This window comes from Vibrio sp. M250220 (genome assembly GCF_036533795.1).
Classification (GTDB): domain Bacteria; phylum Pseudomonadota; class Gammaproteobacteria; order Enterobacterales; family Vibrionaceae; genus Vibrio.
In genome coordinates this window covers 1-57,671 of sequence record NZ_JATABI010000015.1, presented here as the reverse complement: position 1 = coordinate 57,671, position 57,671 = coordinate 1, and the positions used below count along the sequence as shown (strand labels likewise).

60 protein-coding genes (1 of these 60 running past the window's edge) are annotated in these 57,671 nt (G+C 46.2%); 46 read left to right on the top strand and 14 right to left on the bottom strand.

Going from position 1 to position 57,671, the window contains the following annotated elements; genetic code table 11:
* On the bottom strand, nt 1-2,120 hold the 5' portion of the coding sequence (locus tag QTN94_RS07915) for a tetratricopeptide repeat protein (protein ID WP_331427374.1). The gene continues 151 nt to the left of window position 1, outside the view; the window shows 2,120 of its 2,271 coding nt (coding positions 1-2,120); the start codon lies at nt 2,118-2,120; its stop codon lies off the left edge, out of view.
* Nucleotides 2,121-2,132: 12 nt separating this feature from the next.
* Nucleotides 2,133-2,978 (bottom strand): NADPH-dependent 7-cyano-7-deazaguanine reductase QueF, encoded by an 846-nt coding sequence (gene queF, locus QTN94_RS07910; protein ID WP_331427373.1) that lies wholly within the window; start codon nt 2,976-2,978, stop codon nt 2,133-2,135.
* Between the two features lie 82 nt (nt 2,979-3,060).
* Between queF and syd the strand changes: the two genes are divergently transcribed.
* Entirely contained in the window at nt 3,061-3,606 is a 546-nt protein-coding gene (gene syd, locus QTN94_RS07905) for a SecY-interacting protein (protein WP_331427372.1), read from the top strand.
* Nucleotides 3,607-3,608: 2 nt separating this feature from the next.
* The gene (locus QTN94_RS07900; RefSeq protein ID WP_331427371.1) at nt 3,609-4,385 is read left to right on the top strand and encodes a Zn-ribbon-containing protein; all 777 of its coding nucleotides are present in this window, start codon (nt 3,609-3,611) and stop codon (nt 4,383-4,385) included.
* A gap of 29 nt (nt 4,386-4,414) precedes the next feature.
* On the opposite strand, the gene QTN94_RS07895 is transcribed toward QTN94_RS07900, so the two are convergent.
* The 4 genes from QTN94_RS07895 to QTN94_RS07880 are packed head-to-tail and all read right to left on the bottom strand — an operon-like array spanning nt 4,415 to nt 6,782.
* Nucleotides 4,415-4,594 carry a DUF2897 family protein gene (locus QTN94_RS07895; protein WP_138973719.1) on the bottom strand — a complete coding sequence of 60 codons (180 nt, stop codon included), beginning with the start codon at nt 4,592-4,594 and terminating at the stop codon, nt 4,415-4,417.
* A gap of 8 nt (nt 4,595-4,602) precedes the next feature.
* The gene (locus QTN94_RS07890; RefSeq protein ID WP_331427379.1) at nt 4,603-5,277 is read right to left on the bottom strand and encodes a M15 family metallopeptidase; all 675 of its coding nucleotides are present in this window, start codon (nt 5,275-5,277) and stop codon (nt 4,603-4,605) included.
* A 2-nt stretch (nt 5,278-5,279) separates the two neighbouring features.
* Complete coding sequence (dapE, locus tag QTN94_RS07885; RefSeq protein ID WP_171052266.1) at nt 5,280-6,413, bottom strand: succinyl-diaminopimelate desuccinylase; 1,134 nt, start codon at nt 6,411-6,413, stop codon at nt 5,280-5,282.
* Nucleotides 6,414-6,434: 21 nt separating this feature from the next.
* Nucleotides 6,435-6,782 (bottom strand): ArsC family reductase, encoded by a 348-nt coding sequence (locus tag QTN94_RS07880; RefSeq protein ID WP_331427370.1) that lies wholly within the window; start codon nt 6,780-6,782, stop codon nt 6,435-6,437.
* 204 nt (nt 6,783-6,986) lie between these two features.
* On the opposite strand from QTN94_RS07880, the gene QTN94_RS07875 reads away from it, so the two are divergent.
* Nucleotides 6,987-7,274, top strand: coding sequence for a winged helix-turn-helix domain-containing protein (locus QTN94_RS07875; protein ID WP_331427369.1), 288 nt, complete (start codon nt 6,987-6,989; stop codon nt 7,272-7,274).
* Between the two features lie 41 nt (nt 7,275-7,315).
* Here the strand turns inward: QTN94_RS07875 and QTN94_RS07870 are convergent, their stop codons facing one another.
* On the bottom strand, nt 7,316-7,651 hold the full coding sequence (locus QTN94_RS07870) for a DUF2956 domain-containing protein (protein WP_331427368.1): 336 nt from the start codon (nt 7,649-7,651) through the stop codon (nt 7,316-7,318).
* A 60-nt stretch (nt 7,652-7,711) separates the two neighbouring features.
* On the opposite strand from QTN94_RS07870, the gene QTN94_RS07865 reads away from it, so the two are divergent.
* The gene (locus tag QTN94_RS07865) at nt 7,712-8,263 is read left to right on the top strand and encodes a TPR domain-containing protein (protein WP_331427378.1); all 552 of its coding nucleotides are present in this window, start codon (nt 7,712-7,714) and stop codon (nt 8,261-8,263) included.
* 88 nt (nt 8,264-8,351) lie between these two features.
* On the opposite strand, the gene nrfA is transcribed toward QTN94_RS07865, so the two are convergent.
* Nucleotides 8,352-9,716, bottom strand: a complete 1,365-nt coding sequence (nrfA, locus tag QTN94_RS07860) for an ammonia-forming nitrite reductase cytochrome c552 subunit (RefSeq protein ID WP_443088785.1) — start codon at nt 9,714-9,716, stop codon at nt 8,352-8,354.
* Nucleotides 9,717-10,255: 539 nt separating this feature from the next.
* On the opposite strand from nrfA, the gene nrfB reads away from it, so the two are divergent.
* The 33 genes from nrfB to flhB all read left to right on the top strand — a co-directional run bounded on the left by nrfB (nt 10,256) and on the right by flhB (nt 42,040).
* Nucleotides 10,256-10,843 carry a cytochrome c nitrite reductase pentaheme subunit gene (gene nrfB, locus QTN94_RS07855; RefSeq protein ID WP_331427366.1) on the top strand — a complete coding sequence of 196 codons (588 nt, stop codon included), beginning with the start codon at nt 10,256-10,258 and terminating at the stop codon, nt 10,841-10,843.
* Nucleotide 10,844: 1 nt separating this feature from the next.
* A complete protein-coding gene (gene nrfC, locus QTN94_RS07850) occupies nt 10,845-11,531 on the top strand; it encodes a cytochrome c nitrite reductase Fe-S protein (RefSeq protein ID WP_331427365.1) in 687 nt (228 codons plus the stop codon).
* A 2-nt stretch (nt 11,532-11,533) separates the two neighbouring features.
* Nucleotides 11,534-12,505: a cytochrome c nitrite reductase subunit NrfD gene (gene nrfD, locus QTN94_RS07845; protein ID WP_331427364.1), complete on the top strand. Its 972-nt coding sequence runs from the start codon at nt 11,534-11,536 to the stop codon at nt 12,503-12,505.
* 2 nt (nt 12,506-12,507) lie between these two features.
* Nucleotides 12,508-14,403 (top strand): heme lyase CcmF/NrfE family subunit, encoded by a 1,896-nt coding sequence (locus QTN94_RS07840; RefSeq protein WP_331427363.1) that lies wholly within the window; start codon nt 12,508-12,510, stop codon nt 14,401-14,403.
* Nucleotides 14,381-14,917, top strand: coding sequence for a DsbE family thiol:disulfide interchange protein (locus QTN94_RS07835; protein ID WP_331416437.1), 537 nt, complete (start codon nt 14,381-14,383; stop codon nt 14,915-14,917). Before QTN94_RS07840 ends, QTN94_RS07835 begins: the two co-directional genes overlap by 23 nt.
* Entirely contained in the window at nt 14,917-15,384 is a 468-nt protein-coding gene (nrfF, locus tag QTN94_RS07830; protein WP_331427362.1) for a heme lyase NrfEFG subunit NrfF, read from the top strand. The genes QTN94_RS07835 and nrfF overlap by 1 nt, the downstream gene beginning before the upstream one ends.
* A 108-nt stretch (nt 15,385-15,492) precedes the next feature.
* Nucleotides 15,493-15,951 (top strand): DUF2919 domain-containing protein, encoded by a 459-nt coding sequence (locus tag QTN94_RS07825; RefSeq protein WP_138973729.1) that lies wholly within the window; start codon nt 15,493-15,495, stop codon nt 15,949-15,951.
* 82 nt (nt 15,952-16,033) lie between these two features.
* The gene (locus QTN94_RS07820; RefSeq protein ID WP_331416435.1) at nt 16,034-16,936 is read left to right on the top strand and encodes a Dyp-type peroxidase; all 903 of its coding nucleotides are present in this window, start codon (nt 16,034-16,036) and stop codon (nt 16,934-16,936) included.
* A gap of 128 nt (nt 16,937-17,064) precedes the next feature.
* On the top strand, nt 17,065-18,198 hold the full coding sequence (locus QTN94_RS07815) for a flagellin (protein WP_331427361.1): 1,134 nt from the start codon (nt 17,065-17,067) through the stop codon (nt 18,196-18,198).
* A gap of 252 nt (nt 18,199-18,450) precedes the next feature.
* The gene (locus tag QTN94_RS07810; protein ID WP_269377876.1) at nt 18,451-19,584 is read left to right on the top strand and encodes a flagellin; all 1,134 of its coding nucleotides are present in this window, start codon (nt 18,451-18,453) and stop codon (nt 19,582-19,584) included.
* 227 nt (nt 19,585-19,811) lie between these two features.
* The gene (locus QTN94_RS07805) at nt 19,812-20,945 is read left to right on the top strand and encodes a flagellin (protein WP_331416432.1); all 1,134 of its coding nucleotides are present in this window, start codon (nt 19,812-19,814) and stop codon (nt 20,943-20,945) included.
* A gap of 71 nt (nt 20,946-21,016) precedes the next feature.
* A complete protein-coding gene (flaG, locus tag QTN94_RS07800) occupies nt 21,017-21,445 on the top strand; it encodes a flagellar protein FlaG (RefSeq protein WP_331427360.1) in 429 nt (142 codons plus the stop codon).
* A gap of 19 nt (nt 21,446-21,464) precedes the next feature.
* The gene (gene fliD / locus QTN94_RS07795) at nt 21,465-23,486 is read left to right on the top strand and encodes a flagellar filament capping protein FliD (RefSeq protein WP_331427359.1); all 2,022 of its coding nucleotides are present in this window, start codon (nt 21,465-21,467) and stop codon (nt 23,484-23,486) included.
* A complete protein-coding gene (locus tag QTN94_RS07790; RefSeq protein WP_331427358.1) occupies nt 23,473-23,796 on the top strand; it encodes a flagellar protein FliT in 324 nt (107 codons plus the stop codon). Before fliD ends, QTN94_RS07790 begins: the two co-directional genes overlap by 14 nt.
* A gap of 16 nt (nt 23,797-23,812) precedes the next feature.
* A complete protein-coding gene (gene fliS, locus QTN94_RS07785) occupies nt 23,813-24,223 on the top strand; it encodes a flagellar export chaperone FliS (protein ID WP_138973737.1) in 411 nt (136 codons plus the stop codon).
* Between the two features lie 271 nt (nt 24,224-24,494).
* The gene (locus tag QTN94_RS07780; RefSeq protein ID WP_331427357.1) at nt 24,495-25,961 is read left to right on the top strand and encodes a sigma-54 dependent transcriptional regulator; all 1,467 of its coding nucleotides are present in this window, start codon (nt 24,495-24,497) and stop codon (nt 25,959-25,961) included.
* A gap of 122 nt (nt 25,962-26,083) precedes the next feature.
* A complete protein-coding gene (locus tag QTN94_RS07775; RefSeq protein WP_138973739.1) occupies nt 26,084-27,145 on the top strand; it encodes a sensor histidine kinase in 1,062 nt (353 codons plus the stop codon).
* On the top strand, nt 27,145-28,545 hold the full coding sequence (locus QTN94_RS07770) for a sigma-54-dependent transcriptional regulator (protein ID WP_331427356.1): 1,401 nt from the start codon (nt 27,145-27,147) through the stop codon (nt 28,543-28,545). The genes QTN94_RS07775 and QTN94_RS07770 overlap by 1 nt, the downstream gene beginning before the upstream one ends.
* Before the next feature lie 98 nt (nt 28,546-28,643).
* Nucleotides 28,644-28,955 carry a flagellar hook-basal body complex protein FliE gene (gene fliE, locus QTN94_RS07765; RefSeq protein ID WP_269377868.1) on the top strand — a complete coding sequence of 104 codons (312 nt, stop codon included), beginning with the start codon at nt 28,644-28,646 and terminating at the stop codon, nt 28,953-28,955.
* Between the two features lie 16 nt (nt 28,956-28,971).
* Nucleotides 28,972-30,717 (top strand): flagellar basal-body MS-ring/collar protein FliF, encoded by a 1,746-nt coding sequence (fliF, locus tag QTN94_RS07760; RefSeq protein WP_331427355.1) that lies wholly within the window; start codon nt 28,972-28,974, stop codon nt 30,715-30,717.
* A complete protein-coding gene (gene fliG / locus QTN94_RS07755; protein ID WP_331416427.1) occupies nt 30,710-31,765 on the top strand; it encodes a flagellar motor switch protein FliG in 1,056 nt (351 codons plus the stop codon). Before fliF ends, fliG begins: the two co-directional genes overlap by 8 nt.
* A gap of 20 nt (nt 31,766-31,785) precedes the next feature.
* The gene (gene fliH, locus QTN94_RS07750; RefSeq protein WP_331416426.1) at nt 31,786-32,586 is read left to right on the top strand and encodes a flagellar assembly protein FliH; all 801 of its coding nucleotides are present in this window, start codon (nt 31,786-31,788) and stop codon (nt 32,584-32,586) included.
* The gene (fliI, locus tag QTN94_RS07745) at nt 32,586-33,908 is read left to right on the top strand and encodes a flagellar protein export ATPase FliI (protein ID WP_138973745.1); all 1,323 of its coding nucleotides are present in this window, start codon (nt 32,586-32,588) and stop codon (nt 33,906-33,908) included. The genes fliH and fliI overlap by 1 nt, the downstream gene beginning before the upstream one ends.
* Before the next feature lie 5 nt (nt 33,909-33,913).
* Nucleotides 33,914-34,354 (top strand): flagellar export protein FliJ, encoded by a 441-nt coding sequence (gene fliJ / locus QTN94_RS07740; RefSeq protein WP_138973746.1) that lies wholly within the window; start codon nt 33,914-33,916, stop codon nt 34,352-34,354.
* 143 nt (nt 34,355-34,497) lie between these two features.
* On the top strand, nt 34,498-36,528 hold the full coding sequence (locus QTN94_RS07735) for a flagellar hook-length control protein FliK (protein ID WP_331427354.1): 2,031 nt from the start codon (nt 34,498-34,500) through the stop codon (nt 36,526-36,528).
* 35 nt (nt 36,529-36,563) lie between these two features.
* Nucleotides 36,564-37,061, top strand: coding sequence for a flagellar basal body-associated protein FliL (gene fliL, locus QTN94_RS07730; RefSeq protein WP_331427353.1), 498 nt, complete (start codon nt 36,564-36,566; stop codon nt 37,059-37,061).
* Between the two features lie 7 nt (nt 37,062-37,068).
* The gene (gene fliM, locus QTN94_RS07725) at nt 37,069-38,118 is read left to right on the top strand and encodes a flagellar motor switch protein FliM (protein WP_331427352.1); all 1,050 of its coding nucleotides are present in this window, start codon (nt 37,069-37,071) and stop codon (nt 38,116-38,118) included.
* A gap of 21 nt (nt 38,119-38,139) precedes the next feature.
* Nucleotides 38,140-38,550 (top strand): flagellar motor switch protein FliN, encoded by a 411-nt coding sequence (gene fliN, locus QTN94_RS07720; protein WP_331416421.1) that lies wholly within the window; start codon nt 38,140-38,142, stop codon nt 38,548-38,550.
* Between the two features lie 13 nt (nt 38,551-38,563).
* On the top strand, nt 38,564-38,968 hold the full coding sequence (gene fliO, locus QTN94_RS07715) for a flagellar biosynthetic protein FliO (RefSeq protein ID WP_331427351.1): 405 nt from the start codon (nt 38,564-38,566) through the stop codon (nt 38,966-38,968).
* Nucleotides 38,952-39,827: a flagellar type III secretion system pore protein FliP gene (gene fliP / locus QTN94_RS07710; RefSeq protein ID WP_331427350.1), complete on the top strand. Its 876-nt coding sequence runs from the start codon at nt 38,952-38,954 to the stop codon at nt 39,825-39,827. Before fliO ends, fliP begins: the two co-directional genes overlap by 17 nt.
* A gap of 13 nt (nt 39,828-39,840) precedes the next feature.
* A complete protein-coding gene (gene fliQ, locus QTN94_RS07705; protein ID WP_331427349.1) occupies nt 39,841-40,110 on the top strand; it encodes a flagellar biosynthesis protein FliQ in 270 nt (89 codons plus the stop codon).
* 8 nt (nt 40,111-40,118) lie between these two features.
* Entirely contained in the window at nt 40,119-40,901 is a 783-nt protein-coding gene (fliR, locus tag QTN94_RS07700; protein WP_331427348.1) for a flagellar biosynthetic protein FliR, read from the top strand.
* An 8-nt stretch (nt 40,902-40,909) separates the two neighbouring features.
* Nucleotides 40,910-42,040, top strand: a complete 1,131-nt coding sequence (gene flhB / locus QTN94_RS07695) for a flagellar biosynthesis protein FlhB (RefSeq protein WP_331427347.1) — start codon at nt 40,910-40,912, stop codon at nt 42,038-42,040.
* An 18-nt stretch (nt 42,041-42,058) separates the two neighbouring features.
* On the opposite strand, the gene smrB is transcribed toward flhB, so the two are convergent.
* Entirely contained in the window at nt 42,059-42,589 is a 531-nt protein-coding gene (gene smrB / locus QTN94_RS07690; RefSeq protein ID WP_269377856.1) for an endonuclease SmrB, read from the bottom strand.
* A 63-nt stretch (nt 42,590-42,652) separates the two neighbouring features.
* Between smrB and prmB the strand changes: the two genes are divergently transcribed.
* Both prmB and aroC read left to right on the top strand, forming a co-directional pair.
* Nucleotides 42,653-43,585, top strand: a complete 933-nt coding sequence (gene prmB, locus QTN94_RS07685; protein WP_138973757.1) for a 50S ribosomal protein L3 N(5)-glutamine methyltransferase — start codon at nt 42,653-42,655, stop codon at nt 43,583-43,585.
* A 188-nt stretch (nt 43,586-43,773) separates the two neighbouring features.
* Nucleotides 43,774-44,859: a chorismate synthase gene (gene aroC / locus QTN94_RS07680; protein WP_138973758.1), complete on the top strand. Its 1,086-nt coding sequence runs from the start codon at nt 43,774-43,776 to the stop codon at nt 44,857-44,859.
* 109 nt (nt 44,860-44,968) lie between these two features.
* On the opposite strand, the gene QTN94_RS07675 is transcribed toward aroC, so the two are convergent.
* Entirely contained in the window at nt 44,969-45,592 is a 624-nt protein-coding gene (locus QTN94_RS07675) for a trimeric intracellular cation channel family protein (RefSeq protein ID WP_138973759.1), read from the bottom strand.
* A 220-nt stretch (nt 45,593-45,812) separates the two neighbouring features.
* Between QTN94_RS07675 and QTN94_RS07670 the strand changes: the two genes are divergently transcribed.
* Nucleotides 45,813-46,343 (top strand): elongation factor P hydroxylase, encoded by a 531-nt coding sequence (locus QTN94_RS07670; RefSeq protein WP_138973760.1) that lies wholly within the window; start codon nt 45,813-45,815, stop codon nt 46,341-46,343.
* 7 nt (nt 46,344-46,350) lie between these two features.
* On the opposite strand, the gene QTN94_RS07665 is transcribed toward QTN94_RS07670, so the two are convergent.
* Genes QTN94_RS07665 through QTN94_RS07655 form a run of 3 tightly spaced genes read right to left on the bottom strand, consistent with a single transcriptional unit; the run spans nt 46,351 to nt 47,343 of the window.
* Complete coding sequence (locus QTN94_RS07665; RefSeq protein ID WP_331427346.1) at nt 46,351-46,683, bottom strand: hypothetical protein; 333 nt, start codon at nt 46,681-46,683, stop codon at nt 46,351-46,353.
* Nucleotides 46,658-46,981, bottom strand: a complete 324-nt coding sequence (locus QTN94_RS07660) for a DUF6923 family protein (protein WP_331416412.1) — start codon at nt 46,979-46,981, stop codon at nt 46,658-46,660. The genes QTN94_RS07665 and QTN94_RS07660 overlap by 26 nt, the downstream gene beginning before the upstream one ends.
* Before the next feature lie 23 nt (nt 46,982-47,004).
* The gene (locus tag QTN94_RS07655) at nt 47,005-47,343 is read right to left on the bottom strand and encodes a hypothetical protein (RefSeq protein ID WP_331427345.1); all 339 of its coding nucleotides are present in this window, start codon (nt 47,341-47,343) and stop codon (nt 47,005-47,007) included.
* A 155-nt stretch (nt 47,344-47,498) separates the two neighbouring features.
* On the opposite strand from QTN94_RS07655, the gene QTN94_RS07650 reads away from it, so the two are divergent.
* Nucleotides 47,499-47,762 carry a YfcL family protein gene (locus tag QTN94_RS07650; RefSeq protein WP_138973761.1) on the top strand — a complete coding sequence of 88 codons (264 nt, stop codon included), beginning with the start codon at nt 47,499-47,501 and terminating at the stop codon, nt 47,760-47,762.
* A 135-nt stretch (nt 47,763-47,897) separates the two neighbouring features.
* Nucleotides 47,898-48,422: an NADPH-dependent FMN reductase gene (locus QTN94_RS07645; protein WP_331416410.1), complete on the top strand. Its 525-nt coding sequence runs from the start codon at nt 47,898-47,900 to the stop codon at nt 48,420-48,422.
* Between the two features lie 66 nt (nt 48,423-48,488).
* On the opposite strand, the gene mnmC is transcribed toward QTN94_RS07645, so the two are convergent.
* Entirely contained in the window at nt 48,489-50,507 is a 2,019-nt protein-coding gene (mnmC, locus tag QTN94_RS07640; RefSeq protein ID WP_331427344.1) for a bifunctional tRNA (5-methylaminomethyl-2-thiouridine)(34)-methyltransferase MnmD/FAD-dependent 5-carboxymethylaminomethyl-2-thiouridine(34) oxidoreductase MnmC, read from the bottom strand.
* Nucleotides 50,508-50,636: 129 nt separating this feature from the next.
* On the opposite strand from mnmC, the gene fabB reads away from it, so the two are divergent.
* From fabB to QTN94_RS07620, 4 genes are all read left to right on the top strand, one after another.
* Nucleotides 50,637-51,848, top strand: coding sequence for a beta-ketoacyl-ACP synthase I (fabB, locus tag QTN94_RS07635; protein ID WP_331416408.1), 1,212 nt, complete (start codon nt 50,637-50,639; stop codon nt 51,846-51,848).
* Between the two features lie 264 nt (nt 51,849-52,112).
* On the top strand, nt 52,113-53,246 hold the full coding sequence (locus tag QTN94_RS07630) for a 4-phosphoerythronate dehydrogenase (protein WP_331427343.1): 1,134 nt from the start codon (nt 52,113-52,115) through the stop codon (nt 53,244-53,246).
* Nucleotides 53,243-54,256, top strand: a complete 1,014-nt coding sequence (locus QTN94_RS07625; protein ID WP_138973766.1) for an aspartate-semialdehyde dehydrogenase — start codon at nt 53,243-53,245, stop codon at nt 54,254-54,256. Before QTN94_RS07630 ends, QTN94_RS07625 begins: the two co-directional genes overlap by 4 nt.
* 200 nt (nt 54,257-54,456) lie before the next feature.
* The coding region (locus QTN94_RS07620; RefSeq protein WP_331427342.1) for a FimV/HubP family polar landmark protein at nt 54,457-57,671 on the top strand (3,215 nt) is incomplete at its 3' end.

Genomic DNA, 57,671 nt, shown 5'->3' with positions numbered 1-57,671 from the left:
TAGACCCACTGACTTGAATGTTCTTTCATACTCAGTGTGCGAGCGGTACTGGTTGACATAAGTAGCACATCAATTAGTTCCTTATCATTAACCGCAGTATACGCTCTTGGAAGGAATGGATAGTCTGCCATACCAATACGAATGACGCGGTTAAGAATCCGATCAGGCTTGAATTCCATGATCCATTGTTGGATCTTTTCGAACATGGCCTCTGGATCGGTACTGTCTTTACTATTTGGTTCGATATAAAGCAGATTGGCATCGGAAAAATGGTAAATACGCGCAGGATGCTCCACTTTTTGTTGTAGATAATCGCCAAAAGCACGCTCTAATTTGAGTCCTTCCTGATAACCATGTTGAAGGTACATATTGCGCAGGAAAGGGACATCAATCATCACAAAACGTAAACGATCATTAAGTGGCTCATGTATCAGTTCCCCTACATGCCATTTTTCAAATTTGTGGCTGCTTTCTTCTAGTGAAGCTGGCAATTTCGCATTGAGCATCCGTAGGTTTTTCAGCCCTGAGCGGGAATGCGTATAAAGGTCTTCATTAAGCTCATCGAGCTCTTCTTTCTGGACATTGATTACGTGACCACGGCGCAACAGGAAGATAAGCAGTAAGGCGCAGAGAAGAAACAGCGTAAAGGTAATGTTTTGGAACTTGCGATATTCGTTGTGCGTCTTCTCCAACTGCTCTTTCTGCCCGTTGAGATGAAGAGTTTGCTCGACGAACTCCTTCTGCTGACGAAATGCGTCTTCGCTGATCAGGTCGAGTTGCTGCTGCTCAATGGTCGCCAAGGAGTTGTATTGAACCAGATATTCGAGAGCAAGCTTATACTCTTTATTGAGTTCGTAGCCGAGGTAAAGCAGCTGACATGCTGATTTTTGCGTGCCGATATCCTGCTGCTGTTTGGCAATTTCTAGAGCTTTACGCGCTTTGGTAATTACCTTTTGTGGCTCCTGCTTATGAAGAGCTAAACCGGATTCAAGGAGATACGCATAGGACTTTAACCGTGGAATATCCGCATAGGCCAGTAACTCTTGTGCTCGGTCTAAATACTGCTCAGCCAATGTGTAGTTGACTAGATGCAGGTAGGTAGCCGCAAGAGAGATGCGAATTTCAATCACGCTCTCAATATTGTTCTGCATACGTTCATGATCCATTGCGTTGAAGTAATGAACTAATGCGAGATTATATTTTGCCTGCTGGAAATAGATGTCCCCCATGCTTTTGAGAATGGGAGCAAGAACAGGGGAGTTCTGATAGTTGTCGAAAAAGTCTGCCGCCTGTGAGTAGTGGTCGTTGGCCTTATCTAATACCTTTCGTTCGTAGAAGAGCTGGCCCAGAGTGCGGTTGACCTCAGCGAGCTGTCGAGCTGAGTCTGTTTCAATCGATTTCCAGTAACTGATGAGTAATTCAGAGAGCGCTCGATTGTACTTCTTGTTAGCAAGCAGGTGTTGACCCACAGTTGTGTTATACTCGATCCATGTGTGGATTGACTTCGCACTTTCAATATACGGCTTAGCTGCTAGGTAATACTCATCTGCGATGGCAATTTCACCTTCTTTTGACGCAATGGCGGCTTTGAGCATGATGATGTTGTATTTCAATCCACGAGCGAGCTGTTGTGAATTGCCAATTTGGTCAAACTCTTGTTCGACCTTTGATAACGCGTCTCTTGCTTTGATCGCGTTACCATCAATAAGCCAGTTGAGCCTAAGTTCGTCGAGCTTGGTTTCGATAAGTAAATAGGGTAATCGATAGGTTTGAGCTAAAGTTTTCGCTTCTTGCAGATATTTTAGAGCGCCGTGTACATTACCGATATTAAAATCTGCTTGAGCCAATATTCTTAACGCATCGATAGTGCTACCCGGAGTGCGTGTCCGACTGTCGGTTTCATCTCGAGAAATGCCAGAAGGGCTCTGCTCGGTTTTATCAGATAAGGTACGCTGGTTAAGATAATCCGTCGCTAATTGTTTCGCCTGTTTGGGAACAATATTGACCAGACTATTCGCTTCGTTTAGTGATGGTGAAGAATAAATCGTACTCGCCATCAGGGGTGAAGACACCATCAGCATCAGAGCGCAGATGTAGTGTTTCCAGCGTATTCTTATCATTCTGAGCAATTCCTATTGGCGAGCCATACGTTGATTATGATTTGGCTGGCTGTTCACATTTGAACGATATGGGTTGATGTCCAAGCCTCCGCGACGCGTGTAGCGTGCGTAAACGGTCAAGGTTTCAGGCTGACAAAATTCCATTATGTCAGTGAAAATACGTTCAACACACTGTTCATGGAACTCATTGTGTTCACGGAATGAAACGATATAGCGTAGCAGTGCTTCATGATCTATCTGCTTACCCTTGTATTGAATTGCAACGCTGCCCCAGTCTGGCTGGTTGGTGATTAGGCAGTTTGATTTAAGCAGGTGGCTGTGTAGGCTCTCTTCTACCACTTCGCCTGTAGCAGCACCTTGAATCAGTGTTCTGTCGAAGTCATAGCTAGTTATTTCGATGTCCTGCTCATCAATACACTCTCCATCCATAGTGACGATGAGTGAATCGGTGTAGTCGACAACAGAGCGAACCGTGACGGAAACCTCTTCGCCAGCGCATTGAGACAGATCTTTGACCAATACGCGCTCCACCTCGTCCCAAGATGAAAATTGGGTTTGATTGAAACTATTTAGGTAGAGCTTAAAAGATTTGGATTCGATTAGGTTGGCACTGGTCGCAGGGATTGAAACCTCGCCAATCGCAACTTGTGGCAGCCCTTTGTCATTTAACCAAGAGAGTTCGTACAAAGTCCAAATATCACAGCCTTGGAACGGCAGGCTATCGCCAAGCTCAAGATCATCTCGGTTGAGGCTGCGAGGAACCGGTTGCAGTAGGCTCGGGTCGTACTGGTTAGAATACTCAGTCTTTTGGCCTAAGGTTAGACCGGCAAGTTCTTTGGCGTCAGAATATTTGCTCATACTTTTGTTCATTTTCTATTAGAATGTCGAGAATTTTACGCAATCCCGCTGTTAAAAGCGAATATTCATGTTGGAGAATCTAATGGCTGATAATGCCTTACAAGCGTTACTCTCATTCAGTGAAAAATATCGTCAGGCACACTTAGATGCATCAGGTCAGTTACCGACGAGTACTGAGTTGGTGGATCTCGTCTCGCCATGCGTTGAGAGAAAGAGCGATGAGGCGGTAGAGTGGCAAGCTTGTCAGCGAGACACTCCTGCGGATTTTACCAATGTTGAAAGCGCGATAGAGCTGAGCTTACATCAAGATATCAAGACCTTTTATGGTTCTCAATATAGCGCAGATATGGATGCGACTTGGCAAGGCAACGAACTGACTTTGCTCCAAGTTTGGAGTGATGACGATTTTGTTCGACTACAAGAAAACATCTTAGGGCACCTTGTTACTCAACGCCGCCTAAAACTAAAACCTACCGTATTTATTGCTGCAACAGATGCGGAACTGGACGTGATTTCGATCTGCAACCTTTCTGGTAATGTCATTGTCGAACGCTTAGGGACGGATAAGCGAGATATCTTAGCGGAAGATATCGCGCAGTTTTTAGCGAATCTAGAGCCAGTGGTGTAAGTATGTACGTTGTAGAACTTCAGTTCGAGTGCTTCGATAACACCACCATCTCGGCAGTGGATAAAGCAATTAATGGGTTGATGGATGCGTTTCGTTATAACGGTCAAGTGCTAGGCCGTGAATTTCCAATTGTGATGGGGGATGGCGAGTTTTATGTTCGCGTCGTCTGTCCTGAGCAAGACAGTTTGCACTCTAACTACCACTCTGATTTTGTCAAAGTGTGCCTTAATCGCTTAACTGAAGCTTGTCTGCTGGCACCCAAAATGCGTTTACTTGGGCGCGACCTAAACTCAGAAGAGGCGGCGGAACAAGAAGCGCCAAGCTGGCAAGTTTTGTATACCACGTATGTTCATACATGTTCTCCACTGCGTAGTGGAGAAACCCTGCTACCCATCCCACTTTATCGCAATGATCCGACGCTCAATGGTGACCATAAAGCCGTGATTAAGTGGCAAACAGAGTGGCAGGCATGTGACGAGATCCAGATGGCAGGTGGCTGCCGAGCAGAACATGCCGCTTTGCATGAGATTTGCGATACTGACAGCGTTCTATTTAAGCGCGGTTGGGATTTACGTGGTCGGATTGAGTACATCACTAAGATACCCACGTATTACTACCAATATCGTGTGGGTGGAAAAAGTCTTGCGGATGAGCAGGCGCGTAAGTGTCCAAAGTGCGGTGGAGAATGGCTTTTGGAACAACCCTTACACGATATCTTCTATTTCAAGTGCGACGATTGTCGTATCGTTTCCAATATTTCTTGGGATCACATCAAGTAGCAAGAGACATGATAATAAAAGACCTGCGACTATTGCGGGTCTTTTTCGTTGTGGCTATCGGGTTTACTCTCTGACTCTTTTGTGGAATCAGGCTTCTTGTCTATCTGACCAAACTTCATCTTGGCTGTGTATTTTAGTGCGGCAATGTTACCAATGATGACACTCAGAACAATAAAGATGATAACCCAAGGGTTGGTGAGGAATTCCATCACAATACCTACTGACAAATATTACTAATAAACTGATTGTAGATCGTTTCTAGCTGCGCTAACACCGCTTGCTGACCCAAAATTGGCGTTCTCTCAAGCTGTTGCTTAAGAGTTGAGAGCGTCAATAGTCGCAAGCACTGCTCTGCACTAGAACGATGACTTATGTGCCATGGCTCAAAGGCAACGCCACCAAGGTCTTTTGCATAGGGGAAAAAGAATCCGTGCTGAGCAAGATTCTCTTTCAACCAGAGATAGAACTTAGCTTGATGACCGCTAAGATATTCCCAAGGCTCCAGTTGCAATTGAGTATCGGCTGGCAGACTGTCTCGGTCAAAAAGATCGAAGTCGGTTCCCCAATGGTGGCGGCTGCCCCCAGGCAGGGCAGACCAGCGTAAAATGGCCATCACCTTTTGCTCTTCAGACAGACCTCCCACCTCTAAAGGTTGGCTGTTACTGCCTAGAATCATGGTGTTTCCCGACATCTTGTTGTTCCAGATGGTTTTCTGACGCTCAAAGTCGCGAAATCCACTGGCGATGTTGAGATTAAAGCCAGCCTGAGCAGCCGACGCTTTGAGGGACAACAGATCATGACTCACTTGTGGATGAACCAAAAAAGCTTTTTGCCCGACAATAGTTTCGACTAAATGGGAGCTGGTTTGTCCGGTTAGCTGCTCAGGTGTCATGATCACGCGAGTAAGTTCTCTAGAGTTTTCTGATACATTGCAGTGAGTTTTTCTAAGTCAGCGATTTTGACGCACTCGTTCACTTTGTGAATAGTCGCATTTACCGGACCTAACTCAACGACCTGACCACCCATTCTTGCGATAAAACGGCCATCTGACGTACCGCCTGTTGTCAATAGAGCTGGTTTAGTCTGATTAACGGCGTCTACTGCATCGACGACGGCGTCAAGCAGTGCGCCAGTATCAGTCAGGAATGGGTCGCCGTTGAACGTCCATTTAAGCTGGTAATCCAGATCATGTTTATCCAGAGTCTCAGTCACACGCTCAACGATAATCTCATTGCTAAGTTCAGTACTGAAACGCAAATTAAACTGCACGTTGAATTCACCAGGAATCACATTCGATGCGCCTGTACCGGCGTGTACGTTGGGGATCTGAAAACTGGTTGGCGGGAAATAGGCATTGCCTTGGTCCCACTCAGTGGTCGCCAATTCGTGGATAGCCATTAGTGATTGATGAACTGGGTTGCGCGCCAAGTGTGGGTAAGCAACGTGACCTTGAATCCCTTTAACCGTGAGATCACCAGTAATAGAACCGCGCCGACCATTTTTGACCACGTCGCCGACCACTTCAGTACTGGAGGGTTCGCCCACGATACACATATCGATGGTTTCGCCACGTTCCATGAGAGCTTCAACAACTCTGACCGTGCCGTTAATAAACGGACCTTCTTCATCTGAGGTGATGAGAAAGCCAATTGAACCTTTGTGGTTTGGGTTCTCGGCGATGAATTGTTCTACTGCGATAATCATACTCGCCAACGAACCTTTCATATCCGCAGCACCGCGACCATGCAAAAACTCACCTTTAATGGTGGGTTCAAAAGGTGGCGTATCCCAGTGTTCTAGCTTTCCGGCAGGAACAACGTCTGTATGACCAGCAAAGGCAAAGAGTGGTGCTTCGGTGCCACGGCGAGCCCAAAAGTTAGTGGTGTCTTCAAACACCATCACTTCGATATTAAAGCCAAGAGCCTCAAGACGTTTAATCATTACATCTTGGCAGCCTGCATCTTCTGGTGTTACTGATTGACGGCTAATTAAATCTTTTGCGAGAGCCAGAGTCGGGCTGTCTGTCATCCTTGAAATCCTTTACTTATGTTATGAAAAAATAGCGGCGTACTGGTCGGCTTTAAAACCTAGGTGGTAGGTATCATTGGCAACCAGAATAGGGCGCTTGATCATTGCTGGTTGTTCTACCAACAGTTCAATCGCACTGTTTTGGTCAAGATTGTCTTTTTGCTCTTGAGAGAGTTGGCGAAAGGTTGTGCCGCGTTTATTGACGACGTTCTCCCAGCCAAGTTGCTGACAAAATGTCTCAACCATCGCTTTGTCGATACCTTGTTTGCGGTAATCGTGAAAATTGTATTCCACTCCCTCTGCCTCAAGCCATTTTTTAGCTTTTTTGATGGTGTCGCAGTTAGGGATGCCATACATGGTGATTGTCATACTAGAACCTTCGAAAGTGACTTTTTTAATATGTTTTCTGCATCCTAGCAGGAACTACACAGCGAGACAAAAGTGTGATGGATATATTTCATTGAGCTAAAAAAAGATGTTTCAAACGATGACGATCGTAGAGTTTTTGATCGAACGCAACACACGCCGAGACAAAACAGAAATAATGACTCTAGAAATTTATAGGAGGTATCAATGGAATTGAGTCCTGTCTTTGCAAGGCGCTTGTATCTTGCACTGCTTGTTGAAAACTTAGAGCGCCCAAATGTGCCCAAGCTGATTGAGCAAACAGGCTGGCCGCGTCGTACCATTCAAGACGTGATTAAAGCATTACCGGGGATTGGCATTGAGCTGATGTTTGTCCAAGATGGCAGGCGTCACAACGATGGTTATTATCAACTATCGGATTGGGGACCGTTCGATAGCCAATGGGTTTCCGATCGAAGATCGGATATTGCCGCCAGTTTAGGTTTTAGTGCTTAAACGAGGATCATCAACCTAGCGAGTTAATCGCTAGGTTTTTTTTATTTCTGAGTAACATAAATAAAGAATCCTATCCAACTTACGATGAGTAATAACCACGGAAGTATTGATGATTTAGCCGAAACAGGTTCTTGCTCCAGTTGTGGCAATGGCTCTGATTGCTGAGTCGGTTGCTTGGCTTTCTGAACTCTTTTCTTCGCCTTATCTGCCTGACGAGAACGCTCTTTTTGTTGCTTTTTATACTGCGCAATGCCTTTTTCGATCCCTTGAGCAATCAGTTTAGTTTGCTCTTTGGTTTGACCGGGCTTTTGCGTAGCCTTGGCAATTTTCATTGCATCTTGTTGTGTTTCCTGAGAGGGAACAACTTTGTGTTTCATGTTGATAGGTCTAGCTAGATCAAGGATGCAGACATCCTAACACGTTATAGTTATCAAATGATGATCAAAAGCTTGGGTATGCCAATGAAACGAACCTTGATTGCGAGTTTAATGCTGGCAATACCTTTGTCTTTGTGGTGGCAGGGAGACAAACCATCCCCCTCTGAGCCGATCGAACAAATCACTTCCTCTGATTGGATGAGCTCATTGCAGCAGCAGCTCAAGCAAGATCCCAACCAAGCTGAATTGTGGTACCAGCTTGGTCATGGTTATATGAACAAGCAGGAGTTTCTATCCGCTCTTACCTGCTTTGACTACACGATACGGTTAAGCGACACACCGTCAGCGAGTCAGTTAGCAGCCAAAGCCAGTGCGCTTTATTATTTAGAAAAACAAGTGATGACTGACGAAGTGGATGCTTTGCTTGCTCAGGCCCTAAACCTTGAACCCAACAATCTCACAGCATTAGCTCTGATAGCGGGCGACCACTTTATTAGTTTGCGTTATCAACAAGCGATCGATATTTGGACACAAATGCTGGATTCTAACAGCACGGATTTAGATCGCGTGTCGATTATTCACTCTTTGAACCAAGCGAAAGCGATGCTCTAAATAGCCCGAATTGAGAGAGTGTTTGAGCCGAGTGAAAGGCTTATAAAAAACCGGCGTATTTCGCCGGTTTTTTATTCTCATGCTTTAGTTAGTATTTTGATTCTCGTGCTTCTGCCGCTTTTTCCCAGTCTGGAACGACGGTTTTGAGGAAGTTTTCTTTCTCAGCATTCATCTTATCCATATCCATACCAAGTGCTTTTTGAGCAGCCGCTTTAGTTGAAATGTCAGGGAGTTCAACGGGTTCTGTGATGCCTTTCTTCGCCAAGAGGCGGACGATCTTAGTACGAGCATCCGCAGCGCGGTCTACCGCAGTACCGAGTACTTCAAGTGCCACTTCAGGTGCGTGCATATGAACACCGTGAGAGGCGATAGCGTAGTCCCAGCGCCACTGAGCATGACGGATGTCTTGAAGGATGTCTTTCATTTCCTCTTCGGTTGCACCGGCATCCCACGCAGCACCTGCTTCAAAGTGAGCCGCGACAATTTGTTTCTCGGCAGTCAGTTTCATGTTTAGTACTTGTGCCTTACGGGTTGAAACGATGTCACGTAGCTGATCTTTAGACTGAGTGTGGCAGTTTGCACAGGTATCTTCGAAGCGGTCAAATGGGTTACCGACTTTGTGGTCTGTGTAGACGGTACCGTCTTCCTTGGTCACTTTAGGCATATGACAGTCGACACAAGCGACTTTGTTCTTACCGTGAATACCGTCGCGCCAAGTTTCGTAACCTGGGTGCTGCGCTTTCAGCATTGGGGCTTTAGATACTTTGTGTGTCCAGTCTTTAAAGCCAAGTGCGTCGTAGTACTCTTCCATTTCGCCAACAGTGGTGCCGCGATCCCATGGGAACTTCACAGACTTGTTAGGGCCAGTAAAGTAGTACTCTACGTGACACTGTCCACATACCGAAGCTTGCTGATCGAGGCGAGACTGTTTTTCAAACGGTTTATCGATGGCCTGAAATGCACGTTCAACATATGGTTTGGCTAATGCAAGCGCAGGTTCACCATTTTTGAACGCTTCGCTACGAGTGTCGTGACAGTCGGCACAACCAATTGGGTTAGCAATCTGATCACCTAGTCGAGCCCATTTGCCTTCGAAGTAGCCATCTTCACCACGCTCGTCAATCACACGACCGACGTCAGGGCTTTTACAGCTCCAACATGCCATTGGCATTGGACCGGAGTTTTCGTCTTGTGGCGCACCCGTACGCAGAGTCTGACGAACATCGTCTAATGCGTAAAAGTGACCACGAGCTTTGTTGTAATCTTTAGCAAAGCCATAACCAGCCCACATGATAACCATGTTGGGATCTTCTGCTAGCGCGTCTTCAATATGTTCACTTTCTGACGTCGCTTTCCAAGACTCGTACTGGTCTGGGTGCTGTTGTTGGTAGGCATCATTACGAGGATCAATTAAGCCTTTTTCGTCGGACGCAGCAAAGCTAGTGACGCTCATTAGTGAGCTAACCACAATTGCTAATGCTGCAGCGGATTTTGGTATCCAATGCAATTTATTCACAGTGCTATCTCCGTATTCTGTTTTTATTAGCAGCGTTGTGAACTGGCTATATTCCAAACTAAGAATTGGAGAAACTGAAATACATTGTAATAAATAGAAATAAATTAAATAACTTATTAATAATCCATCATTGTTCAAGATCAATTTTGGACAGTGATCCAGTTCAAATTAGTGTTTCTATACCTCTTTGGAGGTATTTGCTTGGTTGTCTTTACTTAATGAAACTTATTATCATCAATAACTTAGTGCGGGTTGGTGAAAAACTATTCGGTGATTCAGATCGAATTTTGAACAGTTTAATGTACCTCTTTAGTGTAGGAGGAGTACTATATTCTTAATAGCGTTGTGGCTTATCCAAAATAAGAATTGATCTCATTTGGTGTGTTTTTTATCGCACATCGAAAGACTTTAATTTTAAACCGTATATCAACTTATTGTTTAATCAGTAAATGGTACGGGAATAAGGAAAGGATAATATGGGCAATATAAAGTTGGCCATAGTCATAATGCTTAAGTCCCTTCTAGCATTTTGCCTCTATGGTTATTCTCTTCATGCCGTTGCCGACACTTCAACTGTGCAGTCTGAAGGAACATCAGCACGTCATGAAGTCACGCTTATCCGTGACAAAGATTATAAGTGTATTCAATGTCATAAGGATTCTAAACAAACACTCGCGGGTTCTCATGGCGAAGACGCACTTAAAAAACTGGGGCGAGAAGTCAACTGTACTGAGTGCCACAACAATATAGGACCAGACCACCGAGAGGGTGCGCTGCAAGTTACTAAATATTCTAGTGCTCAATCTGCATCGGGAACCGATAAAGTCTTCCTTGATCCACAAGAGATTCTTAAAGCCAATAGTCAGTGCGCCGATTGTCACACACCAGAAAAACTGCGTGATAACAGCTGGACTCATGATGTCCATGCAAAAAATCTCACCTGTTCAAATTGTCATGATGTGCATGCAAACAAAACTAAAGTGTTGGCTCTTGAGAAGAAAGAGCGCATCAAGCTTTGTGTGGATTGTCACGCCGATTTTAACCAGTTGAAGAAGGAGAAGTAGTATGAGTTGTTCTAGACGAAACTTCTTAACCGGCGCAGGCGCTGTGATCTTCACTACAGGTGTGGCAGGAGCCGCGGTGTTCAATAGCCGAAAAACGTTGGCGAATGTTGAGCAGGATGGCAACAAGTTATACGGCATGATTCACGATGAAACAGCTTGTATCGGCTGTACTGCGTGTACTGAAGCGTGTCGTGAAGTAAACAACGTTCCGGAAGGTGTATCTCGCCTTGAGATTATTCGCAGTGAACCACAGGGTGAGTTTCCTGATGTTGATTACCGTTTTACTCGCAAATCTTGTCAACATTGTGAAAACCCACCGTGTGTTTATGTTTGTCCAACTGGGGCGGCATACAAAGATGAGAAGACTGGCATTGTTGATGTACACAAAGAGAAGTGTGTCGGTTGTGGCTACTGCTTAGCGGCCTGTCCTTATCAAGTTCGCTTCTTTAATCCTGTAGACCATTCCGCTGACAAGTGTAACTTCTGTCGTGACACAAACTTAGCACAAGGCAAGCTTCCTGCTTGTGTTGAGTCTTGCCCGACGCAGGCGTTGACCTTTGGTGATCTCAATGATCCAAACAGTGAGATAAATCAGGTATTGAACAGTGAAGTTGTGTACCGCGACAAGGTACATCTTGGCACTAAGCCTAAGCTATACAAAGTGCCTCACCAGAAAGGGGAGATCTGATAATGAATGGTTTTGAAAGTGCATTCCACTTTGACTCTCTGGTTTGGGATTGGATCATCGCAATCTATCTATTCCTCGCTGGTATGTCTGCTGGTGCGGTAATGATTTCGCTTTATCTAAAACGTAAAGTGATCGAAGGCGATCCGGCTAATAATGGCATTATCAAGGCGATGGCTTGGCTGGCACCATTTGGCATTATCTCGGGACTGACAATTTTGATTTTCCACTTAACCAAGCCTTTGTCGTTTTGGAAAATTATGATTTTCTATAACCCAAGTTCGGTAATGTCGATGGGTGTTATTCTCTTCCAGGTCTACATGATCGTATTGTTCATTTGGATTGGGATCTTATTCCGTCACCAAGTTATCCAATTCTGTGATGGTAAGCTGCCGAGTAAATTGCTTGATTTTGCCGATGGCTTCTTGATTAAATCAGGTAAGTTCTCTAACGCTATTGAGCTATTTTTGGGCTTCCTAGCGATTGTTCTAGCGGCGTATACAGGCTTCCTGTTGTCTGCTCTGAAAACCTATCCAATGCTTAATAACCCTGTATTGCCGATACTGTTCTTGTTCTCAAGTCTGTCATCTGGTGCTGCGGCGTGTTTGATGTTTGGCATCTTAGTCTTTAAAGAGTCTGCAACAAGCCCAAGTGTTTCTTGGGTACATAGCTTTGAGCGCCCTGTTGTGATGTTTGAGCTTTTTGTACTGGTCACTTTCTTTACTGGCCTAATTTTTAGTGGTGGCCAAAATGAAGTAGCGGCTTGGAATGCAATTGGTGGCGGTTTTTGGTCCAACTGGTTCTGGTTTGGTGTCGTGCTGATTGGTATGGTACTGCCGCTAACCCTTAATACGGTGACACCAAAAGAAACACGTCACAATGGTGGTTATATCCTGATGGTAACAACATTGAGTTTGGTTGGCGTACTGATGTTACGTACGTTTATTCTCTATGCTGGTCAAATGACGGTTGTATAAATATGGTAGGAGAGTTGGGCCATTTGGCACTGGTTTTGGTAACGCTTTCCAGTACGGCAGCTAGTGTTCAATATGCATTGCAAAAGTGGCTTCGCCATGGCAACACACTCTCTTTATCATTCCTTGCAAGGTTCAATGGCGTGGCTGCGTCATTGAGCCTTGTTTTGTTAGCTTACTTATTTATTAGCGACCAGTTTCAGTTTCAGTATGTCGCGTCTCACTCAAATACCGCGCTCCCGCAGTTTTTCAAGGTTGCGGCGGTTTGGGGGGGGCATGAAGGGTCAATGCTGTTCTGGGTGTTCACCCTAGCGGTATGGGCTGGCTGTATTTCATTTATTCGTTCTGCACCCCATGCGTATTTACAGGATGTACTGTGGATTATGGGGTTGTTTGTTGCCGCTTTTGGTTGGTTTACTTTGATAGCGTCTAACCCGTTTGGCTATGCGGATAACTGGCTTGAACAGGGACGAGATTTAAACCCAATGCTGCAAGATGTTGGGCTTATTTTTCATCCTCCTTTGCTCTATTTAGGCTATATCGGATTTTCGACGGTTCTAGCGTTTGCGCTTGCCGCTTTGATGCAGCCAAGCTTTTTCCAAAACTGGGTTGAGTTGGCAAAACCTTGGCTTATCTCAGCGTGGGCATTTTTAACCCTTGGCATTGTGGTCGGCTCTTGGTGGGCTTATAACGAATTGGGGTGGGGCGGCTGGTGGTTCTGGGATCCCGTCGAAAATGCCTCTCTACTGCCATGGTTAACTGGGACTGGATTGCTCCATGCTATGTTAGCGACGCGTCGTTATGAGCAGCAGAAACGAGCCGCCTTGATTCTTGCGCTTATCACTTTTAGTCTCAGTATCCTCGGAACCTTTATTGTTCGTTCTGGTGTACTGACGTCTGTTCATGCATTCGCTGTCGATTCGAGTAAAGGCATCGCTTTACTGGCTATTTTGGCCGTGACATTAATTTGCTCATTCTCACTGCTGTTTGAACGCGGCGAGGTGGTCAAAAGCAAAACTATCAAAGCGATATTCAGTCGTAGTTACTTGGCTACTGCCTCGGTAGGGTTGTTAGCTGTCGCAAGTTTCACCGTGTTTCTCGGCACCTTTTACCCAATGATTTATGAGTTGATTGGCTTAGGTTCCGTTTCGGTAGGTGCACCTTATTTTAATACTTTATTTCTCCCACTGACGGTCATTGCATTGTTGCTCATGGGTTTTGTTCCGCTTTTGAAATGGCATCATGGTGCCTACTACTCTGTTACTCAGTTGCTGTTAATGCTGACCGGGGCAATGTTGGTTGGCTGTGTGGCGTATTGGGTGCAGGTCGATCAACCTTCACCTTTACTGTTGATTATATGGGGACTTGGCGTTTGGGTCGTATTGAGTCATGTGCTTTTTTGGCTGCAACAATCTCGCAGCCTATTTATGGTACTTGCCCATATCGGACTTGCGATAAGTGCGGTCGGCGCGGTCATGAATGCCGAGCACTCCTATCAAGCGAGTTTTAAGATGGCGGATGGTTCATCAATAACATTTTCCGATTGGAAGGTTGATTACATTGAGACTCGTTGGGCTATTGGCCCCAATTATACGGCGGAGCAAGCATGGTTGCGCTTTTCTAATCAGGACAACAGCTTCGATTTGATTCCGGAGCGTCGCCATTATCCCGTGCGCGTAATGAATATGAGTGAGCCCGCTATTCGGTCTTTTTGGTATGGCGACTACTATGTTACGCTCGGTAGCAAAGTAGATTCTCGCGCCTATGCGGTGAAAATTCAGTACAAAGCTTACATTGGTTGGATATGGGGTGGGGCTTTGGTGGCAATGTTGGGGGCGGTTTTCCCACTGTTATCTCTAAGACGCAAAGAGGCAGTACATGGCGTTATCAAGCAGGCATAAAATCGCCGTATTCATTGCAGTTTTAGCTGGTTTTATCGGCTTTCTTATCGCGGGGCTAAACTCGCAACAGCTTGGCTCACAAACCAGCCCTGTTGTACATGCGTTTCCCAGTATGCCAGTGGAACTGTTAATCAGTGAACAAATCAAACAGAGTCCTGAGCTGTTTACTGACGAGTATCAACTGGTGAATGTCTGGGCTTCATGGTGTGGGATATGTCGTCAAGAACATGACTATCTCAATCAGTTGCAAAAGCAAGGTGTACCGATTGTTGGGCTTAACTATCGAGACAATCGTTCGGGAGCCGTTAACTATCTGGCTCAACTCGGCAATCCATACACTGATGTTATTTTTGATCCAAAGGGAAAGTTATCCCTGGATCTTGGTGTGATAGGCACACCAGAGACGTACCTCGTAACACGCCGCGGTGAGATTGTTTACAAGCATTCCGGACTATTAAGCGAACAAGCTTGGCGCAAACATTTTTCCCTTTATTTCGATCAGAGTAACAGTTAATGCCCGTTCGGTATCTGCCACTATTTCGTCTGTTATGTTTAACGTTGTGCTCAATGCTGAGTTTTTATGCGTCTGCGCAAGAGCAAGCCCTTTTTGTAGCAGCGACTCATGAGCAAAATGTTCAGGTTGAGCTGTTTGAGTTTAAGACACCTCAATTGCAAAAGACCGCCATTGAGCTAGCGAAATCACTGCGCTGTCCACAGTGTCAGAATCAGAATTTGGTAGAGTCTAATTCGCCAATTGCCAAAGATTTAAGGCTGATTGTGTTTCAAAAAATCAACCAAGGCGAGAGTGAGCAGGAAGTAGTGAACTTTATGACCGCCCGGTACGGTGAGTTTGTTTTATATAAACCATCATTCAGTTGGTCGAACGCACTCTTGTGGCTTGCGCCAGTCCTATTGCTGGTTCTATTTCTCGTTGTATCTATGATACGTGTCCGCCGTTCATCAGCGAGTGGTGAGAGTTAGAGCGAAGCTCTGGTGTAAGACGACGAGTAAAGATGACAATTTACTGATAGAAAATTCTGCTCATTGGTATAGAGTGGGGTTTGTATTCATAGCAGTAGTTAGATATCAGTGCGTTACGCAATCGAACAATATGACCAACACGGTTTTCTCAAAGCCCCAAGACTTCTTTGGTTAGGCTGGTTGTTTATGGCCAAGGCTTGGGTGGTATTTGTTGTAGCCGGAGCCAGCCGTGACAGTGGGAGTAAGATTCTATCCATCGTTTATCCTGATCACAGCATGCTTTATCTCGGACTTGCGATGGGTGTTCCTAGCATAGCCCTGATGTGGATGATTAGCTTACGTAGTCCAGAGCGGAGTTGGGTCAACCAAATCGTCTCATGGGGAAAAAGTGTGACTCTGGTTACAGCAAGTGCGCAGTTGGCACAAACGTTCTATCACGTCTACCTCACTCATGGGGCCTTCAGCTGGGCTAATGGTGCCGTGATGCTACTCCTGCTATGGTTTATTCTCTACGTAGCGAAAAGCCGTAGTGTAAGAGACTGCTTTCACAACCCTGCTACACAGTGATCGTTCGAAGCGATGATCGTTGTCAATATATTGAAATCAAAACGAAATACACTGAGCAAAAAATATTAGTGAGGAAATAAAAATGTCATACCCTCAAAGTGCTATCCTTCCTGAAGCTGGACCATTCGCACAATACACCTTGCTCAAGGTGACTCAAAATCCACAACACGTTTTAGAGCAGTTAAAAGCGCTCCCAGCATTGGTTGAACAGCTTAACGACCAGCAACCTGGTGCGGAACTGACACTTTCCATTGGTTTCACTAAAGCGTTCTGGAGCAAGCTAGATGTTGCCATGCCAGCGGAACTGATCGATTTCCCACAACTAGGTGAAGGGGATGTCGTCGCACCAAGCTCAGACGTTGATGTGTTGATTCATTGTCACTCAAATCGTCATGATCTGCATTTTTACCTACTTCGTAAGTTCTTCGCTGAAGTGTCTGAACAGGTTTCGGTTGTTGATGAGACCTACGGTTACCGCTATCTAGATTCTCGTGATATGACCGAGTTCGTTGATGGAACCGAAAACCCGAAACAGGCTCAGCGAGAAGAAGTGGCTATCATTCCACAAGGTGAGTTTGCGGGTGGTAGTTACGTAATGGTGCAGCGCTTTATCCATAACCTTCCTTCGTGGAACCGCCTCAATGTGTCGGCACAAGAGAAGGTGATTGGCAGAACTAAGCCTGACTCCGTTGAGTTAGATGATGTGCCAGCGGCATCACACGTTGGTCGTGTCGATATCAAAGAAGAAGGCAAAGGGCTTAAAATTGTTCGCCACAGCTTGCCATATGGTAGTGTTTCTGGTGAGCATGGATTGCTATTTATTGCCTACTGCAACACCTTACACAACTTCAAAGCTATGCTAGAAAGTATGTATGGCGTAACGGATGGCAAAACTGACCAACTGCTGCGCTTTACTCATGCCGTGACAGGTGCTTACTTCTTTGCTCCTTCAGCTCAAATGCTGGCAGATCTCAAGTTAAAGTAGTCAGGCGTAAGCCGTTATTAGTTAATCAGTTAAAGCCGAACCCAAGGGTTCGGCTTTTTATTTTTTTGTTAAAGAAAACCTCAGATTGCCGATAAAGAGAGTAACCAGAAAGAGGACAACGCAACTTTATGACAATCACGGTGAATACGAACGTCTCGGCAATGACAGCGCAACGACACTTGTCGAAGGCGACCGATCTGCTGAATCAATCTCTGGAGAGACTCTCTTCAGGGAATCGTATTAATAGCGCTAAAGATGATGCAGCAGGGTTGCAGATTTCCAATCGCCTTGAGTCACAGATGAGAGGGTTAGATGTCGCTATGCGTAATGCCAATGACGGTATTTCGATTATGCAGACGGCAGAAGGTGCGATGAACGAAACCACCAACTTGCTTCAGCGTATGCGTGACCTCTCCCTTCAATCTGCGAATGGTTCAAACAGTCGAGCTGAGCGAGATGCCTTGCAAGAGGAAATGAGCGCTTTAAACGATGAATTGAACAGAATCGCCGAAACCACCTCTTTTGGTGGTCGAAAATTACTCAATGGTTCGTTTTCGTCTTCTTCTTTTCAAATTGGTGCCAGTTCAGGTGAAGCGGTACAAGTTTCACTCAAGAACATGCGTTCAGACAGTTTGGACATGGGTGGCTTCAGTTACATCGCAGCAGGTAAAGCAGACAGTAACTGGCAAGTGGCTCAGGGCAACAATAAATTGGTAATGCAATACACCAATGCTCAAGGTAAGCAAGAGACCATCAATATTACCGCTAAAGTGGGTGACGATATCGAGGAACTTGCCACTTATATCAATGGGCAAACCGATAAAGTCTCCGCGTCAGTCAATGAAGAAGGCCAACTGCAAATCTTTATGGCAGGTAAGCAAACTTCAGGAACCGTTTCTTTCTCAGGCAGCTTGGCAAACCAACTCAGCATGAATCTGGCTGGTTATGAAGCGGTTGATAATATTGATATCTCACAAGCAGGCGGTGCCCAACGCGCGGTATCGATTATTGATACCGCTTTAAAGTATGTTGATAGTCACCGTGCCGAACTCGGTGCAATGCAGAACCGTTTCAACCATGCGATTAATAATCTTTCCAACGTCAACGAGAATCTATCGGCTTCCAATAGCCGAATTAAAGATACTGACTACGCGAAAGAGACAACTCAAATGGTCAAGCAACAGATTTTACAACAAGTCAGTACGTCAATACTGGCTCAAGCTAAACAGCAGCCAAACTTGGCGCTGACGCTACTAGGCTGATTCTCAAAAAAAAGAGAATATTATCGACAGACCTAAATGAAGCTTTAGCGAAAAAATGACTTTTTTTACTCTTTTTATCTCTTAGTCACGTTTTTATTGCCAAATGTATTTTTTTTAAGAAAAAACCAAAAAAATACTCAAGGTTTTCGAAACCGCGCCGTTAATAAAAGTAACTTTTGAGAGAACTACAAACCTTGGTTTTCCGAGACGTCGGAAACCGGATACATCGGAAAATCAAACGGAGAAATCACCATGGCAGTGAATGTAAATACTAACGTAGCAGCAATGACAGCACAGCGTTACCTAAACAGCGCAAACAACGCACAACAAGTTTCAATGGAGCGTTTGTCATCTGGCTCAAAGATCAACAGCGCTAAAGACGACGCAGCGGGTCTACAAATCTCGAACCGCTTAAACGTTCAAAGCCGTGGTCTTGATGTTGCAGTACGTAACGCTAACGACGGTATCTCTATCGCGCAAACTGCTGAAGGTGCGATGAACGAGACAACGAACATCCTGCAACGTATGCGTGACCTATCGCTACAATCTGCGAACGGTTCAAACTCGAAATCAGAGCGTGTTGCAATCCAAGAAGAAGTGACAGCACTTAACGATGAACTAAATCGTATTGCTGAAACCACTTCATTCGGTGGTAACAAGCTACTAAACGGCACTTACGCGACTAAGTCATTCCAAATCGGTGCTGACAACGGTGAAGCAGTAATGCTAACTCTGAACGACATGCGCAGTGACAACATCGGCATGGGCGGTACTAGCTACCAAGCTGCGAACAGCAAAGATAAAGACTGGACTGTTCAAGCGGGTGCTAATGACCTAACAATCACACTGACTGAAAAAGACGGTGCTGAGCAGACAATCAACATTTCTGCTAAAGCTGGCGATGACATCGAAGAGCTAGCGACTTACATCAACGGTCAAACTGACATGGTTAAAGCGTCAGTAAACGAAGATGGTCAGCTACAAGTGTTCGCTGGTAACAACAAAGTTGAAGGCGCAGTAAGCTTTGCTGGCGGTCTAGCGGGTGAACTAAGCATGGGTGAAGGCAAAGCAGTAACCGTTGATACTATTGACGTAACATCTGTAGGTGGCGCGCAAGAATCTGTAGCGATTGTTGATGCAGCACTGAAATACGTAGATAGCCACCGTGCAGAACTTGGTGCGTTCCAAAACCGTTTCAACCACGCGATTAACAACTTAGACAACATCAACGAAAACGTGAATGCGTCTAAGAGCCGTATCAAAGATACAGACTTCGCTAAAGAGACAACTGCACTAACCAAGACTCAAATTCTGTCTCAAGCTTCAAGCTCTATCCTTGCACAGGCAAAACAGGCGCCAAACTCGGCACTAAGCCTACTAGGTTAATTGAGACCTTGATCAAAAAATCCAGCTTCGGCTGGATTTTTTTGTTTCTACTAACTTATTGATCTCTAAAGTAAATGTTACGTCGTGCGTTAAAAATTAAAAAAAAACGAAATTTATTTCTAAAGGTATTTTTTAGCGGGCCGTTAAAGGATTGAGAGAAATGAGATGTGTCAAAGCGAGGTGAGAGACGCTGAGATGCATCGCCCTAATGCCTAAGGAGATCAAATATGGCAATTAACGTAAACACGAACGTGTCTGCGATGACTGCTCAGCGCTACCTTAATGGTGCGACTGATGGCATGCAGAAATCGATGGAGCGTCTATCTTCGGGGTACAAAATTAACAGTGCCCGTGATGATGCTGCTGGACTACAAATCTCAAACCGCTTGAACTCGCAAAGCCGTGGCTTAGACATGGCCGTAAAAAATGCGAATGACGGTATCTCTATTGCACAGACAGCTGAAGGTGCGATGAATGAGACAACCAACATTCTGCAACGTATGCGTGATTTGGCACTTCAATCTTCGAATGGTTCTAACTCTCGTTCAGAGCGTATTGCTATTCAAGAAGAAGTAACCGCTCTTAACGACGAATTAAACCGAATTGCAGAAACGACCTCTTTTGGTGGTAATAAACTGCTTAACGGTACATTCGGCAGTCAATCTTTCCAAATTGGTGCGAGCTCAGGTGAAGCTGTTCAACTATCGATGGGGAATATGCGTTCTGACACCATAGATATGGGTGGTAAAGCGTACATTGCTCAAGATGGCAAAGCATCGGATTGGACCGTCTCTTCAGGAGCGACTGATCTTACCCTAGGTTATACTGATGTACATGGTGAGGCAAAAGAGCTCACGATTAATGCTAAAGCTGGCGACGATATGGAGCAGTTGGCAACATACATTAATGGTCAGAGTGAAGATGTAAAAGCTTCGGTAGGTGAAGAAGGTAAACTACAACTGTTTGCTGCTTCGAATAAGGTTGCCACAGATGTCACAATCGGTGGTGGTTTAGGTTCAGAAATCGGTTTCGGTGCTGCTCAAGAGAGAACAGTTGCCGATGTTGACGTTACTTCAGTAGCAGGTTCTCAGCTTGCTGTTTCTGTTATTGATGGCGCTTTGAAAACGGTTGACAGCCAACGTGCTGAACTGGGTGCATTCCAGAACCGTTTTGGACACGCGATCAGTAACCTAGACAACATCAATGAGAACGTTAATGCTTCTCGTAGCCGGATTGTTGATACAGACTATGCGAGAGAAACTACTGCGATGACTAAATCGCAAATTCTTCAGCAAGCGAGTACATCTGTCCTAGCGCAAGCTAAGCAGTCCCCATCGGCAGCACTTAGCTTATTAGGTTAATCGATAGGTTCGACAGGAGCTTATTGGTACAACATTATGTTGTGACCTGCTAAGGTGGAAGGGAGATCGTTATGGAAATACCATCCTACACATCGAACATCCAGCCTTATGGCTCAGAAAGTGGCACTAAACTTGCTTATAAGTACGATGGTGTACAGCAAGTTTCCTCGCAAAAGGAGCAGGTCTCTACAACTGAGGTAAGCGAAAAAGCGTCTCAAACTGTTGAAAAAGCCATCGAAGCCTCGCAAGAGAGGGAGAAGCTAAACAGGGCGGAGCGTGAAAGGATTGTTGAGCAGATGAATGATTTCATATCATCTATCAATAAGGGCTTATCCTTTAGGGTGGACGAAGAGTCCGGTAGAGATGTTGTAACGATATATGAAGCGGATACTGGTGATATTATTCGTCAGATACCCGATGAGGAAATGTTAGAGATCTTACGACGCCTAAGGGAACAGACGGCCCGATATTCATCGGGGCTTGTTAACCAAACGGTGTAATCGTACTTGAGGTGAGTGAATGAGTTTTGGCCCTATAGGCATGAATTCTGGCATGGATATCAATTCTATGGTCAGCAAAATTGTGGATTCAGAGCGTGTTCCTAAACAGCAACGTATCGACAGTGAGCGCACCCAAATTGATTCCAGTATCAGTGCTTATGGCCGGCTCAGAGAGTCGCTGGATACGATGAAAAACTTGATGGCGAGCTTTCGTCATGAGAAAGCTTTCGCCGCAAGAACAGTGGCGTCAACAGACGACACTGTCGTATCCGCGACGGCAACCACTGATGCTATCGCTGGTCGATATGCTATCGATGTGTTGCAACTTGCCCAAAGTCACAAAATTGCGTCTGATGTTTTGCCAGAAGATGCGAAATTTGGACCGGGCAAGTTGCAGATTTCACTGGGTGAAAAAAAATTCTCTATTGATGTACAAGAGAATTCTAAGCTCGTTGATATCGTTCGCGGTATCAACGGCAGTAAATCTAATCCGGGTGTCCGTGCGGCAATCATTAACGATGTCGATGGTCCCCGTCTTATTGTTGCCTCGAACGTATCCGGTGGCGACAATGAAATCTCAATGCAAGTGGATGCCCAGCCGGGTAACTCGCTCAAACAACTCGAATACAAAACGCTAGAGCAACGAGTCAAAGATCTTGAACGCGCACGTGCTGCGGCTCAAGAATTGATTGCCCCTCTCACTCCTGCAGAGAAAAAAGTTGCCGATAAAGTCGCTCAAAAAATCATCGACGCGGCAAAACTTGTCGATCAAGAGATTGCCGATACCACAAAGCAAGCGGCAATTAATGCAGATCCCAACGCAGCCAAAGAGGCCACGCCCGATAATGAAATGTCTAAAGCTGCAACGACAGCGGCAGCAAATGCGGGGATTGAGGCAAACAAGTATCTTAAACCAGAAGAGCGTATTCCTGGTTGGAGTGAAACCGCTTCGGGCACTTTGCTCGATTCTTACTGGGAACCAGAACCTCAACTAGATGCGAAAGCGAAAGAGAAAGCGCCAGACGTACCAGGCTGGTCAAACACGGCATCAGGAACCCTAACTGATTCGTACGTCACACCCAAAGAAGCCCAAGCTAAACTGGATGCAGAAAAAGCCCGTATAGAGAAAAAAGTGGCCGATGAACAGTCTGCACTGGCTCAGCGTGTTGCTTCTGGTGAGTTGACGCCTGAACAAGCAAAACAGATGGAGCGCGCCAAGTTGCCGCAGGAAGAGCGTGAGTACCTTGAGCGTATCGATCAAGCGCAAGCCGATCTCGAGGCAGCGCAGCGTTCATTTGATACTTATCGTGGTATGACGGAAGTACAGTCTGCGCAAGATGCAAAAGTGTTACTTGATGGCGTTGCTCAACTTTCCAGCAACAACAACATTATTGAAGATGCAATTGATGGTGTTGACCTGACTCTAAAAGGGCGAACTGAAAAAGGTAAGCCGATTTCCGAAATCGATATTGAGTATGACCGACAAGGCGTACGTGAAGATATTGAACAGTTCGTCGCTGCTTACAATCAGTTCTATCAAGTGACGAAGGAGTTATCGGGTGTTGATCCTCGGACTGGAATGGCAGGGCCGCTGGCTGGTGATAGTATTGTCCGTAGCGCAGATTCGCGTTTAAAAGCCGTATTCTCTTCACGTGTCGAGCCAGCCCCAGAGGATTTAAAAACCCTTACCGAATTTGGCATTACGACGACCAGACAGGGTAATTTGGAAATCAACTACGATATGTTAGATCGTCAGTTGAACAATAACTTTAATAAGCTCGAAGAATTTTTTGGCGGTAATCAGGGGTTCGCTAAGAAAGTCGAGGATGCGATTCAAGGTCTGACTGGCGTTACTGGTTCGATTCGTAATCGCGAGCGCAGTATGGTTGAGCGTACTTACCGACTACAAGATGACCAAGCGGCACTTGACCGTCGAATGGATAACTTGGAAAAACGCACTCATGCCAAATTTACGGCAATGCAAGATGCGACCAGTAAGATGCAGTCTCAATTAGCGGGGATGATGAATGCCCTCGGATAGAGACTTTGAGCAACGGCTCAATGAATTATGTGAAGTTGATCAAATAATTAGTGAAGCCCTTACAGCGATTGAACTATCGACTGAAGAAATCGTTAAGCTGGTCGATATAAGGGAACAGATATTGCAAAGTTTATTGGCAGCGATTCATTCGTCTCCAGAACTTGCCAAGTTACAACAGTGGTACGACGCGGTTGAAAGAACGCAAACTGTTGTAGAGTTAATGAGTAGTAAAACTGCTGAACTAGGTGTGGCGCTGCAAAAGTATCGTCACGGTAAACGATCAGTTCAGCAGTATCAAAAATTTTTATAAACTTAAGAGGGTTGTCATGCGTGGTTCATTACAGGCTTACAAGAAGGTATCGGTTGATAGCCAGCTCAGTGCGGCCTCCCCGCATAAAATTGTTCAAATGCTAATGGCTGGCGCTATTGAACGTTTGATTCAAGGCAAAGCGGCGATGCAAGCGGGCAATATTCCTGTCAAAGGCGAGCGCCTAGGTAAAGCGCTGGACATCATTATCAGCCTGCGTAGCTGTCTTTCTATGGATGACGGTGGGGACATTGCTCAAAACCTAGATCAGCTCTATGAGTTTATGATCACTCAGATCACAGATGCGAATCATCGCAATGATCCACAGCCGATTGATGATGTGATTGAAATCATAAGAGAAATTAAATCCGCATGGGATCAGATTCCGAACGAATATCACAACCTCACCGCGGGTGACGTCGGAATCTAGCGTTAAGCGAATGTTTGCATACATTTTGTATAGAAATGTGTGATGAATGAAATATTATGACTGATTAGCTTTTGGTTGAACGCCACATCAAGTAATTGCTTTGTTGCCTTATTTTTTTTATCAAATAGAATAGAAGTTACTAACGGGTCAGTGGCTTTTTTTGTTGCTGATATTTGTCAATTGTCTGATGTATCTGATCTATAGTTACAAATGACGTTAGAAATAATTATCCAGCCACAACGTTTTACAATAAAGGCAAACAATCTCACCTATGCAAGGTTTAACGAAACTACTTGTGATTGAAGATGATGTGCAAGCACGTATCAATCTAAGTAATATTTTAGAATTTGTTGGAGAACAGTGTGAGGCCATCAGTTCTGATCAACTCGATGATCTGGATTGGTCACGAGTGTGGGCTGGCTGTATTCTAGGTTCTCTTAACGACAAGAAGTTATCTACCAAGCTGAGTGACAAGCTATCCAAGGCCAACCATATACCGTTGCTGATTGCAGGAAAGCATTCCTATCCAGTAGAAGACCTGACAAATTATGTCGGTGATCTGGAGTATCCCCTAAATTATCCGCAATTAAGTGAAGCCCTACGCCACTGTAAAGATTTTCTTGGTCGTAAAGGGGTTAATGTACCTTCTTCGTCACGTAAAAATACACTTTTCCGCAGTTTGGTCGGCCAAAGTCATGGCATCAAAGAGATTAGATACCTTATAGAGCAAGTCTCAGGTACTGAAGCTAACGTATTGATCCTCGGCGAGTCTGGTACTGGCAAAGAGGTGGTGGCGCGCAATATCCATTACCATTCAGCACGTAGAAACGGACCATTTGTACCGATTAACTGTGGTGCTATTCCGCCAGACTTATTGGAAAGCGAATTATTCGGTCATGAGAAAGGGGCGTTTACTGGTGCGATTACATCACGTAAAGGCCGTTTTGAACTTGCTGAAGGTGGAACCCTGTTTTTGGATGAAATTGGCGATATGCCAATGCCTATGCAGGTTAAGCTGTTACGTGTACTTCAAGAGCGTTGTTTCGAACGCGTTGGCGGTAACACGACGATTCGTGTGGATGTGCGCATTATTGCTGCAACTCATCGTGATCTCGATACGATGATCAATGATGAGTCTTTCCGTGAAGACCTCTACTACCGACTCAATGTTTTTCCTATTGAGATGCCAGCGTTACGCGACAGAAAAGATGACATTCCGCTGTTGTTGCAAGAGTTGATGACTCGAATGGAGTCTGAAGGCGCTCAACCTATCTGCTTTACGCCTCGCTCGATTAATTCACTAATGGAACATGAGTGGCCAGGCAACGTACGCGAATTGGCAAATCTAGTTGAACGTATGATTATTCTCTATCCAAATAGTTTGGTTGATGTGAATCATTTACCAACTAAATATCGATACAGCGATATTCCAGAGTTCCAGCCAGAGTACAACAAGATGGATTCGGTTGAAGAGCTAGAACGCGATGCGCTACAGGATATCTTTACTGAAGGTTTTAGTTTTGAATCCAATGACTTATTCCACGACCACGAAAACGCGCCACAAAGTTTACCGCCAGAAGGTGTGAACTTGAAAGAGATGCTTGCAGATCTTGAAGTTAATATGATTAACCAAGCGTTAGAAGCACAAGGTGGTGTTGTGGCACGAGCTGCGGATATGCTCGGCATGCGTCGCACGACTTTGGTTGAGAAAATGAGAAAGTACAATCTACAGCGTTAGTAACGTTTAACTATTGACTGTCAAATTTTCGACCTGATGTTAAGTTGTTGAAAAATATATAAAATAGCCTGGCTTGCTTTTTGCACGGTAGGCTATTGTAGTTTTTAAGGCAGAAATACGTCATGCATCCAACTTCTTCAACGGATAATCCAATGCCGTTGGGCACATTAGAACAACAAGTCGAACGCTACCAGCAGGTACTCGATGTTATGCCGGCGGGCGTGATCTTGCTCGATACTCAGGGCGTGGTTCAGGAAGCTAACCCTGAAGCGCAAAGATTGTTAGAGCTTTCACTGGTTGGTGACAAGTGGTTTGAAGTCATTCAACAGGCGTTTGCGCCACGCGAAGATGATGGTCATGAAATATCGCTGCGAAACGGGCGCAAAGTGAGATTAGCGATCTCCGCATCCGCAACGGGGCAGCTCATTCTGATCACTGATTTGACTGAAACGCGTTTATTGCAGGCGCGTGTCAGTGATCTGCAACGACTCTCTTCTTTGGGACGTATGGTTGCATCTCTGGCACATCAGGTTCGGACACCACTTTCCAGCGCGATGCTCTATGCCTCTAACCTCGCGGCGCCCAATTTGCCTCCAGCAACCAAAGAACGCTTTCAGAGCAAGCTGATGGATAGGCTTCATGACTTAGAAAAACAAGTCAATGATATGTTGCTGTTTGCAAAAGGTGGAGATAATAAGGTTGTTAAACCGTTTACGATTGAACAACTTGTTAGCGAGTTCTCACCTATGGTTGAGACTGCACTTAAAAACAACCAAATCGATTATTATCTTGAAGTCGAGCAAGAGCAGACTCAGTTGTTGGGGAATGCGAACGCGATTGCATCCGCGCTGAGCAATTTGGTCATGAATGCGATTCAGATTGCCGGAAAACAGTCACAGGTCGATGTATTTTTCAGACCTGTGAATGGTGAGCTCAAAATTTCAGTTCAGGACAGTGGCCCTGGAGTGCCGAAAGAGCTGCAAAACAAGATAATGGAACCTTTCTTCACCACTCGTTCTCAGGGAACGGGACTTGGGTTGGCTGTCGTACAAATGGTATGTCGTGCTCATGATGGAAGGTTAGAACTTATTTCAGAACAGGGTGACGGGGCGTGTTTTACTATGTGTATCCCGCTTAACGAAAACTCGAATGCTGACCAACAAGCTATGACTGGAGAAAGATAATGGCTCAAAGTAAGGTACTGATTGTAGAAGATGATGAAGGCCTACGCGAAGCACTGGTCGATACGCTAGCTTTAGCTGGCTATGAGTGGCTTGAAGCGGACAGCGCCGAGGATGCCCTAGTTAAGCTCAAATCTAATAATGTCGACATTGTTGTCTCTGATGTTCAAATGGCTGGCATGGGTGGCTTGGCTTTGTTAAGAAGCATTAAGCAGCACAGGCCAAATCTTCCTGTGTTGTTGATGACGGCTTATGCCAACATTGAAGATGCCGTTTCAGCGATGAAAGACGGTGCGATCGACTACATGGCGAAACCTTTTGCGCCAGAGGTACTACTTAATATGGTCAGCCGTTACGCGCCGGTTAAATCCGACGATAACGGTGATGCCGTGGTGGCTGACGAGAAAAGCATCAAGCTGCTGGCATTAGCCGATAAAGTTGCTAAAACCGACGCAAGTGTGATGGTTCTGGGGCCAAGTGGCTCAGGTAAAGAAGTCATGTCACGCTATATTCACAATGCTTCTCTTCGCAAAGATGGCCCTTTTGTCGCAATAAACTGTGCGGCTATTCCAGATAACATGCTGGAAGCGACCCTTTTTGGTTATGAAAAAGGCGCGTTTACTGGGGCGGTACAGGCGTGCCCGGGTAAATTCGAACAGGCGCAAGGTGGAACCATTTTACTTGATGAAATCAGCGAAATGGATCTTAGCCTGCAAGCGAAGCTATTGCGTGTTCTTCAAGAAAGAGAAGTTGAACGTCTGGGTAGCCGTAAGAGCATAAAGCTGGATGTTCGTGTGCTGGCAACCAGTAACCGAGATTTAAAAAGCTACGTCCAAGAAGGCAACTTCCGTGAAGATTTATACTACCGTCTTAACGTGTTCCCAATCGCATGGCCAGCACTGTGTGAACGTCCGGGAGATATCGAGCCGTTGTCAAAGCATCTGATTGAGCGACATTGCCAGAAATTGGGTATGCCAGTACCGACTTTGAGTGCAAGCGCGACGGATAAATTGATGTCTTATTCATGGCCAGGGAATGTTCGTGAACTGGATAACGTGATGCAGCGAGCTTTGATATTAAGCGACAACGCTGTCATCGACAGTGAACAAATTCTGTTAGAAGGGCTTGATTGGCAAGATGCGTCGAGTCTGCAAGTGGCCGTTGAAACAGGTGTGTGTCAAGTTCCAGATGTTAAACCGGTTGCAGAGGAGACCAGCAGTTTGGCGTCTGGCTCTGGTTTAGGTGGCGAACTGCGTGATCAGGAATATGCGATTATTCTTGAGATATTAGAAGAGTGTAACGGCCGTCGAAAAGAAATGGCTGAAAAATTAGGCATTAGTCCACGAACTTTGCGCTACAAGTTAGCAAAAATGCGTGATGCCGGGATTGATATTCCGAACTAACGTGCTATTTTTTGTCAGTCGAATTGACGTGGCACGAGGATTGCAGCGTCATAAGTCCAGCACTATGTTTAGTCAAAGAGTTGACTACTGAGGTTTTGATGAGAATTGATGGTTTTCAAAGCGAAATGCAAGCGATGATGTTTGAAGCGGGCGGCACAAAGCCAGCGGCGACAGGGCAAACTGTAAGCGCAGACTTTGGGCAAATGCTGAATAGTGCCATCAATAACGTCAATGGCCTTTCTAAGACATCTAGTGATTTGCAAATGCGATTTGATCGCGGTGATGCAGATGTGTCTTTGTCTGATGTAATGATCGCTAGAAACAAATCTAGCGTTGCATTCGATGCGACAATTCAAGTACGCAACAAGCTGGTTGAAGCGTACAAAGAATTGATGAATATGCCGGTTTAAGTTTTAGGTAAAGTCTGTGGCAGAGCAAAATCAATCAACCGATCTGGCGTTATCTGATAGCAGTGCTGACAGCACTATGTTAAGTACGTCTGATCTCGATACGGGTATTCAAAACCCAGATTTGGATGAGAAAAGCAGTTCTAAATTTGACATGGCTGTCGGTGATTTAGACCTGCTTCGTCAAGTTGTTCTCGTTCTGTCGATATCGATTTGTGTCGCTTTGATTGTGATGCTGTTTTTCTGGGTTAAAGAGCCAGAAATGCGTCCACTAGGCGTTTATGAAACGGAAGAACTGATCCCAATTCTTGACTACCTAGATCAGCAAAAACTCGATTACCAATTAGATGGCAACACCATTTTAGTTCCTACGAGTGATTTTAACTCGCTTAAACTGGGTATGGTCAGAGCCGGTCTTAACCAAGAGAAACAGGCAGGCGATGACATCTTGCTGCAAGACATGGGTTTTGGGGTTTCTCAGCGCTTAGAACAAGAACGCTTAAAGCTAAGCCGTGAACGTCAGCTATCTAAGGCGATAGAAGAGATGAAACAAGTGCGCAAAGCACGAGTTCTACTGGCGTTACCGAAACAAAGCGTATTTGTTCGACACAATCAAGAAGCGTCAGCTTCAGTATTCCTTACTCTCAAAACCGGAGCTAACCTCAAGCAAGAAGAGGTAGACTCTGTAGTAGACATGGTTTCAAGTGCTGTTCCTGGTATGAAACCGAACCGCATTACGGTTACCGATCAACATGGCCGCCTGTTAAGTTCAGGTAGCCAAGACCCTGCATCGTCTGCGCGTCGCAAAGAACATGAACTTGAGCGTAAACAAGAACAGGCTCTGCGCGATAAAATTGATTCGGTTCTTATCCCAATTCTTGGTTTTGGTAACTATACCGCCCAAGTGGATATCGAGCTTGATTTCAGTGCTGTAGAGCAGACTCGTAAGAGCTTTGACCCTAATACCCCATCGACTCGTAGCGAGTACACGCTCGAAGACTACAATAATGGCAACGTCGTCGCGGGTGTCCCTGGTGCTTTAAGTAATCAGCCGCCAGCGGATGCATCAATTCCTCAAGATGTAGCCCAGATGAAAGATGGCACAACGCTTGGTCAAGGGTCAGTCCACAAAGAAGCAACTCGTAACTTTGAACTGGATACCACCATAAGTCATGAACGTCGTCAGACTGGAGTGGTCAATCGTCAGACAGTTGCTGTGGCGATTAAAAATCGCTCAGTGGTCAATCCCGACACAGGGGAAACCAGTTACCAACCAATCTCAGACGCTGAGCTAAACTCTATTAGACAGATTCTGATAGGTACGGTTGGCTATAGCGATGCTCGTGGAGACTTACTAAATGTCTTGAGTATGCAGTTTGCTGAACCAGAAACAGAAACCATCGCAGATGTGCCAATTTGGGAACATCCTAACTTTAATGACTGGATTCGTTGGTTCGCAAGTGCGTTGGTAATCATTGTGGTGGTGTTAGTCCTTGTCCGCCCAGCAATGAAAAAACTGCTCAACCCTGCGTCTGATGATGACGATCAACTATACGGACCGGATGGTCTACCTATTGGGGTTGATGGCGAAACCAGCTTAATCGGCGGTGACTTAGATGGTGGTGAGTTGTTTGAGTTTGGCTCAAGCATAGACTTACCTAACCTACACAAAGATGAAGATGTGCTGAAAGCGGTACGTGCTCTAGTAGCAAACGAGCCTGAGCTAGCGGCACAAGTAGTGAAGAATTGGATGCAAGATGCCTAACGAAATAGTTCCACAGGAAGTAGGCGGTGAGGTAGCAGAAAACACCGTGGATATATCAACCATCCCGGGCGAAGAGCGCGCGGCGATTCTATTACTCAGTCTGAATGAGGAAGACGCTGCGGGTATTATTCGCCATCTAGAACCCAAGCAAGTTCAACGAGTGGGTAGCGCTATGGCGCGAGCTTCCGACCTAAGTCAAGATAAGGTGGGCGCCGTTCACCGCGCTTTCTTGGAAGATATTCAGAAGTACACCAACATTGGTATGGGCAGCGAAGACTTTATGCGTAATGCATTAGTGGCCGCCTTAGGTGAAGACAAAGCGAATAACCTTGTTGACCAAATCCTGCTGGGTACCGGTTCTAAAGGTCTTGATTCATTGAAATGGATGGACCCACGTCAGGTGGCGAGCATTATTATCAATGAGCACCCCCAAATTCAAACGATTGTACTTTCGTATCTTGAGCCAGATCAGTCCGCTGAGATTCTTTCTCAGTTTGCAGAGCGTGACCGCCTAGACCTTATGATGCGTATCGCCAACCTTGAAGAAGTTCAGCCTTCCGCGCTAGCAGAACTGAACGAAATCATGGAGAAACAGTTCGCAGGTCAAGCGGGTGCTCAAGCTGCCAAGATTGGTGGCCTGAAGGCAGCTGCCGAAATCATGAACTACATGGACAACAACATCGAAGGTGTCTTGATGGATCAAATTCGCGATCAAGACGAAGATATGGCGACTCAGATTCAAGATCTGATGTTTGTCTTCGAAAACCTTATCGAAGTCGACGACCAAGGTATCCAGAAACTATTGCGCGACGTTCCACAGGATGCGCTTCAGCGTGCGCTTAAAGGTGCCGATGATGCCTTGCGTGAGAAGATCTTCAAGAACATGTCTAAGCGTGCTGCTGAGATGATGCGTGATGACCTTGAAGCAATGCCACCAATTAAAGTGTCTGACGTTGAAGCAGCGCAGAAAGAAATTCTGGCTATCGCCCGACGCATGGCTGACTCTGGTGAGATCATGCTGGGTGGTGGTGCCGACGAGTTCTTATAATTTAAGTAAGTAGGGTGCCTATGTCTGGGGAACGAAAACGCGGCTTTTTACGTCTTGATAACGACGATTTGGTAGAAAAACCAGAGCGATGGGGTATGCCTGATTACACGGCGCAAACCCATAAACAGGCGAAAGAGACAGCGATGAATTACGATCCTAGCTGGATGCCTATTGCTGAGCCTGTTGCCGATGAGACGCCGAAAGCGCTAACCGAAGAAGAGATCGAATTGATCAAGCAGCAAGCTTATCAGGAAGGTCTGCACCAAGGCCAAGAAGCGGGCTTCAAGCAAGGCTATGATAAAGGCAAAGAGCAGGGCTTACAGGAAGGTCATCAGGAAGGTCTTGAAGCTGGAAAAATTGAAGGTGTTGCCGCTGGACAAGAGTTTATTCAGCAGCAAGTGGAAACCTTTATTGGCTTAGCCAACCAGTTTGCTCAACCATTGGAGCTGATGAATGCTCAGGTGGAAAAGCAATTGGTCGACATGGTACTTATGCTTGTCAAAGAAGTGGTTCACGTTGAAGTTCAGACTAATCCTCAGGTCATCCTCGATACCATTAAGCAATCGGTAGAATCTCTACCGATATCTGGCCATGCCATCACCTTAAAACTCCACCCAGATGATGTCGATATCATTCGTTCTTCTTACGGAGAGGAACAACTGAGTTTTCGCAATTGGACTTTAATGAGCGAACCTGCTCTCAATCGTGGTGATGTTCAGATTGAGGCTGGGGAGTCGAGTGTTAATTATCGTCTTGAAGATCGCATTCGCAGCGTAATTCAAAGCTTCTGTGGGGTGAATCGCCACCAAGGTGGTGAGTAGTGCTGGCTCTTGCAGAACGCCTATCTCAATACAAAACCAAAGGTCTGACTTGTCGTCCGGTTGCGTCAGGTAAGTTGGTGCGAGTGGTTGGCCTGACGCTGGAAGCTACCGGATGCAGAGCGCCAATTGGGAGCTTATGTAAAGTTGAGACCATGCACGGCGAAATGGAAGCCGAGGTAGTGGGCTTCTCAGGTGACAATCTCTTCTTGATGCCTAGCGAGCAGATCACAGGTGTGCTCCCTGGTGCTAAAGTGACACCGATGACGAGCGAAACGGGTCTGCCAGTTGGGATGGAGTTGCTCGGTCGGGTTATTGACGGTGTAGGTAACCCACTGGATGGTTTAGGGCCGATCTACACCGAAAAACGCGCCTCCTTCAATGCGGATCCCATTAACCCATTAGCACGTAAACCGATTTCTGAACCTCTTGATGTCGGCATCAAAGCCATTAATGGATTACTCACCGTTGGTAAAGGCCAGCGTATCGGTCTATTTGCAGGTTCCGGTGTCGGTAAGTCGGTGACACTAGGCATGATGACGCGAGGCACAACGGCTCAAGTTGTCGTCGTGGGCTTGATTGGTGAGCGTGGACGAGAAGTTAAAGAATTCATCGAAGAAATCCTCGGTGTCGATGGTCGACAGCGCTCTGTCGTTGTCGCCGCGCCAGCCGACTCGTCTCCACTAATGCGTTTGAAAGGGTGTCAGACCGCGCTAACCATTGCTGAGTACTTTCGTGATCAGGGCTTAGACGTCCTGTTGCTGATGGACTCACTAACCCGTTTCGCGCAGGCACAACGTGAAATCGCTTTATCGGTAGGAGAACCTCCGGCAACCAAAGGTTATCCGCCTTCCGTGTTTGCCAAATTACCTGCTTTGGTAGAGCGAGCGGGTAACGGTAGTCCGGAGCAAGGCTCGATTACCGCATTCTTTACCGTTCTGACCGAAGGGGACGACTTGCAAGATCCAATCGCAGACGCCTCACGAGCCATTTTGGATGGTCACGTGGTGTTGTCGCGTGAGATGGCGGACGCAGGGCACTACCCCGCGATTGATGTTGAAAAATCGGTCAGTCGAGTAATGCCACAGATCACCTCCGAAGAACATGTCCTAATGTCGAAAGCGGTGCGCCAAGTTCTCTCTATCTGTCGTAAGAATCAAGACCTAGTATCGATTGGTGCATACAAGCCGGGTACCGATCCGGCGATTGATGGTGCGTTCACTCTCAAGCCTAAGCTTGATATTTACTTGCAACAAACAATGAAAGAGACCGTACCTTATGACATGTGTATCAATATGCTACGTGGTCTGCTGCAGGGTGATTAACGCTTATGGATAATGCACTGGAGTTTTTGTTAGAGCAGGCCAAAGAGCGCGAAAACCAAGCAGTATTGGCGTTAAACCAAGCTCGCAATGAGCTTGAAAGCTACTATCAGCAGCTCGAGCAAATTGAAAAGTATCGCCTTGATTACTGTCAGCAGTTGGTTGACCGTGGACAACAAGGTTTGACCGCTAGTCAGTACTCGCATTTAAACCGTTTTTTAACCACTTTAGATGAGACCTTGTCTAAGCAGAAGCAAGCCGAGTCGCATTTCAAAGGCCAGGTTAATAACTGCGAGCATAACTGGTTAGAGAGCCGAAAGCAGCGTCGTTCATACGAGTGGCTTATTGAGAAAAAACAAACCGAAAAGCAGCGTCTGCAAAATATCAGGGAGCAAAAGCAGATGGATGAATTTTCTACCCTTCAGTACTCACGTCGAATTTCTAACTAACCTCTCACTTCTGTGAGCGAAGTCATTCTTTGATTATCGTTGGCGTGTTTCTTGCAAATATCTATTCCAACTTGTATGCAATGAATCGGCGTCTTTGCCGCGTAGAGCCTTCTCGGCGTGAAGCAACTGAGAGTGAACCTGGTATGAATATCAATTTATCATCGGTATCGGAAAGTCCAAAAGTGACTAAGACCACCACTGACGGTGGTGACGCGAGTGTCGAAAGCTCCGAGTCTGGCGGTTTCTTTGCCAAATTAGCGGCGTTAATAAAAGGTGAGACTAGCACCAAAGAGAGCGCAGGTAAGGTAGAGGGTGCAGAGGCCAGTGCCGAGCAAGCATCGGTATCTAAAGGTGAGTCGGGCGTTAGCGACGTAAAAGCGCAAGCGACAGAGAGCCAAAGTGTCGATGAACTTCTCGTGTCTGATGAAAGTGAGGCGGAAGACGCTGACACAGCTACGGTCACGAAAGACGTTGCTCAAAGTGCCAAGCCTGAGATCTCACAACAAGACGAAAACTCTCATTCAGCGGCGAAAATTGTCTCTGAAAATGACGAAGTATTGCAGCGACTTGATACTGCGAATAAAGCGCTACAACCGGCTGACGGCAAAGAGTTGCCACAGGATCAGATTGATACTCAACACCATGTCTCACAAAAAATCTCGGCTGAAGAAGAGCAACAAAACGTCTCTTCTGACGCCACTAAAGTGACTGCAACTGACAGCCAGTCTAGACAAGAGATAGCCCCGAGTGGTGAACCAACCTCAAAAGTCAGTGACAGTGATAGCCTAAAGCAGCAAGTTGTTATGAAGGCGGATGGGGAAGACGTTATCGTACCCGCTTCAGCACAAAAATTTATTCAGCAAGACAGTCAGGTGGTTGCTGACGAAGAGAACAGCAGTCAGTTGGCGCAACAAGCCGCAGTGTTAAGTGCCTCTGTTGCAAAGGTTAACAAAGACAACGCGTTACCACAGGAAACGGCAGAACTGTCCGAGGTTGCCCTTGATGGGACAGCGCTCAGCGCAGAAGTCACGACGAAACAGAGCCCAGCAGACGGCTCTGAAGAAGAAAATGATGCCTCAGCTAATGATGTGGGGCTAGCGGCAGGGGCTATTGCCGCTAGCACAGTGGCGGCGACCAAGGTGACAGATAAGCCAAGTAAATCTTTAGCCACCGCACTAGACAGTGCACAGCCAAGCAACCAAGTGATGATGTCTGCGAGTGATGTGGCAAGTGAGGCACCGGCGGATGTAACCATTGCTGCCGCGGCCGTTACGGCAGGGGCGATTCCTTGGGCTTCCACCAATGAACCCGCGTTAACTGATGAAGTGTCGATCAAGCCAGAAACGCCACCAAAAGCGCAACAAGCGGCGGTGGCTCAGTCGGTTCATCAGGCACTTACCACACAGCAAGCTCAAGCCCAAATGGCCCAGACAGCGGCACAAATGTCGCAACAACAATCCGCTGTTTCTGCCATGCCAACGGACTTGATGGTAAGCCAGATGCAACAAGTGGCAGCAACGCCTCACGCGGCGCTTACACAGGATCAGGCAGTGCTTAAAGCGGCACTGGGTGCAAAAACGGCAGGTTCGCTCGGTAAGCTAGTCGGCGGTAAAGATGGTGGTCAGCCCGCCTCGGAGTCGAGTTCGGCTTTTGCTCAGCAACTCGCGCAGGCATCGGGGCAGCAAGGCCCTAACTCGTTAGGTCAGATACGCGCAGAGCAAGCGGCGGCACAAGTGCCATTGCAACTGACGCGAGAAATGGCTGGAGAACAAGTGGCAGAGCGAGTTCAGATGATGATGTCGAAAAACCTAAAGAACATCGACATTCGCTTAGATCCTCCTGAGTTGGGTCGTATGCAAATTCGTATGAATATGAATGGAGATGCGGCCACGGTTCATTTTACCGTCGCCAATCAGCAAGCTCGCGATGTGATTGAACAATCAATGCCAAGATTACGTGAGATGCTTGCCCAGCAGGGTGTACAATTAGGTGACAGCTCAGTTCAGCAGCAGGCTTCCGGTCAGCAGCAGAGACGCTATGCAGATAACGGACAGGGTAATTCTGGTCAGGGAAGCAGCGGTCAGGGCTTGTTTGGTGAAGAAAACCTTGAACCAGACATCAATCTTGATTTGAATGTCGCTGCAAAGCGTGATGGAATTAGCTATTACGCTTAAACTGTAAAAAACAAAGAGATAGAGAATGTTAAGTTATGGCAGTTGAAGAAATCGAAACGGAAGCGCCCAAAGGCAAAGGTAAGCTGATCATTATCATCATTGCTGCCGTGGTGTTACTCGCGGGTGGCGGTGGTGCTGCATTTTTCTTGATGGGTTCGGATGATTCTGCGGAAACCGCTCAGACGCCCCTGCCGCAAGTGGCTGCGCCTGTCGATCCAGTCGCATACGTTAATATTCCCCAACCGTTTTTATTTAATGTCACAGGCGACAAAAAAGATCGCTTAGTACAGATTAAGGTACAGTTGATGGTTCGTGGCTCAGAGAACGAAAATCTCGCCCGCTACCACTCTCCTCTGATTGAAAGTTCATTATTGAGTACGTTTGCGTCGGCGACCGTTGATCAATTGCGTACTGCCAATGGCCGTATCGAACTGCGAGAAAAAGCGACCGACGACATTAAAGCAAGCTTGAATCGCGCGGTAGGTCAACCAGTGATTGAGCGTGTGCTATTTACCGATTTTGTAATGCAGTAGGTGATGCGTGACTGATCTATTAAGCCAAGACGAAATTGATGCCCTGCTCCACGGAGTCGATGACGTTGATGATACAGAAGACGAGTCGCCCGAGTCGGATGCCAGTGCTGTAGACTTCGACTTCTCCTCGCAAGACCGCATTGTTCGTGGTCGTATGCCAACGCTCGAATTGATCAATGAGCGTTTTGCCCGCCATTTGCGGATTAGTCTGTTTAATATGCTAAGGAAGACGGCAGAAGTCTCTATCAATGGCGTTCAGATGATGAAGTTTGGTGAGTACCAAAATACGCTGTATGTGCCTACCAGCCTTAATATGGTGCGCTTTAGACCGTTGAAAGGTACGGCTCTGGTTACCATGGAAGCACGTCTAGTCTTCATTCTAGTAGAAAACTTTTTTGGGGGTGATGGCCGCTTCCATGCCCGTATCGAAGGTCGAGAGTTTACACCGACCGAGCGTCGAATTGTGCAGCTATTGCTGAAGATCGTTTTTGAAGATTACAAAGAAGCTTGGTCTCCAGTTATGGGAGTCGAGTTTGAATACCTCGATTCGGAAGTGAACCCGAGTATGGCTAACATTGTTAGCCCGACAGAGGTGATAGTCGTCAGTTCATTTCATATTGAGGTTGACGGTGGTGGTGGTGATTTCCACGTGGTTATGCCGTACTCTATGGTTGAGCCAATTCGTGAGTTGCTCGATGCCGGTGTTCAGTCTGACAAAATGGAAACAGACGTTCGTTGGAGCACGGCGCTTCGTGAGGAAATCATGGGTGTGCCAGTCAACCTCCGTGTCGATTTACTAGAGCAAGATATCTCATTGCGTGACTTGATGGAGCTACAACCGGGTGACATCATTCCGATCAATATGCCAGAACATGCTGTGATGTTTGTTGAAGAACTGCCAACATTCCGAGTGAAAATGGGGCGCTCAGGTGAGAAATTGGCAGTTCAGGTATCAGAGAAAATTAAACGCCCTGATGTGGTTAAAACGGATATCGCCTTCCTCGGAAAAGATGTTATTTCTGAGTTAGAAGAAGACGATGGCGAAATCGAAGATTAAGAGAATAAATAGGTAACAGGTATGGAACCGAGTGAAGACCAAAAACTGGCGGACGAATGGGCTGCGGCGTTAGGTGAAGATCCGAATGCGCCAGATATTGATGTAGATGAAGTGATGTCTGCTCAGCTTGATGAGCTAAAGGACACTTCTTCGCCGATCTCAGACGATGAGCGTCGCAAGCTGGATACGATCTTAGATATACCAGTGACGATTTCCATGGAAGTGGGTCGCTCTCAAATCAGTATTCGTAACTTACTCCAGTTAAACCAAGGTTCGGTTGTTGAGCTAGAGCGCTTGGCGGGTGAGTCATTAGATGTACTGGTGAATGGCACCCTAATTGCGCACGGTGAAGTGGTTGTGGTTAACGATAAGTTTGGTATTCGTTTGACCGACGTAATCAGTCAGACAGAGCGTATCAAGAAACTACGATAATGTTAGGTAACGTATGACTTTCAAAGTTAGAGAGTACTTACTTTACTCTCTCAGTGTACTTTCTCCTTCCACACTGGCTGCCGCTCCAGGCAGCCAACTAGACTGGGCGACCACTTTTGGGTCGCTCGTGTTCGTTGTGGCCTTTATTTTGTTGCTAGCTTGGCTATTAAAACGCATGCGAGTCCCCGCATTGATCAATCAGAAAGGTCTGAGCGTTGTGCACCAAATTGCGGTTGGGCATCGAGAAAGGATTGTGATTGTTCAAGCGGGTGAAGAGCAGTTTTTAGTGGGGGTGACGCCTCAATCGATTCAACTTATCTCAAAGCTGGATAAACCTTTGTCTCAGGAGGAGATGGCTAACGGTCCGTTTGCAAGTCAACTGACTCAGCTGTTGAAGAAGAATGATAAAAACAACTAATTTGGCGACCATTGTTCTGACGTTTGTACTGACCCTTTTTTCTGGGTTAGCGTTAGCGCAGCAAGAGATAGATACCTCGGCTCCTGCCAATATCGCTCCGAGTGACTCGGTGACCGTAACGGCAATGGAAAAAGAGCAGGGCGCGTCTAAAACCATCTCAACCGGAAGTTTTACGGGAGGTGGTGGCGGAATTCCAGCCTTTACCATGACCACCAATGCGGATGGCAGCGAAGACTACTCAATCAACTTGCAAATCTTAGCGTTGATGACCATGCTCGGCTTCCTGCCAGCCATGGTTATTTTGATGACGTCGTTTACGCGTATTGTTGTGGTGATGTCTATTTTGCGTCAGGCCATGGGTTTGCAACAGACACCATCGAACCAAGTGATCATAGGTATCGCCATCTTCCTAACCTTCTTCATCATGTCTCCAGTATTGAGCAAGATTAATGATGATGCGATTCAGCCGTACATCAATGAGCAGATAACCGCGCGACAAGCGTTTGACTTGGCTCAAACGCCAATGAAAGACTTTATGCTCAAGCAGACTCGAGTAAAGGACTTAGAAACCTTCGTCAATATTTCTGGTTCGACAGCGACAGCGCCGGAAGATGTGTCAATGGCGGTATTAATCCCAGCTTTCATCACCTCAGAACTCAAAACTGCATTCCAAATTGGTTTTATGCTGTTCTTACCGTTCTTAATCATTGACCTTGTGGTGGCTTCGGTTCTGATGGCAATGGGTATGATGATGCTGTCGCCAATGATTGTATCGTTACCTTTTAAATTGATGCTGTTCGTGCTGGTCGACGGCTGGAACCTGATATTGTCGACGTTAGCCGGCAGTTTCGCTTTGTGACGGGAGGAAGCCAATGACTCCTGAAATGTTTGTTGAGCTGTTTCGTGAATCGCTATGGATGGTTCTCATCATGGTGTGTGTGATCATTATTCCCAGTCTACTGATTGGTTTAGTGGTCGCTATCTTTCAAGCCGCAACGTCCATTAACGAACAAACACTGAGCTTCTTGCCACGTTTGATTGTTACACTGCTGGCTTTGATGCTGTTTGCTCACTGGATGACGCAGATGCTGATGGAGTTTTTCTTTAGCATGATCGAGCGTTTACCCCAAGTTCTCTACTAGGTTTGACTATGGAGTATCCGCCTAGCCTAGTTTTAGATTGGATCGCCAATTACTTTTGGCCTTATACCCGCATTGCTGCCATGCTGATGGTGATGTCGGTGACGGGAGCGCGATTCGTGTCTACTCGAGTACGTCTCTACCTAGGTTTAGCGATCACTTTTGCGGTGATGCCAGCCATCCCCGCGGTACCAGACAATATTGAACTAGTCTCTTTTGCGGGTTTTATGACTTTGCTAGAACAGGTCATTATCGGTGTCGCGATGGGGACTGTGACCCAATTTATGATTCAAACCTTTGTTATTCTTGGTCAGATCCTCGGTATGCAGGCGAGTTTGGGTTTTGCCTCAATGGTTGACCCAGCGAACGGTCAAAATACCCCATTGCTTGGTCAATTGTTTATGTTCCTTGCAACCATGTTTTTCCTCGCGACCGATGGTCATCTCAAAATGATAATGCTAGTGGTGATGAGTTTTAAATCCATCCCAATTGGAACGGGTTCATTAACGACTGTGGATTTTAGAGAACTGGCGTTATGGCTTGGAATCATGTTTAAAGTCGCGCTGAGTATGTCATTGTCTGGAATTATTGCGTTGCTAACGATCAACTTATCCTTCGGCGTGATGACACGTGCTGCCCCGCAGTTGAATATTTTCTCGCTCGGCTTCGCTTTTGCTTTGATGGTGGGTCTATTGCTTTGTTGGTACATCATCGCCGGACTCTACAACCACTATGAGCTATTCTGGTTACAAGGTGAACAGCAGATCTGTTCCTTTATCAGGCTGAATTGTTAGGAGGCTGAATGGCAGAGTCAGACGGTCAAGAACGCACAGAAGACGCCACGCCCAGGCGCTTGCAACAGGCTCGAGAAAAAGGGCAGGTTGCAAGGTCTAAAGAATTGGCGTCGGTTTCAGTACTGGTAATTGGTTCAGTTGCACTGATGTGGTTTGGAGAGAGCTTAGCTCGCGCTCTATTAAATGCTATGGGGCGGTTGTTTACTTTGTCACGTGAAGAGATATTTGATCAGGTTAAGCTGTTCGATATTGCGCTCGGATCATTGTCGAATCTGATTCTTCCCCTTCTGTTGATCCTGATAACACTATTTGTGGCTGCGCTGGCTGGAGCCGCTGGGGTCGGTGGCATTAACTTTTCAGTTGAAGCGGCGATGCCGAAGTGGTCGAAGATGAATCCACTGAGTGGCCTCAAACGAATGGTCGGCCTGCAAAGCTGGGTAGAACTGATTAAGTCTATTCTCAAAGTAGCTTTAGTGTCTGGGATGGCCTTTTATCTCATTAATGCCGCCAAAGAAGATTTGTTCCAACTCAGTATGGATGTTTACCCACAGAACATCTTTCACGCGCTCGATATCCTGCTTAATTTTATATTGCTGATTAGCTGTACCTTGTTGCTGGTGGTAGCGATCGATATCCCATTTCAGATTTGGCAACACGCCAACCAACTTAAAATGACCAAGCAAGAGGTTAAAGACGAGTACAAGGAAACAGAGGGTAAGCCTGAAGTGAAAGGCCGTATTCGTATGCTCCAGCGTGAAGCTGCTCAACGACGTATGATGGCCGAAGTGCCTCAGGCTGATGTAATCATCACCAACCCGGAGCATTTCTCCGTGGCATTGCGATATAAACAAGATAGTGACCGAGCGCCAATCGTTGTGGCGAAAGGTACGGATCACATGGCGCTCAAGATTCGTGAAGTGGCACGTGAACACGACATCTACGTGATTCCTGCGCCGTCTCTTGCACGTGCTCTATACCATTCAACCGAATTAGAGCAGGAAATACCGGATGGCTTGTTTACTGCGGTGGCACAAATTCTTGCCTATGTATTCCAATTGAAACAGTATCGAAAACGTGGTGGACAAAGGCCAAATCTTAAAACCTCCGAGCTACCTATTCCTCCAGAACTGAGAAAATAGCAGGTTAGAAGCAACGGGCTATTTTTCGGGTATAGAAAGGAGTACCAACAGAGCGCCATCTCCACCGAACTCGAGTGGAGCCTGATGGAAAGCCATCACATCTGGGTGCTGAGCGAGCCATAGTGGTGCTTTTTGTTTGAGTATGTGTTTACCGATGCCGTGTTGAACACACGCACAGGAAATTTCGTTCTTTATACAGTAGGCGATCATCGCCCCCAGTTCGCGTTTGGCTTCCTGTTGATTCATGCCGTGCATATCGAGAAAAACGTCAGGGACATAAACGCCTCGACGTAGTCTTTTTACTTCATACTGCGACACGTCATCGCGAGCATAACGCGTTGGTCCTTCTTCATTCAAAAGTGGAACAAACTCGTCAGAGAAATAGAACTCAGCATCGCTCGCTTCTCTAGAAGTTCGCTTAATTTCTTTTTGCTTAGTATTTTTTTTTGGCTGCTGGACTATGGTATCCTGTGACAACTTTTTTACGCCTTGTACTGCATCCCTAAAAAGGGCGAAGTCATCATCCATATCGGTGTCTTTTTTGCTCATGGGATTATTCATTAATACTTTAAAATGTAATGAGCAGTATTGTAGCGCTTTTCGGAGGCAATTTTGGATAAGATTTTTGTAGAAGAAGCGGTGTCAGAACTTCATACGCTTCAAGATATGATTCGTTGGACCGTCAGTCGTTTCAACGCCGCAAACCTATTTTATGGTCACGGTACTGATAACGCATGGGATGAAGCGGTACAGCTAATCCTGCCAACATTGTACCTGCCAATCGATGTGCCTCCGCATGTATTGAACTCGCGCCTGACCACCAGTGAGCGTATGCGTATCGTTGAGCGCGTGGTGAAGCGTATCAATGAGCGTACGCCTACAGCCTACCTAACTAACCGTGCTTGGTTCTGTGGCTTAGAGTTTTTCGTTGATGAACGTGTACTTGTACCTCGTTCGCCAATCGGTGAGTTGATTCAAGCTGAATTCCAACCTTGGTTGATCGAAGAACCGACACGTATCATGGATCTTTGTACCGGTAGCGGCTGTATCGCCATCGCCTGTGCACATGCGTTCCCTGAAGCGGAAGTTGATGCGATAGACATCTCTACTGACGCACTACAAGTTGCTGAGCTTAACGTTCAGGATCACGGTATGGAGCAGCAAGTTTTTCCAATCCGTTCAGATCTGTTCCGTGATCTACCAAAAGAGAAGTACAACCTGATTGTCTCCAACCCACCGTACGTTGACCAAGAAGACATGAACAGTCTGCCTGAAGAGTTTACTCATGAGCCTGAGTTAGGCCTAGCTGCGGGTACAGATGGGCTTAAAATTGTTCGCCGTATCCTAGCGAATGCGCCAGATTACTTAACGGATAACGGTATTCTTATTTGTGAAGTGGGTAACTCTATGGTTCACATGATGGAACAGTACCCACATATTCCATTTACTTGGATTGAGTTCGAGAACGGTGGTCACGGGGTATTTATGCTAACTCGCGATCAGATGCTAGCCGTCAAAGATGAGTTCTCAATCTACCGAGATTAATGCTTAAAGTTTGAGCAAAACTTCATAGCGCCAAGTGGTTTGATCTTTGATTCACGACTTGGCGTTTTTTTATGCGCGTAAAATGGTCTTTAGGGGTTTACATCAAACCGCAATAAGGCGACTATGAAATAACTAATAATTGAAGTGTAAAGCTCTGTATACAAGGGCGAAACAAATTTGAGGAAGTAATGGCAGGAAACAGTATCGGGCAACATTTTCGAGTGACAACATTCGGAGAAAGTCATGGTATCGCGCTAGGATGTATTGTCGACGGATGCCCTCCGGGTCTTGAAATCACCGAAGCAGATATTCAAATCGATTTGGACCGCCGTCGACCAGGCACTTCTCGTTATACCACCGCTCGTCGTGAACCAGATGAGGTGAAAATTTTGTCTGGCGTATTTGAAGGTCAAACCACAGGGACTTCTATCGGTCTTTTGATCGAAAATACCGACCAGCGTTCCAAAGATTATTCGGAAATCAAAGATAAGTTTCGCCCAGGGCATGCAGACTACACTTACCATCAGAAATATGGTGTTCGTGATTATCGTGGTGGTGGCCGTTCATCTGCCCGCGAAACAGCGATGCGTGTTGCGGCGGGATCAATCGCTAAGAAATACCTGAAACAAGAATTTGGGGTAGAGATCCGTGCTTATCTATCGCAAATGGGCGATGTGGCGATTGATAAAGTGGATTGGGATGAAATTGAAAACAATCCATTTTTCTGTCCTGATGTCGATAAAGTTGAAGCGTTTGATCAACTGATCCGTGACCTCAAGAAACAAGGTGATTCAATCGGTGCAAAACTGCAAGTCGTCGCAACAAATGTTCCCGTTGGTCTGGGTGAACCGGTATTCGACCGCCTAGATGCGGACATTGCGCATGCACTTATGAGCATTAACGCGGTGAAAGGTGTAGAGATTGGTGATGGCTTTGATGTTGTTCGTCAAAAAGGCAGCCAGCACCGTGATGAACTGACGCCAAGTGGCTTTGCGAGTAACCACGCTGGCGGTATCTTAGGTGGCATCTCAACAGGGCAAGATATTGTAGCCAACATTGCGCTTAAGCCGACCTCAAGCATCACTGTTCCTGGTGAGACGATTACTAAGCAGGGTGAATCGACTCAACTGATTACCAAAGGTCGTCACGACCCATGTGTTGGTATCCGCGCTGTTCCGATTGCTGAAGCTATGCTGGCAATCGTAGTACTGGATCATCTGCTGCGTCACCGTGGTCAAAACCATGGTGTGACCACAGAAACGCCGCAGATATAAGCTCTGATTGATAAAAGCCCCGACATGTGAGTCGGGGCTTTTTATATGCGATAAGGAAATGGTAAAAATCGAGCCGGTTACCGTTGTGGCTATCGAATTGCTGGCGTGATCAGTGCAACGAGCCTTCAGCTTCAAGGTTGAATGAAGGTAAGCGCCATTTGAAACGCACCGCAGCCATACGAAGTACATAACCAACAACGAGAGTTGAAATGGTCGCAGTCACATCATCAATGCCGAGCTCTAAAAGTCCTAAATACAAACCAGAAGCTACGAGAGCGACAGATGCGTACAGTTCCTCATGCAGTACAAGTGGTGTTTGACGACAGATTAGGTCACGCAGTAGGCCACCAAACACGCCAGTTACGAGCGCTGATACCATACAAATCAAGACATGATGCCCCATACCCATTGCCACTTTGGTACCAATGATACTAAAAACGATCAGTCCTAGCGCATCCAATCGAATGAACAGGCCTTTAAGTTTAATGACCCACTTAGCTAGCCCCGTTGTCAGTACGCCTGCGATACAAGTGATCGCAAGAAACTCGGGATTCTTTACCCAGCCTAGTGGGTAATGACCGAGAAGAATATCGCGTACTGTGCCGCCACCGATGGCCGTGGCACTTGCAACCAGCATGACTCCAAACCAATCCATTTTTCGACGACCCGCACTTAGTGCTCCCGTCATCGCTTCCGCTGTGATACCAATAATATATAAAACACTGAGCAGCATAATGAATTCTCAAGAAATGGCCGGAAATGCTCGGCAATGAAGAAGAAATTTAAGGCGTGAGTGTAGTGGGAAATGTGATCTATGACGAATGAGTTTTTATGAATACGAAAACGTTTTTCAGATTACTATTTCTAATATCAATACACTAAGTAGGGTTTTGCATTTTTCAGCAAAAATGAGAGAATGCAGACCGCGATAGTACCAGCCCGTTAATTTAGCTATGACCCACGAGTATCAAGACTTAATCAATATCTTTAACACGACTTTTTTTCACTCATACAACACCAAGTTGGAGTTAGGGGGAGATGAGCCAATCTATCTTCCTGCTGACAATGACTACCCCTATCATCGCATTATTTTTGCTCGTGGTTTCTATGCGTCAGGAATGCATGAGATTGCCCATTGGTGCGTGGCTGGGCCAGAGCGTCGCTTAGTGGAAGATTTTGGTTATTGGTATGAGCCTGATGGACGCACTCAAGCCGTGCAAGCTGAATTCGAAAAAGTAGAAATCCGCCCGCAAGCATACGAATGGATATTATCCGCCAGTGCAGGCTTTCCGTTCACTGTCAGTTGTGACAATCTCAATGGTAGCTTTGAACCGGATCGTTTGGCGTTTATGGCCAAAGTTCACGCTGAGGTGATGTCAATTCTTCAGGTGGGATTACCGCTCAGAGTTCAAATGTTGTCTGATGCGCTACGTGAATTCTACAGTATCGCGGAACTCACGCCTGCGCAGTTTGAAGTTAAGTAGCCTAACGCTACTGAATAAGCCAAGTATTCTTTTTCTGGCCGCTGTAGTCGAACGTGTAGACGAGTGGAGTCTGATCCGGCTCCATCACCCAAATGACGGAAATCAGTGAGTCGCAATGATTGACTACTCTTAAATCGAATTCTGCCAGCCCCGCAGTCAACGATGATTTGGCCAAACAGCTCTCGTAGTCGACGAGGTCAGCATCACCCTGAGCGAAGCTATTGTCGCATATCGATATATAGGCCTGCTTGTCAGCCAGTTGGCTCAGAATGACATCGACATCAACGCTATAGACAGATTTGAGACTGTTGTCGTTAGCTTCCACCTGGTGCGTCGCCAAAGTCGGTCAACTCTGCGGCTTCGACAGGCGCTGACGCACATCGAGCACCATCATTCGAATTACTTGATGGACCGTAAGCAGTCAGGTTCGCACTAGGCTGCCATGACGAGTAGTCTGACGTCCCTGGTATATGAGGATTGTTCAGGGTGACTTTGAAAATATAGCCATTGCTGTTATTACTGGCGTAGAGGTATCCATCCACATCAAAGTAAATCGCACCGAAGGTAAAGTTGAAACCAAGTTGAGCTTCATTGAGCACCTGATTCATACGCGTGGCAGTGCCTTGTGTAGCATCCACGACCCAGAGATAACCGTCGGCGTCTAGGCTATAGGCAAGGTTATTGTTGGCGTCGATGCGAGCGTTCCGAGTTCGCCATTAACATCATAGTCCCAGCCATAAATGAATCGGTCATGTTCACTAAAACCTATCCCATTTAGATTGGCTAAACCCAGAGTAGAGGGCATGACGCGATAACTGCCTAAATCGATGTTCACACCAAACGCGACGGGAGTTCCTGTGGGGTTTTGGATAAGGAATGCCTCAGTGGGACATTCACCAAAGCTGACGTCTCCAGCGTGGCTGGATGGCGCGTAATAAATGCTGTAGCTACAACATGCAAAGAGTAGTAGGAAGCGCTGATTTATACGTTTTAATTTCATTGTCATTCCCTGTTTTGGCTGAGCGATATAAGGGAAACTGCATTGTTCATGCCACACTATCAGGCCTTGCTGTATATAGGGTTTGCGTTGAAATTCTCAATGTGAGAAGCTTGGCGCTCTTTTTGAGAAGCAAACTGATTAGGCGACATCGCAAAATGATTATTGAATTTGAAGAGCAGCTACTTGAGCTAATAGATGCACGTATTTCGACGGCGTCAGATGATGAACTTTTTGCTGGTGGTTATCTGCGTGGTCATATTTCGCTTTCTGCCGCTTCGTGCGAAGAAGATGGCATTAATGATGTGGAAACATTAAAGAGTCGTATTCAGGAAAGTTTGGATGCAGCACGTTCGGAGCTGACGCCGGCAGACCGTATTATAGTCAATGATTTGTGGTTAGAGCTGGTAAACAACGCTTAACCAACGGCGACGTCAATCTATCGTCTAAGAGGTTGTTCGAATTTTTCGAACAATCTCTTTGTATTTTTGCGCTTGTTGCGTGATTGGCTGCTCGATATTCTAGTGCTCATACTGAGACACAACAGGATAGCAGTTATGAAGATCATAGCATTTGGGGCATCAAACAGTTCAACATCAATCAACAAAGCGTTAGCAACCTATGCCGCTCAACAAGTGGAAGGTGCGCAGGTACAAGTCTTAGACATCAACAATTATTCAGTTCCGATGTTTAGTGAAGACAAAGAAAAAGAAATTGGACAAGCTGAAGGCGCAAGAGAGTTTCTCGCTGATCTTGCTGAAGCGGATGCCATTGTTGTCTCTTATGCTGAACATAATGGCTACTACCCAGCGGCATACAAAAACCTATTTGACTGGGCGACTCGCATTGATCGCAGTGTGTTCCAAAACAAGCCCGTTGTTTACTTGGCGACATCTCCTGGCCCTGGTGGTGCACAAACGGTTCTTGCTGCCGCCACAGCTTCGGCTCCTTACTTTGGTGCTGATGTGAAGGCGTCGGTATCCGTCCCAAGTTTCTATGATAACTTTGACTTTGAAACTGCGGCGATTACCAACCAAGACATTGCAGATGAAATCAAAGCCGCGGTTGCTAAGCTAGCCTAACCAAGCTCAGTGACTACAGATAAAAAACGCAGTGTAAGAGACTGCGTTTTTTTGTTCTGAGGCTAATTACAGTTCCGTAATGGCTTTCCCTTTTCTCAATTTGCGAACCCACATTCGACTAGGGTGTAAGCTTTCCAAAACATCCACAGGTAGAGGCAGCGGATCACCACAGATCTGAGAGGCGAGCGTTTCCGCTAGCAGCGGCGCTGAACTTAGCCCTCGTGAGCCTAAACCTAATAGGCAGAACAAGTTTGGATATTGTGGTACTTGTTCAGCACTATCAATTGTTGTTTGTTGAAGGTTTTGATAGCAAGCTTTGATTTTTTCAAACTGACCAAGGTTGCCAACAAATGGCAGATGGTCTCGACTTACACAGCGTATGCCCTGACGCGACTGATTCGATGACGTATCAACTTGGAGTGGCCAAGCTTGGTTTGGTACGCATTTGCGCAGTTTGTCACCATTGTCTTGTTGCGCCACAGGGTCAAACTCATTGTTGAGATGAGAGCGATCATAGCTAGCGCCAATGCAGTGATGGCGGTTATTCGGGTTCATGGGGGTCATGTAGCCGTCATAGCACAATACGGTCTTGAGTTTCTCCAGCGTCTCTGTCGTTGGAATGTGACTGACTTGACCTTTGACCTTCCCTAATGGGACATGCGCAGCTTGAGTAAATTGGTCAAACAGATGGCCGTTGGCAATGACGACGGTATCGTGTTGGAATGACGCGTTATGACTTACCAAAGTCCAGCTCTGGGAATCTTCCTGCCAGTCTAGCTGTTCAATTTTGCAGTTGAAGTAAGAGGCAAATAAAGGGTTTTCCGCGAGTTTATCCAGTAACCCTTTGGTTAGCTGAGCAGGGCTTAACCAACCACCAAGCGGGTAGTGAACGCTTTCCATATCGAGAGGAAGGCCAACAACGTCGTTGGTCTGTTGAGCATCGAGTTTACGAATGAGCTGACTATCAAAGTTACCTTCAAGCATTTTGTTAAGCTTAACGTTGGTTGTTTGATCCCACATTAGCTGCGTTACACCACACCATTGGTGGTCAAACTCTATTTGCTGTGCAGCTTGTTCAACAAATTGACGGGCAAACAAGAATGCTGGCGCAAATACTCGGGACACGCCTTCGTGTGTACCATTCAGTAAAGGATAGACTGCGCCTTGTCGATTTCCTGAAGCGCCTTCAGCAGGTGCACTATCTTGACAGTAGAGCGTGACTTTTTTTCCGCGTCGGACAAGGGTAGTGGCAAGTGTGGCACTGGCGATGCCACCACCAATAATAGCGACGGATTCACCACTCTGACTTGGCTGACGAGCAAACCAAGGTATCATGTTCGTGTGTGGCTGCTTCTCTAAAAGTGCGCCCGCGATCATCTCTCGTTTGGTGCCAAAGCCTTTGACTTTCTTCATTGCGAAGCCCGCTTCAATGAGACCTCGACGTACAAAACCCGCAGCCGTGAATGTCGCGCAAGTACAATCACGTTTCGCTAATTTTGCCATACCGTTAAATAAGTCTTGGTTCCACATTTCTGGGTTTTTGCTTGGTGCGAACCCATCTAAGAACCAAGCGTCGACGAGACCTTGCTCAGAAACAGGCACTTTTGGCATGCAATCTTTAATGTCACCAAACCATAAATCAAGCGTTATAGCTCCATCGTCTAGTACAATTCGATGACATTCTGGTACCGCGATAGGGTAGTGTTTTTGCAGCTTTTCCGCATACTCTGCCAGTTCAGGCCACGATTGGTGAGCCTTGATGAGATCGTTTTTACTCAACGGATATTTTTCAAAGCTCACGAAATGCAGCTCTTGTAATGGCGAAGTTGGATTTTGTTGCCTAAATTGAGCAAACCATTGCCAAACGGCTAAGAAATTAAGTCCAGTTCCGAAGCCAGTCTCTGCGATGACAAATCTACGTTGATCACATTCTTGCCATCTTTGTGGCAGATGATTCTGGTGTAAGAACACGTAGCGAGTCTCTTCTAGTCCATTGACGTTGGAGAAATAGACATCATCAAACTGGTCGGAAACAGGGGTTCCAGCTTCGTTCCAGCCTAGTTGGGCATTAGTAATCGAGGTCATAGTGTCGGAAATAATGTGAATAAAGACGATAATATGATTGCAATTGTACGGTTTTAGAGGAAAGCTGACCACTTTTCCCCGCTATCTTAGTTATTATCAGGCGGATTTTTGAATTATAGGAATGTCATAATGAAACGAGTCGTAATCACCGGTATGGGTATTGTTTCAAGTATCGGTAACAACGTCGAAGAAGTTTTAGCGTCTCTTAAAGCAGGTAAATCTGGTATTACTGCCTCTGAGCAGTTTAAAGAACACGGCCTACGTTCTCAGGTTTGGGGTGACTTAAAGATTAACCCAGCAGAACACATTGACCGTAAACAGATGCGCTTTATGGGTGATGCGGCTGCTTATGCATACCTATCAATGCAGCAAGCAATTGAAGATGCAGGTTTAACCGACGAACAGGTATCTAACGACCGTACTGGTATTGTTGCAGGTTCTGGCGGTGCATCGGCACTAAACCAAACTGTCGCAACTGACACTATGCGTGAAAAAGGCGTGAAACGTGTTGGTCCATATATGGTACCTCGTACTATGTCTTCAACCGTATCTGCGTGTTTGGCGACACCATTTAAAATCCGTGGCGTGAACTACTCTATGAGTTCTGCGTGTGCGACGTCAGCACACTGTATTGGTCATGCGATGGAGCTTATCCAACTAGGCAAACAAGACATCGTTTTTGCTGGTGGTGGTGAAGAACTAGATTGGTCTCAAACTATGATGTTTGATGCTATGGGAGCACTATCGACTAAGTACAACGAGACTCCAGACCAAGCTTCTCGTACTTACGATGCTGACCGTGACGGTTTTGTTATCTCTGGCGGCGGTGGCATGATGGTGATCGAAGAACTCGAACACGCATTAGCACGCGGCGCGAAAATCTACGGTGAAATCGTAGGCTATGGCGCGACTTCAGACGGTTATGACATGGTTGCTCCTTCTGGTGAAGGCGCAGTGCGTTGTATGAAAATGGCGATGCAAGATGTGGATGTTATTGACTACGTCAACACACACGGCACATCAACACCAGTTGGTGACGTTAAAGAACTGGGTGCAATCCAAGATCTATTCGGTAACAACAGCCCAGCTATTTCTGCAACTAAAGCAATGACAGGTCACGCACTAGGTGCTGCTGGTGTGCACGAAGCAATTTACTCAACGTTAATGCTGACCAATGATTTCATCGCTCCAAGCATTAACATTGCTAATTTAGATGAAGCGGCTAAGGGCCTAGATATCGTGACTGAAAAGCGTGATGTCGAGCTAACGACCGTGATGTCAAACAGTTTTGGCTTTGGTGGTACGAACGCAACATTAGTGATCAAGAAGTACCAAGGCTAGCTGAATTTGCTGAGCAGATGATGCTTCGCAATCCAGTTTCCAGAGCTGGCTAATCTTTATTAGTAAAGGTTAGCCTAACAGACGCAGACTTTAGCCCATGGAGAGCGGGTTAAGATCCTTTTGTTCTGGACTATTGCCCAGCTATTTAGCCGGGCATTTTTCTCTTTACCCTTTATCGCTACCTGAGTGCATTATTACCTCGACACTGAGGAGCCTTTTCTGCACAATCAATCCCATTGCAATTCAACCCCACTCTACAGACAGATGAAAATCCTTATTGATGAAAATATGCCTTATGCAGAGCAGCTTTTTAGCCAGCTTGGCGAAGTGGTTCTAAAATCTGGTCGTACACTAACTGAAGATGACCTTGTCGATGTCGACGCCTTGATGATTCGTTCTGTTACTAAGGTCAACGCAAAACTGCTATCAAAAGCGAACAAACTCAAATTTGTCGGGACGGCAACCGCGGGGATGGACCATGTTGATCAGGATTTACTTCGAGAGCGAGGAATATTTTTCACCGCGGCACCGGGTTGTAACAAAGTAGGGGTCGCAGAATACGCGTTCAGTGTCATGATGGTACTGGCTCAACAACACGGTTTTTCTGTTTTTGATAAAACGGTTGGTATCATTGGTGCCGGGCAGGTTGGCAGTTACTTGCAACAATGTTTGCAAGGTGTAGGAATCAAGGTATTGATTAACGATCCACCTAAGCAAGATGCGGGGGATTCGCGTCAGTTTACACCTCTTGAGGCGCTGTTGAGTCAAGCCGATATCATTACTCTCCACACACCGATTACTCGGGGTGGCAAGCATCCTACTCATCATTTGATCGATGAAGAAGTCCTCAATACGTTACGCGGTGACCAAATTTTAATCAATGCCGCTCGTGGTCCAGTCGTTGACAATTCGGCTCTAAAAGCACGTTTACAGCGCAACGATGGCTTTATTGCAGCGTTAGATGTGTTTGAATTTGAGCCAGAGGTTGATATGGAGCTTCTGCCTCTGCTAGCATTCGCAACCCCTCATGTCGCTGGGTATGGTCTAGAGGGCAAAGCTCGCGGAACAACGATGATTTTCAATAGCTACTGTGAGTTCTTAGATAACGAATTACGTGCGCACGCCAGTGACTTGCTGCCAACCGCTCCTGTACCTAAGCTGGTATTGGATCGTGATTGGGATGAAGCTACGCTGCATAACATCACTCAGCTCGTCTACGATGTGCGTAAAGATGACGCCTTATTCCGTCGCGAGATCAGTCAGCCAGGTTCATTCGACCTGATGCGTAAGAACTACTGGGATCGTCGAGAATACAGTGCCGTCACATTAGTCGGTGATGACAGTTGTCGTTTATCACCCCTAGAAAAATTAGGTTTTCAGGTTGAGGTAAGTCAATGAGCCAACAATATAACGTTGCCGTATTAGGTGCGACCGGCGCGGTCGGTGAAACTATTTTAGAAGTGCTACAAGAGCGCAAGTTTCCAGTCGGTGAGCTATATCTGCTAGCCAGTGAACGCAGTGAAGGAAAGACTTACCGTTTTAACGGTAAAACCGTACGTGTGCAAAACGTCGAAGAATTTGACTGGTCACAAGCTCATATCGCTTTATTCTCTGCCGGTGGTGAACTGTCGGCAAAATGGGCTCCGATTGCAGCGGACGAAGGTGTAATTGTGATCGATAATACGTCACAGTTCCGTTATGAGTACGATATCCCACTTGTTGTACCTGAAGTGAACCCTGAAGCCATTGCAGAGTTTCGTAACCGCAATATTATCGCCAACCCAAATTGCTCAACGATTCAAATGCTGGTAGCTCTGAAGCCAATTCATGATGCGGTTGGTATTGAGCGTATTAACGTATCGACTTATCAGTCAGTTTCTGGTGCGGGTAAAGCTGGCATTGATGAACTCGCTGGTCAAACGGCAAAACTGCTTAACGGTATGCCAGCTGAGAACAGTGAATTTTCACAGCAAATCGCATTCAACTGTATCCCACAGATTGATCAGTTCATGGAAAATGGTTACACCCGTGAAGAGATGAAGATGGTGTGGGAAACCCAGAAAATCTTCAATGACCCAGCGATTACCGTGAACCCAACTTGTGTTCGTGTACCTGTCTTTTACGGTCACGCGGAAGCCATTCACGTTGAAACTTGTGCGCCAATTGATGCTCAAGAGGTGATTAACCTATTGGAACAAACGGAAGGCGTAGAAGTATTCCAAGGTGAAGATTTCCCGACTCAAGTTCGCGACGCTGGTGGTAAAGATCACGTCATGGTTGGCCGTATCCGTAACGACATTAGCCACCATAGTGGTGTAAACCTATGGGTTGTTGCTGACAATGTTAGAAAAGGTGCAGCGACCAATGCTGTTCAGATTGCTGAAGTCTTGATTCGCGATTACTACTGATCTCGAAATTAGATTGTTATTGAAGCCTCGCTTTCAAGTGGGGCTTTTTTAATCGAATCGAGAAAATTTATGTGAGATTAATGCGAATATGGCGTTGGACACACATTTTTTACCTCTATACCTATAGTTTTGGTGGGTTTATCCGATATATTTAACAGATCATTGTATTTTATTTAATTGAGCACATAGCTGAGCCTTATATGCGTCGACTACTACAGCGTCTATTATTGCCATTAGCAATAGTTGCCGTGACTCAAACATCGCCAGTAAGCGCGGAGAGCATTCGCCTTAAAGGGCCTAACGGCGAGATCCAGTCATCTCCCCAGTTCTCAGAGCCTCTTTCACGTAATTCACGCGCTACAACCGAGCCTTCTCGTTTTTATGGCCCCACTTCTGAGCAGGAAACACTTTGGAGTATTGCTACGCAGTTGCGTCCTTCTCCGTCGGTGACTGTGCAACAAACGCTTTACGCCATTTTTCAATTAAACCCTCAAGCGTTTGACAATCAGAATATCCATGAGCTTATTCCAAGCAGTACCATTCGTATCCCATCTTTAGAACAGGTTCGCGCTGTAAGCAAGCAAGAAGCCGTTAATGTCATGGCTTCTCATCAAGCACGTTTGGGCAAAAACGTTACCCCAGTCACCGCTGAGAAGGTAAAACCTACGGTTACTGCTCGTCCACCTGTGACAGAAGCGACCACTGAGCCATCTGCGACGAAGCCTGAACAAACAGAAACCGGCAGTGAACTACAAGTTATCGCAGAGCAAGAAAAGCAAAAACAGGTCAGTTCTCTAGAAAACCAGCTTGAAAGCTCTGAAACTGAGCTACTTGCACTCGAAGAAAAAAATCACAAATTGCGCCTAATGCTTGCTGAAGTTCAGTCAGAAGTCGATGTACTAAAAGATGAACTGGGCGACGAAAACCGTATTCGCAATGAAGTAGAGAAACTGCTTGAAGCGGAACGTCAACGAGTGGCTGAAGAGCAGAAAATGGCGCCTTCAGCGATGGACCAGTTATTCTCGAATACTTGGTTGGTTGCGGCGTTAGCGATCATTCCAGGTTTATTAATTGGTTTGTTTGTGGTGATGTTACTTGGACGTCGTAAGAAAGAAGACGCTCAACAAACCGTAGCTGAACAGCAACCAGTTCAGCCTGTGGCACCGATTGTCCCAGAAACCCTCAACGATGATATTGATGATGATTTGTTGCTGGATGACGATCTCTTCGGTGACTCGGATAGCGAGCAGCTATTTGGTGACGACAGTGACATTGATGGCAAACAGGCTGATGAAGACAACGTATTTGCTGACTTAGATGACAGCGACCTCGATTTCAACTTAGAAGGCGAGGATGGAGATGATCCATTTGCCGGAATTGGTGATGATGGTGATCTTGACGAGTCGTTAACTGATGTAGACATGAGCTCAAATGGCATCAGCGTGAATGGCGATGAAAAAGCGCTTGGTCTCGAAGAGATGGAACGTGCTTTAGATGAAGTCATTATTGATGACCCAGACGATGATGAAGGGTTTGACTTATCCGACGATGGTGAATTCTCACAAGACGAGTTTGACTCTTTACTGGCCGGAGATGGTGATAGCGAAGATCTCGGCTCAACGGAACTGGATCAATCTCTTCTTGATGACCTATTTAGTGAGGTGCAGGGCGAGAGCAGCGATGATCTTGATTTCGATAGCTTACTTGACGAAGGTGCCGAATCGTTCGATTTGAGTGATGAATCGAGTAAAGACCTGAGTGAGCCAAATTTCGCGTCTGATGATGAAATTGATGACATATTTGCTCAGATGGAAGCGCAGGCCGATCTAGAGGCGCTAGAAGCAAATTCCATTGATGAGACAGCACTTCTTGATGAGTTATTAGACGAGGAAAGTGTTGAAATAAGCTCGGAAAGCACCGAGTTGCTCGATGAGCTTGTTGAAGATAGCTTGAATGAAGCACCGCAACCGAGCACTCAATCCGATGTATTTGATCAACTGATTGGCGCTGATGAAGAGTTTACGCAAGACAGCACGGATTTACTGGATGACATCGTCGACGGTGCTGAGGGTGAAGATGAGTTTGACCTAGATGCTGAGCTTGATGAACTGATTGGCGGAGACCTAGATACGGAAGAGGTGAATCTTTCACAAAGCACCGAACTGATTGAGGAGCTTGTCGAATCAGATTCATCCAAGACTGAATACGAACTGGGTGACGACGCGACTGACCTGTTTGAGCAGCTACTTGAAATTGAGAGCACCGAGGTTGAGGCGCAATCAGACGTTCTAGCAGAAGAGACAGTTGTAGAGCCACAAGTTGAAAAAGTCTTCTCTAGCAATGATTTTATTGATGACATGATCAACTCTGCTCCTGAAGCGGATCCGTTACTTGATGAGTTAGACCTAGATGACTTGCAAGAACCTCAGCTTGTGGATGATGTCACTATTGACACTGAACAGCAGATATCTGAGCCTGAACCAGAGCCAGAGCCAGAGCCAGAGCCAGAGCCAGAGCCAGAGCCAGAGCCAGAAGATGATTGGTTAACGTCAGCCATTGAGGAAGTCGAAAACCCACAATTTGATATCGACGAACTTGAAGATGAAGCGCTGGAATCCGAACTGGATCCTGTTGGTGAATCTGCGGTTACTGACGCGGCGGAAGTGACGTCTGATGAACAAGACTTTGATGAACAAGACTCTGATGAAGAAGATGATTGGCTGACGTCTGCGATTGACGAAGTTGAAGGTCACACTCCAGAACAAGAGACCGTCAGCGTTGAGCAACAACCTAGGGTTGAACTCGATGAGTTTGAGTCTGAAGCGGGATCAGAACAGCCGCAAATTGAGCAAGAAGATGTACTTGCGCAGCAGGAGCTTAACGAAACACTAAAAGAGACTTCAGAGACTTCAGAGACTTCAGAGACTTCAGAGACTTCAGAGACTTCAGAGACTTCAGAGACTTCAGAGACTCCAAAAGAGTCCAGCGCACCAATGCCAGAAGCTATCGAGAATGAATTTGGCATTCCACAAGATGATGATTGGTTAATTGATGATGGGCAACCAGAAACCATCCAGTCGGGAGATGTGCTGGCTTCACTTTCTGCGGATGAAAATATCGAGCAGGAAGAGTTAGATCTAGCCGATATTGCGCAGCATGATGAGCTGGAAACAGAACAAAATGCACTAGCCGATGCAGAACCTGCACAACAGCTCACAGAGCCGCAAGCAGAAGATGAAGCGTTCGAGTTGGATGACCTAGACTTGCCAGAGTTTGGTGAGGAAGAGGCATTGGCTGATGTGGCAGAAGCCCCAGCACTCGAACCTGAAGCGCTTGTTGCTGAGTCTGTTGAAGAGCCGTCGCTGGAAGAGCCAGCCATGGCGTTCGATGAGCTTGAGCTGCCGGAATACAGTGA

Coding starts and splice junctions, on each gene's coding strand:
- fliG (WP_331416427.1), top strand. CDS start 30,710: ATGCCTAACGAAATAGTTCCACAGGAAGTAGGCGGTGAGGTAGCAGAA.
- flhB (WP_331427347.1), top strand. CDS start 40,910: ATGGCAGAGTCAGACGGTCAAGAACGCACAGAAGACGCCACGCCCAGG.
- nrfB (WP_331427366.1), top strand. CDS start 10,256: ATGGGCAATATAAAGTTGGCCATAGTCATAATGCTTAAGTCCCTTCTA.
- QTN94_RS07820 (WP_331416435.1), top strand. CDS start 16,034: ATGTCATACCCTCAAAGTGCTATCCTTCCTGAAGCTGGACCATTCGCA.
- QTN94_RS07875 (WP_331427369.1), top strand. CDS start 6,987: ATGGAATTGAGTCCTGTCTTTGCAAGGCGCTTGTATCTTGCACTGCTT.
- QTN94_RS07840 (WP_331427363.1), top strand. CDS start 12,508: ATGGTAGGAGAGTTGGGCCATTTGGCACTGGTTTTGGTAACGCTTTCC.
- QTN94_RS07650 (WP_138973761.1), top strand. CDS start 47,499: ATGATTATTGAATTTGAAGAGCAGCTACTTGAGCTAATAGATGCACGT.
- fliN (WP_331416421.1), top strand. CDS start 38,140: ATGGAACCGAGTGAAGACCAAAAACTGGCGGACGAATGGGCTGCGGCG.
- nrfD (WP_331427364.1), top strand. CDS start 11,534: ATGAATGGTTTTGAAAGTGCATTCCACTTTGACTCTCTGGTTTGGGAT.
- nrfC (WP_331427365.1), top strand. CDS start 10,845: ATGAGTTGTTCTAGACGAAACTTCTTAACCGGCGCAGGCGCTGTGATC.
- nrfF (WP_331427362.1), top strand. CDS start 14,917: ATGCCCGTTCGGTATCTGCCACTATTTCGTCTGTTATGTTTAACGTTG.
- QTN94_RS07675 (WP_138973759.1), bottom strand. CDS start 45,592: ATGCTGCTCAGTGTTTTATATATTATTGGTATCACAGCGGAAGCGATG.
- QTN94_RS07900 (WP_331427371.1), top strand. CDS start 3,609: ATGTACGTTGTAGAACTTCAGTTCGAGTGCTTCGATAACACCACCATC.
- QTN94_RS07890 (WP_331427379.1), bottom strand. CDS start 5,277: ATGACACCTGAGCAGCTAACCGGACAAACCAGCTCCCATTTAGTCGAA.
- fliO (WP_331427351.1), top strand. CDS start 38,564: ATGACTTTCAAAGTTAGAGAGTACTTACTTTACTCTCTCAGTGTACTT.
- fliQ (WP_331427349.1), top strand. CDS start 39,841: ATGACTCCTGAAATGTTTGTTGAGCTGTTTCGTGAATCGCTATGGATG.
- aroC (WP_138973758.1), top strand. CDS start 43,774: ATGGCAGGAAACAGTATCGGGCAACATTTTCGAGTGACAACATTCGGA.
- QTN94_RS07655 (WP_331427345.1), bottom strand. CDS start 47,343: ATGAAATTAAAACGTATAAATCAGCGCTTCCTACTACTCTTTGCATGT.
- fliP (WP_331427350.1), top strand. CDS start 38,952: ATGATAAAAACAACTAATTTGGCGACCATTGTTCTGACGTTTGTACTG.
- fliJ (WP_138973746.1), top strand. CDS start 33,914: ATGGATAATGCACTGGAGTTTTTGTTAGAGCAGGCCAAAGAGCGCGAA.
- fabB (WP_331416408.1), top strand. CDS start 50,637: ATGAAACGAGTCGTAATCACCGGTATGGGTATTGTTTCAAGTATCGGT.
- QTN94_RS07835 (WP_331416437.1), top strand. CDS start 14,381: ATGGCGTTATCAAGCAGGCATAAAATCGCCGTATTCATTGCAGTTTTA.
- smrB (WP_269377856.1), bottom strand. CDS start 42,589: ATGAGCAAAAAAGACACCGATATGGATGATGACTTCGCCCTTTTTAGG.
- QTN94_RS07790 (WP_331427358.1), top strand. CDS start 23,473: ATGCCCTCGGATAGAGACTTTGAGCAACGGCTCAATGAATTATGTGAA.
- nrfA (WP_443088785.1), bottom strand. CDS start 9,716: ATGAGCGTCACTAGCTTTGCTGCGTCCGACGAAAAAGGCTTAATTGAT.
- queF (WP_331427373.1), bottom strand. CDS start 2,978: ATGAGCAAATATTCTGACGCCAAAGAACTTGCCGGTCTAACCTTAGGC.
- fliH (WP_331416426.1), top strand. CDS start 31,786: ATGTCTGGGGAACGAAAACGCGGCTTTTTACGTCTTGATAACGACGAT.
- QTN94_RS07670 (WP_138973760.1), top strand. CDS start 45,813: ATGACCCACGAGTATCAAGACTTAATCAATATCTTTAACACGACTTTT.
- QTN94_RS07775 (WP_138973739.1), top strand. CDS start 26,084: ATGCATCCAACTTCTTCAACGGATAATCCAATGCCGTTGGGCACATTA.
- QTN94_RS07810 (WP_269377876.1), top strand. CDS start 18,451: ATGGCAGTGAATGTAAATACTAACGTAGCAGCAATGACAGCACAGCGT.
- syd (WP_331427372.1), top strand. CDS start 3,061: ATGGCTGATAATGCCTTACAAGCGTTACTCTCATTCAGTGAAAAATAT.
- QTN94_RS07780 (WP_331427357.1), top strand. CDS start 24,495: ATGCAAGGTTTAACGAAACTACTTGTGATTGAAGATGATGTGCAAGCA.
- QTN94_RS07645 (WP_331416410.1), top strand. CDS start 47,898: ATGAAGATCATAGCATTTGGGGCATCAAACAGTTCAACATCAATCAAC.
- QTN94_RS07805 (WP_331416432.1), top strand. CDS start 19,812: ATGGCAATTAACGTAAACACGAACGTGTCTGCGATGACTGCTCAGCGC.
- QTN94_RS07630 (WP_331427343.1), top strand. CDS start 52,113: ATGAAAATCCTTATTGATGAAAATATGCCTTATGCAGAGCAGCTTTTT.
- dapE (WP_171052266.1), bottom strand. CDS start 6,413: ATGACAGACAGCCCGACTCTGGCTCTCGCAAAAGATTTAATTAGCCGT.
- mnmC (WP_331427344.1), bottom strand. CDS start 50,507: ATGACCTCGATTACTAATGCCCAACTAGGCTGGAACGAAGCTGGAACC.
- QTN94_RS07735 (WP_331427354.1), top strand. CDS start 34,498: ATGAATATCAATTTATCATCGGTATCGGAAAGTCCAAAAGTGACTAAG.
- QTN94_RS07870 (WP_331427368.1), bottom strand. CDS start 7,651: ATGAAACACAAAGTTGTTCCCTCTCAGGAAACACAACAAGATGCAATG.
- fliE (WP_269377868.1), top strand. CDS start 28,644: ATGAGAATTGATGGTTTTCAAAGCGAAATGCAAGCGATGATGTTTGAA.
- QTN94_RS07815 (WP_331427361.1), top strand. CDS start 17,065: ATGACAATCACGGTGAATACGAACGTCTCGGCAATGACAGCGCAACGA.
- QTN94_RS07895 (WP_138973719.1), bottom strand. CDS start 4,594: ATGGAATTCCTCACCAACCCTTGGGTTATCATCTTTATTGTTCTGAGT.
- QTN94_RS07865 (WP_331427378.1), top strand. CDS start 7,712: ATGATCAAAAGCTTGGGTATGCCAATGAAACGAACCTTGATTGCGAGT.
- flaG (WP_331427360.1), top strand. CDS start 21,017: ATGGAAATACCATCCTACACATCGAACATCCAGCCTTATGGCTCAGAA.
- fliL (WP_331427353.1), top strand. CDS start 36,564: ATGGCAGTTGAAGAAATCGAAACGGAAGCGCCCAAAGGCAAAGGTAAG.
- QTN94_RS07880 (WP_331427370.1), bottom strand. CDS start 6,782: ATGACAATCACCATGTATGGCATCCCTAACTGCGACACCATCAAAAAA.
- fliD (WP_331427359.1), top strand. CDS start 21,465: ATGAGTTTTGGCCCTATAGGCATGAATTCTGGCATGGATATCAATTCT.
- fliR (WP_331427348.1), top strand. CDS start 40,119: ATGGAGTATCCGCCTAGCCTAGTTTTAGATTGGATCGCCAATTACTTT.
- QTN94_RS07770 (WP_331427356.1), top strand. CDS start 27,145: ATGGCTCAAAGTAAGGTACTGATTGTAGAAGATGATGAAGGCCTACGC.
- fliS (WP_138973737.1), top strand. CDS start 23,813: ATGCGTGGTTCATTACAGGCTTACAAGAAGGTATCGGTTGATAGCCAG.
- QTN94_RS07625 (WP_138973766.1), top strand. CDS start 53,243: ATGAGCCAACAATATAACGTTGCCGTATTAGGTGCGACCGGCGCGGTC.